Origin of the sequence: Mycobacterium sp. (assembly GCF_039583785.1) — a bacterium.
Classification (GTDB): Bacteria; Actinomycetota; Actinomycetes; order Mycobacteriales; family Mycobacteriaceae; genus Mycobacterium.
The window spans coordinates 1-49,961 of record NZ_JAVKSG010000022.1; the positions used below are offsets into that span (position 1 = coordinate 1).

Consider the following 49,961-nt stretch of genomic DNA (forward strand, 5'->3'; position numbering starts at 1 on the left):
GAGTGGAGAGCGGTGTACCACTGTTCCAACTTGCCGCGGCCAGGCTCGGTGTAGCTAATGGCTTGACGATTTCTTAACGCACACAAGTCGCTGTTCGGCGCGATCGGATGGTCCGGCAGCAGCGCTCGCATCGGTCCGCGCCGCGCGGTGATACGCCGCAAGTTCGTCCGGAAGTAGGTGTCCTTCCGCGAGCGCCGCTTCGCCCGACACCCAGTGGTGCCGCCCGGTGTCGCAGCGTGACGCACCTAAGACTCGACGACCTGGAGCGAAATCCGTTGCCGTGAGCGTGATTGCGTCCGCCGCGGACACCCAAAGCCGACTGGCCTCTGGTGCGATGGCATGCCGGAATGTGGCGGCGTCCTGGCCAGCTGGGCACCCGCTCGCATCCACACGTCCTTGGGCTGGGCAGCGACAACACCGTGACCGTGGTGCCCTTCCGCGTGCGCTGCACCGCGTGCCTGGAGACTCGGGTGCTGTTGCCCGCAGAGTTGCACCTCCGACACCACCGACACCATCGGAAGCGCTTTGACTCACAACCCGAATGGGCTGGGATTCTGGCGCATCGTCACCCGGATCGACCGACCTGATTCACCCGCACGACGGTGGTTGCGCCGCATCCTGCCCGATCATCTGCCGCTGCCCGCCAGTCAGCCGTTGACGCCATCGACGCGCCGGATTCCGCATGACCGTGGCGTGCCGGCGCCGTGCAGAACACACCGCCAACGTGACGACCACGCGGTCATCGCGCCGATCACCAGCTGAAAGTCGAGCCGAAATCCCATCGCATTCACCGCGACGCCGTCGTCGGCATCTTCAGGGCCAGCAAGGGCCCCGGCCCATGATGGTCATTGTCGGTGAGCGCGGGTATCAGGCAGCGGTTCAGCTTCGCGTACCGTGAGCGGGACCGCATAGCCGGTTGATCGCTTCTCGACTTAAGGGCAGAACCCATAACACCGGCTTGGGCCGACCGGGTGGTTCGGGTGCCCGGCCAAGGTCTAAGCGGCTACGCGCTACATTCGGCGCTGGCCCCCATAGCCCAATCGGCAGAGGCAGCGGACTTAAAATCCGCACAGTGTCGGTTCGAGTCCGACTGGGGGCACCGGCATTGGCACTAGCGGCACCCACGACGCGGTGTCAGGTTTTTCTCAGGATGCTTCGCGGCGGTGACCTGCGACGACAAGCCGTTCAGGTCCGCGGCCTCGCGCAATAAGCCCTCCCCGGCGTGCGGCTTTTGCTAACTGGGCGCCGTGTCACCCAAGTTTCGGGAATCCAGGCCAAGTCGAGGCGGCAGCGTCGAGATCAGCGGTCGGTCTCAGGCAGGCGCCGCCGCCCCTCCCCGTCATGTCAATCAGGCGAACACCTGCTTCGGCATGACCCGCGGCTTGACGCCGTAGCGCGGTGCCCCGAAACCGTAGCCGCCCCGGCCCGGAGCCGCCGCGGGCATACCGGCCGGAACGGCGTTCACGCCACCGCCACCCATTTCGGGCTCGCCGGCCCAGCCGTTGCCGGTGAGCGTGGCGGTTTCGTTGACATCCGGGGCGGCGCCCGCCCAGCCGGCCGGCACCGCCATGCCGCCGACTGCCGAGGATCCGCCCACACTGGCGAGCACCCCGGTGGTGCCGCCGAGGGAGCCGCCCACACTGGCCGGGCTGACGCCGCCGACCAGCAGGCCGGCGCCCAGCGCCTCGGGTGCGGCAACATCGGAGGCCACAGCCGCGAGAGGGGCGCTGGCCAGGGTGTGGGCCAGCGACGGTATGACCGCACCCATCATCGGGAAATACCATCCCATGCTGTAGACGGTTTGGTTGATCACTTGTTCCAGGAACGGGTTAGCACCCAAGAAACTGTCGAATTGACTAAACGTGCTCAACGCCGAATTGGCACCCGAGGTACTCGCCGCAGAGGAAGCCAGCTGACCGATGGAGCCCAGCCCGTTGAGGCCGGACTGCGCGCTGCTGCTGGCTGCGTTGCCGGGCGCGGCGGCGGCTTGCGCGAGGGACCCGGCCGGGTTGGTGGTCTGCGGCGCGGGGCTCATCGGCATCAGCTGTGCGGCGGCACTAGATGCGGCCGAGTAGGCATGCATTACCGCGGAGTTAGTAGCCCACATCGCGGCATAGGCGGCCTCTGTCGCGAGGATTGCCGGGGTGTTGACGCCCAGGAAATTCGTCGCTACCAATGCCTGCAGTTGTGCCCGGTTGGCCTCGATCACCGGCAGCGGGACGATGGTGTTGCTTGCGGTCTCGTAGGCGGCCGCCGAGCTCAAGGCCTGGCTGCCCGCCTGCTGGGCTTCCATGGCGGTCTGCTGCAGCCACTCGATGTACTGGCTGGCGGCGCTGGCCATCGAGGTCGATGACGGGCCATGCCAGGTGCTGCCGAGCTCGGAGATCACCGACTGATATGAGGTGGCCGCCTGCTCGAGTTCGGCGGCCAGGCCATGCCACGATGTCGCGGCGCTCATCATCGGCGCGGACCCGGCCCCGGCCTTGATGAGTGCGGCGATCAGCTCCGGAGGCCACGATGCGAAATCAAAACCCATGTTCGTTCATCCTTTCCTTTGAACCCGATCCTTGAAGTGCTAGACGATCGCCGGTTTCGGCGACTTGGGCATCACGGTCGGCTTGACGCCGTAGCGGGGCGCCCCCAGCCCGGCGCTGCGCCCAGGCGAGGCGCCAGCCGGTATGCCGGCCGGCACGGTGGACATCGGTGCGGTTTGGGGGACTGGCCCGGCCCAGTTGGCGCTGACCAGCTTGACCGGTTCGGCGCTTACCGTCGCTCCCGCCCACGTCGGCGGCACCGACAGGCCGCCGACGCTGGATGCCTGCGATGCGCCGGCCAGCACCGGCGCCCCGCCGGACCCGCCCACACCCATCGGGGCGGTGTCGCCGGCCAGCGCAGCGCCGAGTCCGCCCAAGTCGCCGGTGTCCGAGGTAGTCGCGACCGCGGCGGGAAGCAGCTGGCCGGACGCCAGCCCGAGCAGGTCCGAGGAACCCGCCGCGAAGTTTCCGAACCCGGTGTAGCCGATACCGGTGGTGTTGCTGTTGAGGAGCGTCATGACCGTCGTGAACGGATTGGTGGCCGTGGCCGCGTTGCTGCTCTCGGCCGTCGAATAGGACATGCCGCTCTGGCTGAGGGTTTGCACGAACTGCTGGTGAATCGCCTGAGCCTCGGCACTGATCTTTTGGTACAGGCTGCCGTAGGCGGAGAACACTGCCGACTGGAGCGCCGAGACTGGATCGCTGCCGGCCGGGGCCACGCTGGTGGTTGGTGCGGCAGCGGCTGCACTCTGGGTGGAAATCCCGGCGCCGATGGCCTCGAGCTGCTTCGCCGCCGACTCTATATCTTCAGTAATTGCGTTCAGAAACGACATGGCTGTCCTTTGTCCTGTTCTTTCGCTAAGCGGATTGCGCTTGGTGTGAATCGGCCGCCATTGGCCGCTTGACAGGTTAAGCGATCATCGGGCTGGGCAGCCGCGCCCTGACCTGGGTTTGACGCCGGAGCGTGGGGCTGCGAAGTCCATGGCTCCGCGACCGGCCGAGGCGGCCGACGGCATGGTGGTTACCGCGGCCGCGAAAACGAGGTCGGTGGTCGAGCTCGCTGCGGCGGCTGTCGCTGCCGGCGGTGCGTAAACGAACAACATCCGTGTCTCCCGGGTTGAAAAAGACCGCCCCGGTTAGGGGCCGGCCACGATGGTCACCGCGTGCTTGCCCATCGGGGTTGTGTGGCATCAGCGATCCCACCTTCTACCAACCGGGACCGGGAGTTCTCGCTGGTTTACGGCTTATTAACCCAAACAGTGATCTATTAACGTCGACTTGACTGACGTTGCAGGGATTTAACATGCTGCTTTTAGCTCACTCCGTTGCGCGCTCCCGGCCTGGGGCGACGTCGGCAAGCTAAATTCGTCGCTGGCCTCCCTAGCCCCATTGGGGGAGGAGGCGAACTTGAAAACCGCCTAGCGTGGGTTCGAGTCGCACTGAAAGCACAGCTGGACGCCAGTGCGTGCACCGGAAATTCGTTTACTGAAGGTGTCTTGCGGCTCCGGCGTGGATATCGCGCGAATAGTGTTGCTATGCAGCATGATTCGGTGTTTCACGAAGGCGGAACGGCCGCAGTCGGAGCTAGTGCCGACCGAGGAGGAGTGTGACCAGCTGGTTCGGCGGTCGCCGCGGTCGAAGTCGCCGCAGGGGTTGGCGTCGCGGATCATCGTGGCCTGCGGCGAGGGTTTGTTGCGCAGGCATGCGATGACCGCAATGTAGCGGCGACGATGCGTCTTTGAACCCACTGTGATTCAGGACTCTTTCGGTCCGGAAAAGCTGAGAGTTCCTTAGCAATAACTAATCTTGCCTCGGATCGCAGCCAGTTAGCGAACATTGGGAAGTTCCTGGCGAAACGGGTTGCCGTGTTTGCTACTTGAGACCACGGCGCTAGCGGGATCGTTATGCTTTGCGGCGACGGCGTGACGTGGACAACAATCGGTCATGCTGCCCCTAATTCGATGCGACATCGGCCGCTACAATTGTTGGGAAGTGGCGTTTAGCGCTCCTGAATCAAGGATCTGAGCCGGCGGTCGGCGGAAGCAACGGGCCGCACGAGGCGTTGACCGCTCAGATTCCCGATGTCCGCCCACCACGGACCAACACGTATAGGCGGGTACCACCGTGAGCGATGTAGTTCCTGGGTTGAACGAAGTAGAAGGTTTCAGTGCTGTCCGCGAGATCGCGGTCGGTCGAGGCGCGGTCAGCGGGATCGCGGTCAGTGCCGATGGGGGTCTGCTGACCGCGACCCACCACGGCAACGACAGCGTCTCGCTGATCAACACCATCGCCGGCGCGGTGAAGCTGACAGTGACGGACGTCGACGAACCGTTCGCGGTCGCCATGTCTGGTCGGTGCGCGTACGTCAGCAGCGTGTCCGAGGCGCACGACGAGGTCCTGGCCTTCGACACCGGCTCCGAGCGCCTCGTCGCGACGTACCCGGTGGAGTTCGGCATCACCGATCTGGCGGTCAGCCCGAACGGGCGGTACGTCTACGCCGGCCGGACCGGCGCCGAGGGCGCTGGCGTCGCGATCCTGGACACCGTGACCCGCAAGCAGGAGTTCGTCCGCATCGACGCCAGCACCGTCGGCTGTGTGCGGCTCAGCCCCGACGGCCGTCGGCTGTACGTCGCGGCCAACAGCGCGTCGACCGCGAAGCTCGTGACGATCGACACCCGGCGCAACTGCGTGATCAGCACCGTCGGCATTGGTTCGCCAATCCGCGATATCGCGCTCAGCCCGAATGGCGCCATCGCCTACGTGGGGAACTGCGGTCCCGACTTCGGCACCGTGCTGGACATCTTGGACGTCTCAGACACTCGGAACTCGACCGTCAACGCCACCTACAAGATCGGCGACGCCGCGGGATCACTCGCGCAGCTGACTGTGAGCCGCAGCGGTGAGCGGGCCTACCTGGTCGGCGATCAGGACGTCACGGTGTGGTCCACCGTGACCCAGAATGTGCTCGGCAGCATCACGGTGGGCGATCAGCCGTCGTGCGTGGTCGAGAGCCCCGATGGTGAGCGGCTCTACATCGCCGACTACGCCGGTACCGTCACGGTGCTCGAGATCGCCGCCGAGGGGCCGGGCGAGGTGTTCACGCCGGACGACGACTGGACCGCGCTGCCCGGATGGGAGTTCTCCGACCTGCGGGCGCTCGAGCCGACGCCGGCCTAGCGGCGACATCACCGCCATGGCGATGGATCGGTCGTGCAATGATCGCCACCAGGGCGGGCCGTTGGCGGGCCGGCCCGGGTAGCACGGCGCAACCTTAGGCGGTCCAGCGATGTACAGCACGATGCACAGCTCTCCCTTGACGGTCACCGCCATCTTGCGGCACGCCAGTCGCGTGCACGGAGCCCGCAAAGTCTTCACCGCGACCGGCGACGGTTACCGCGAGTGCACCTACGCAGAACTCGGTCAGCGCTCGGCGCAGTTGGCGAACGCGTTGCGCCGCATCGGTATCGACGGCGACCAGCGGGTCGCCACGTTTATGTGGAACAACGCCGAACACCTGACCGCGTACACGGCGGTGCCGGCGATGGGCGCGGTGCTGCACACCCTGAACATCCGGCTGTTTCCCGAGCAGATCGTCTACGTCGCCACCGAAGCCGAAGACCAGGTGGTGCTGGTCGATCTGTCCCTGGCCGCACTGTTGGCGCCGGTCCTCGATGAGCTGAAGACCGTGCACACCGTGATCGCGGTCGGCGACGGCGACCTCGCGGCTCTCGGCGACTCGGGCAAGACGGTGCTGCGCTACGCCGATTTCGCCGACGGCGAATCAGCCGAATTCGACTGGCCGGATGTCGACGAAAACTCCGCGGCCGCAATGTGTTACACCAGTGGGACGACTGGCAACCCGAAGGGCGTGGTCTACAGCCACCGGTCCACTTACCTACACACGATGGCGACCTGCACCAGCAACGGTATCGGCATCGGGTCCAGCGACTCGGTGTTGCCGATCGTGCCGATGTTCCACGCCAACGCGTGGGGCCTGCCGTTCGGGGCGCTGATGGCCGGTGCCGACCTGGTGCTGCCTGACCGGCACCTGGACGCCAAGTCGCTGGTCGACATGATCGAGACGCTGCGGCCCACCATCGCGGGCGCCGTGCCGACCATTTGGAACGACGTCATGCACTACCTGGAGAAGAACCCCGGCCACGACGTGTCCTCGCTGCGCCTGGTGGCCTGTGGCGGGTCGGCGGTGCCGGTGTCGCTGATGCGCACGTTCGAGGACCGGCACGGCGTCCAGATTCGCCAGTTGTGGGGCATGACGGAAACGTCGCCGACCGCCAGCATGGCGTGGCCGCCACCGAACACCCCTGAAGACCAGCACTGGGCTTTTCGTGCCACCCAGGGCCAGCCGCTATGCGGTGTCGAGGTCCGGATCGTCGACGATGACGGGCAGGTGCTACCCAACGACAACGAGGCCGTCGGCGAGCTCGAGGTCCGCGGTCCGTGGATCACCAGCTCCTACTACAACGGCCACGACGAGTCCAAGTTCGACGACGGCTGGCTGCGCACCGGTGACGTCGGCCGCCTCGACGAACACAGCTTCATCACCCTGACCGACCGCGCCAAAGACGTGATCAAATCTGGTGGCGAATGGATTTCGTCGGTGGACTTGGAGAACGCCCTGGTCGGACATCCGGATGTGGTCGAGGCCGCGGTGGTCGCCGTCCCCGACGAGCGCTGGCAGGAACGCCCGCTGGCCGTCATCGTCGCCAAGGAAGGATCCAGCGTCAACGCCGAGGACTTGCGAACGTATTTGGCCGACAAGGTTGTTCGCTGGTGGTTGCCGGAGCGGTGGACGTTCGTCGACGAGATTCCGCGCACCAGTGTCGGCAAATACGACAAGAAGACCATCCGATCCCGGTACGCCGATGATGTCTACGAGGTCAGCGAAGCGCGCGGCTGACGGGAACGCGAGCTATCATCTGCTCGCATGACACGAACCCTGGCTGTGAGGCAATCGCGGGTCATTCCGATCGGCGTCGACCAGGCTTTCACCGGAACCCTGCCGACCACCGGCACGTGGCACTGGAACAGCTACCCAGGCCAGTCGCTGGCGACACTGTCGACCGAGTTGACACGCTGATGTGCCGGCTTTTCGGGCTGCACGCCGGCGCAAACGTTGTCACCGCCACGTTTTGGTTGCTCGACGCCCCGGACAACCTCGCCGAGCAGAGCAGAGCAAATCCCGACGGCAGCGGGCTCGGGGTCTTCGACGGCCAAGGTCGTCCGCAGGTGGACAAGCAGCCGATCGCCGCGTGGCAGGACGCCGAGTTCACCGCCGATGCGCACGAACTGACCGGCACCACTTTCGTCGCACACGTGCGGTACGCGACCACCGGAGCGCACGCGGCCGTCAACACCCATCCGTTCTTACAGGACGACCGCATCTTCGCGCACAACGGTGTTCTGGAAGGCCTTGACATTCTCGACGAGCGGCTTCGTCAATTAGGCGTTGCCGACTTGGTTTTGGGACAGACCGATTCCGAGCGGATGTTCGCGTTGATCACCGCGTCGATCAGGACGCACGACGGCGACGTCACCGCGGGCCTCGTCGAAGCGATGACATGGCTGGCCGACAACGTACCGGTCTACGCGGTCAACATTCTTCTCAGTACGGCCACCGACCTCTGGGCGCTGCGTTACCCGGAAACGCACGACCTGTACGTCTCGGACCGCCGTGAGATTCCCGCACAGAACCAATTCCATATGCGCACCAACCGGATTCGGGCGGAATCGCACCATCTGCGCGACCGCCCGTCGGTTGTCTTCGCGACCGAGACGATGGACGACGCCGCGCGCTGGCAACTTCTCGAGCCTGGTGAACTCGTCCACGTCGATGCGGGCCTCGCTATCAGCCGCGATCTGGTGCTGCCGGACCCACCGCGACACCTGCTGCGGGCTGCGGACCTCAGCCCCGAGGCCCAGGCCTCGATGCACCCGACCGTTGGATGACCGCCCGCGTGTTGGCGGGGCGACGTCGCCGGAATCGTCAGGTAACTCGGCGATTCATATCCACGGTGTCCAGCGCCGCCGCTGCCAGCTCGCGTCCGACTTCGATCACCTCGGCGGCCCGGTGGAATTCGAGGCTGCGGCAGGCCGATCGGGGCACCTCGATCAGCAGGTCCGGGGGATAGGCGGCCAGCGCGTGGCGGGCCAGCGCCGCCTGGGCGATGTCGATGGTCCGGTTCATCACCTCGAAGCTGCCCAGCTTGGGCACCTCGGGTTCGTCGACCGAGTAGTCCGCGGCCGGATCGTCGCCGGGGTCGGCGTCCTCGGGGCTCGACGCGCCGAACCGGTTCAGCACGTTGCGCGCCGTCGATGAGTCGAACAGCGCGGAGGTGCTGCTCAGGACCCAGTTGAGCCACTCTCCCGACGATTTCGGCACGGGTTCGGGTTTATCGCCGGTCTCGCTGCCCGACAAGCTGACCGCGATGGTCAGATCGGCGTTGACGGCCGCGATCGGCGCCATCGGCAGCGGATCGAGGATTCCGCCGTCGGCCAGCAGGCGCCCGTCGAGAGCATGCGGCGCGATGACGCCCGGAATCGCGATGGATGCCCGGATGGCCTCGTCGACCGGCCCGCGCTGCAGCCAGACCGACTTACCGGCCAGTAGATCGGTGGCCACCGCGGTGTAGGGGATTGGCAGTTCCTCGATGGTGACGGCGCCCAGGATGTCGCGCACCGCGTCCAGGATCTTCTCCGCGCGCAGCACACCGGCGGCCGTCAGCGTCGGATCCAGCAGTCGCAGGATCGCGCGCTGCGTCAAAGACCTTGCCCACTCGGCGAATTCGTCCAATCGGTCGGCCGCCTGCAACCCGCCGACCAGCGCGCCCATCGACGAACCGGCGACCCCTACGATCTGATAGCCGCGAGCGTGCAATTCGTGGATCACCCCGATGTGGGCATATCCGCGGGCGCCGCCACTGCCGAGCGCCAACGCGACCCGCGGCCGCGGACCGTCGAGGAGCCCGGGTCCCGGCTCGGAAACGATGTCTGAGTCGGTCATGGCCTACATCTTTGCCTGCGCGGAGCGGGTTTTATCAATCGTGATCCGAATTGCGGCGCACACCCTCAAGGCTCATCCGCATTCCCCGCCGGCGGCCGCTTGGGCCGCGACAATGACCCCGGCCTGCCGGGCCATCGGCAGGGCCGCCCAGGCGATGTTCCAGGTACCCGGCCCGACAACGCCGGGTGTCTGCACCGCCGCCAGATACCTTTCGGTCAGCGTCCGCCGGTCGCCCGGATGGGCCTGCATCCACACCGTTGCCGCATGACAGGCCTGGAAATACTCCTCTTCGGTCGAGTGTGCGGGCACGTCGATCTTGGTCGTGACGCCAGCCGGAGACCTGAAGACCACACCAGGCGTGGTGGTCGCCGCCGCCCTGGTTGTGCCGGAGGGCGTGATCGGTGGGGCTTTCGAGCCGTGGGCTGAGCACGCGGCCGCGGCCGCTGCGAGTGTCAGGGCAGTAACCGTGCCTGCCGGCAGGGGTGCAACTGGGCGACGCCACATCCGGTCAATCTATGCAACACTGGCGGCCATGACGCAGCGAACCCGGATTTGTGAGTGTTGTCGGCCCTAACCTGCCGCCGCCCTTTCATACCCCCGTTCGCCCTGGAGTTCCTGCATGTTTCCCGCAAATCTGGTTGCTGCCCCCGTCCGATCCCGACCCTTGCCGCCGCGCGCCGTTCCCGGCCCGACTCGGCTGCGGCTGGCCGACCTGCTGCACATCACCGACCGGACCGCTGCCGAGGTGCTCAGTGGCCAGTACGAGCACATCGTCCCGCCGGGTGGCGTGCCGACCGACGAACGTTGGTTCGCCCGACTGCACGGCGACGACGAGGTCGACGTCTGGCTGATCAGCTGGGTGCCCGGGCGTCGCACCGAATTGCACGACCACGGCGGATCACTCGGTGCGGTGACGGTGCTGTCTGGGTCGCTCGACGAATTCCGTTGGGATGGAGCGCAACTACGCTGCCGACGGCTGGCGGCCGGCGATCAGGCCGCCTTCCCGCTGGGCTGGGTGCACGACGTGGTGTGGGCGCCGACCGGTCCGCGCACCTCGGCGACGTCGCTGTCCGGGCCACCGGAGCCGTCGCTGAGTGTGCACGCGTACTCGCCGCCGTTGACGGTGATGTCCTACTACCAGGTGACCGATCGACATCGCCTGCGGCGCAATCGAACTGAACTGACCGACCAGCCGGAGAAAACATGAGTCGGATCGACCGCGTGCTGGCGTCGGCGCGAACGCGGTTGTGCCGATTGGCCGCCGAAGAGGTGCCGGCGGCGCTGGACCGGGGCGCATTGCTCGTCGACATTCGGCCGCAGGCCCAACGGGCGCGCGAAGGCGAGGTGCCGGAGACGTTGAATGCGCTTGTCATCGAGCGAAATGTGCTGGAGTGGCGATGCGATCCCACCAGCGATGCCCGTCTGCCGCAAGCGGTCAGCGACGACGTGGAATGGGTGGTGCTGTGCTCGCAGGGCTATACCTCGAGCCTCGCCGCGGTCGCGCTGCAGGACCTCGGACTGCACCGCGCGACGGACGTCATCGGCGGTTACCAGGCGCTGCTCGCGGCCGGGATGCTCAGAGTGTCCGACGGGCCAGCTACTTCGACCTGAAAACCAGTGGGATAATCGCAGCGTCGGTTGACCCGGCGTTAGCCGTCGCTGGCGCGCAGCAGGGGGCGCAGCCTGGCCGTCTTCTCCGGTGTCCACCCCGGTGGTTGCAGCACCGCAGCCCAGCCGTCGGCCACGTCAGCGACATACACGTGACCGTGGCCCTGCGGCACATCGGTGGCGACCGCCATATCCGCCGACACCTGCAAGAACGTCACGACCGGGATCCACGTCGTCTCGGGAAGCAGGTCTTAGCACCGCTTTTCGCGCAACCAGTCCGGTTCGCTGAACAGTAGTCCGGGATGCCACCACGCGATCGGATCGGACGCGTGCTGCAGATAGACCACCCGCGGCGTATTCCATTGCAGCTCGGGCCGATTCAGATCCCCTGGACGCGCCACGAAGCGCGCGAACCGGCCGTGATCGTAGAGCGGCAGCCACTCCGGTGAGCCGCGGTCTCTCGTCGCGGTCAGATCGGTCCAGATGGTGTTCTGGAATGTCGGCCCGGAAAACAGTGCGCCGTCGGTGCGGGCCAACACGTTGTTCAGGCTTTCCGGCGCTGCAGCTTCGGCTCGCTCACCCGATGTGCCTAGCGATGGGTGAAGTTGGGTGGCCGCTTCTCGATGAACGCGGCCATGCCCTCGGCCTGGTCGTCGGTCGCGAAAGCCGAATGGAACAGTCGGCGTTCGGAGAGCAATCCTTCGGTCAGTGTGGTTTCGTAGGCGCGATTGACGGCTTCCTTGGCCATCCGTGATGCCGACCGCGACATCTGCGAGATGGTGGTGGCGACGGCCTTGGCCTCGGTGAGCAGGTCGGCGGCGGGCACCACGCGCGCGACCAGGCCGCTGCGTTCGGCTTCGTCGGCGTTCATGGTGCGCCCGGTTAGGATCAGGTCCATGGCCTTGGCCTTGCCGATGGCCCGGGTCAGCCGCTGCGAACCGCCCATGCCGGGCAGCACGCCCAGCTTGATCTCGGGCTGGCCGAATTTCGCGGTGTCGGCGGCGATCAGCACGTCACACATCATCGCGAGTTCGCAGCCACCGCCGAGCGCGTAGCCGGCCACCGCGGCGATCGTCGGGGTGCGCACCGCGGCCAGTTTGGCCCACGGGGCGAAGAAGTCGGCGTCGAACATCTCCGAGAACGACAGGGCTGACATCTCCTTGATGTCGGCGCCTGCGGCGAACACCTTCTCCGAGCCGGTGATGACGATCGCCCCGATGCCCGGGTCGTTGTCGAATTCGGCTGCCGCGGTGGTGACTTCGTCCATCACCTGGCTGTTGAGTGCGTTCAGCGCCTTGGGTCGGTTCAGCGTGATGATGCCGACTCGCTCGTCGCGCTCGACCAGAATCGTTTGGTAAACCATGGGTGCCTCTTCCTAGAAGGTCAGCTCGTCGTCGACGGGCGCGAAATATGCCTCGATGTCGGCCGCGGTCACCTGCTTCAGTGACGCCGGCGACCACGTGGGGTTGCGGTCCTTGTCGACCAGTTGGGCGCGGATGCCCTCGACCAGGTCGTGTGAGCGCAGCGACGCCGAGGACACCCGATAGTCCTGGGCCAGAACGTCTTCCAACGTGTCCAGGTCGGCGGCGCGGCGTACCGCCTCCAGCGTCACCGACAGCGCGATGGGAGAGCGGGTGGCGATCAGGTTCGCGGCGCCGTTTGCGGGTCCGGTGTGGTGGTCGCGCAGACTGGCGACGATGTCGGCGACGGTGCCACCGGCATAGCATTCGTCGATCCAGTCACGTTGGGCGGCAAGCTCACTGGGTGGCGGTTCGACGGCGTGGTTGGCGATCGCCTGTTCGACGCCGTCTTCGGCGATGGCCCGGGTCAACGCGTCCAGCTGGTCGTGCGGGACGAAGTGGTCGGCGAAGCCCAGCGCGATCGCATCGGCCCCGGAGAACGGCGCACCGGTCAGCGCGGCGTGCAGACCCAGCGACCCGGGCGCGCGGGAAAGCAGGTATGCCCCACCGACATCGGGGATGAATCCGATGCCGACCTCGGGCATCGCCATCTTCGTCGTATCGGTCACCACGCGGGTGTTGGCGTGCGCGGCCACCCCGACGCCGCCGCCCATCACGATGCCGTCCATCAACGAGACATACGGCTTCGGGAACCGGCCGATCTGGCCGTTCATCAGGTATTCGTCGTACCAGAACCGCCGCGCCTGCGCGCCGTCCGCGCGGGCGCTGTGATAGATCGCCACCACATCGCCGCCGGCGCACAGGCCGCGCTCGCCGGCCCCTTCGAGCACCACCGCGCCGATCGAAGAGTCCTGCTCCCAGTCCGTCAGCACCGCGCGCAGCCGAGCGACCATGCTCTGGTTCAGCGAATTGATGGCTTCGGGCCGATTTAGCGTCACAAAGCCGATGCCGTTGTCGACGCGGCTGAGAATGTCGTCGGATTCGTCCGTCACGCGCGCAATCTTCCTGGTCGAATGCTGCTCGGGGCCTGACGAGCAATCTAGATCGTTACCGCCGCCGAGGTCTCCGCGGGTAAGGTCTATCTGAAGTAGCTTCCGCCGGGAACACGGCTGGACTACCGTTCGTTGATCAGTTGTCCGACAGCTTTGAAAAGTTATAGCTCACGAGAGGAACCGACGGTGCGGGAGACCAGTAACCCCGTATTTCGTTCGCTGCCCAAGCAGCGCGGCGGATACGCGCAGTTCGGGAGTGGCGCCGCGGGCGCCGCTACCCAGTCAGTTCATCAGGCCGACCCCTATGCTCCGTACGTTGACCAGCGGGCCGGCGTTTCCCGTCCGCTCACCATCGACGACGTTGTCACCAAAACCGGTATCACCCTGGCGGTGCTGTCTGCCGTCGCGGTCGTCTCGTACTTCATGGTCGAGGCCAACCAGGCGCTGGCCACCATGTTCACCTTCGGCGGCGCGTTCGGCGGTCTGGCTGTCGTGATGATCGCGACGTTCGCCCGCAAGCAGGACAACCCGGCGGTCGTGCTGACCTACGCCGCGCTGGAGGGCCTGTTCCTCGGGGCGATCTCGTTCCTGTTGGCCAACTTCACGGCCGGCGGCGCGAACGCCGGCGCGATGATCGGGCAGGCGATTCTGGGCACGCTCGGGGTGTTCGTCGGGATGCTCGTGGTCTACAAGACCGGTGCCATCCGGGTGACGCCCAAGTTCACCCGGATGATCGTCGCCGGCATGTTCGGTGTCCTGGTACTGATGCTGGGCAACATGGTGCTGGGCATGTTCGGCGTCGGCCACGGCGAGGGCATGGGCCTTCGCAGCGGCGGCCCGCTGGCCATCATCTTCTCGCTGGTGTGCATCGGCATCGCCGCGTTCAGTTTCCTGATCGACTTCGACGCCGCCGACCAGATGATCCGCGCGGGTGCGCCGGAGAAGGCCGCTTGGGGTATCGCACTGGGCCTGACCGTGACCCTGGTCTGGCTGTACATCGAGATCCTGCGGCTGCTCAGCTACCTGCAAAACGATTAGCGCTGCACACCAAAAAAGCCGGCACGCACCTCGCGTGCCGGCTTTTTTGGTCCCTGACGCGCGTTGACTCTGCGCTGGCGGTGCACACCACTCGCACCTTTACGCCACAGGCGCAGAGTCAACGCCACACAGTCAGTTCAGCCGCTCGATGATCAGCGCCATGCCCTGACCGCCGCCGACGCACATCGTCTCCAGGCCGAACGTCTTGTCGTGGGTTGTGAGGTTGTTCAGCAGCGTGGTGGCGATGCGGGCGCCGGTCATGCCGAACGGGTGGCCCAAGGCGATCGCGCCGCCCGAGACGTTGAGCTTGTCCTCGTCGATACCCAGCTCGCGGGCGGAGCCGAGCACCTGCACCGCGAAGGCCTCGTTGATCTCGAACAGGTCGATGTCCTTGACCGACAGGCCGGCCCGCTGCAGGGCCATCTTGCTCGCCTCGATCGGGCCCAGGCCCATGATCTCCGGGGACAGGCCGCTCACACCGGTCGACACGATGCGGGCCAGCGGCGTCAGCCCGAGTTCCTTGGCCTTGGTGTCGCTGGTGATCACCACCGCGGCGGCGCCGTCATTGAGCGGGCAGGCGTTGCCCGCTGTCACGGTGCCGTTGGGTCGGAACACCGGCTTGAGCTGGCTGATTTTCTCGTAGGTCGTTCCCGGTCGCGGCCCGTCGTCGGTGCTGACCGTGGTGCCGTCGGGCAGCGTGACCGGGGCGATCTCACGCTCGAAGAAGCCGGCCTTGATCGCTTCCTCGGCGCGGTTCTGGCTGCGCACGCCCCAGTGGTCCTGGTCTTCGCGGCTGATCCCGGTCATGATCGCGACGTTCTCCGCGGTCTGACCCATCGCGATGTAGACGTCGGGGAGCGCGTCGTCCGTGCGGGGGTCGTGCCAGTCGGTGGCGCCCTCGGCGGCGGTGTCCGTCCGCTGGGCGGCCTCGTCGAACAGCGGATTCTTGGTGTCTGGCAACGAGTCCGAGCTGCCCTTGACGAACCGGGACACCGTCTCGACGCCCGCGGAAATGAACGCATCGCCTTCGCCGGCCTTGATCGCGTGGAAGGCCATCCGGATGGTCTGCAACGACGACGAACAGTAGCGGTTGACGGTGGTGCCCGGTAGGAAGTCGTAGCCGAGTTCGACGGCGACCACGCGGGCCATGTTGAAGCCCTGCTCGCCACCGGGCAGGCCGCAGCCCAGGATCAGGTCGTCGATCTGGTGGGGGTTGAGCGCCGCCACCTTGTCGAGCGCGGCGCGCACCATCTGCGCGGCCAGGTCGTCGGGTCGCATGCTGACCAGCGACCCTTTCATCGCGCGCCCGATCGGCGAGCGGGCAGTTGAAACGATGACGGCTTCTGCCATGTCGGCTCCATCCATGGGGGTTTGGGTCTCGCCCCGAATCTAGCCGGGATACCGCGCAGGATGTTAACGGCCTAGCCGGAAGCGGGTACGACGATGGGCGCCGGCACGCCCGTGGTGGGTCGCCGCCATAGCCGCGACAGCAATCGCAGCATGGAATGGCCGGGGCCGGCTTCGGTGCCCGACGACGACGGCAGGCCGGGCAGCGGCTCGTCGGCCCAGTCGCCGAGCGTGTGACACAGCGCCGGCAGCAGCTGGCTGGCGGCCAGGGCATAACCGGCGGCTGACGGGTGGAACTGGTCGTCGGACAGCATCAGCTCCGGCGCATGCTTGAACTCGTCATTGACCAACGAGGCCAGCGGCACCGGTACCCCACCGGCCGACCGCACGGCACCCGATTGGGCGCGTGCCAGCCGCAGACCCAGGGTGCGCACCGTCCACCGCAGCGGCTGCGGTATCGCCCTGACCACACCGAAATCGGGGCAGGTGGCGACGACCACCTCGGCACCGCTGGCACGCAACCGCCGCACCGCCGCGCCGAGGCGACGCGCGGAGGCGCCGATGCCGTTCAACCGGGTGACGTCGTTGGCGCCGACCAGGATGACCGCCGCGTCCGGCGGCGGCCCGGCCACAAACATGGCGTCGACCTGTCCGGACAAGCCTTTGGAGGTGGCTCCGACAATTGCCTTGGTGCTCAACCGGATCCGTTTGCCGCTCTGCTCGGCCAGCCCGCGGGCGATCAGCACGCCGGGCACCTCGTCGGCGGTGCGGCAGCCGTAACCGGTCGCCGTCGAGTCGCCGAAGATCATCAGGTGCAGGTCGACGTCCATCCCGCGTTGCCAGCGCTGCACCGGACCGCCGCCGGGGGAGTAGACGCCGTCGGCCCGGGGCGGGACTTCCCACGATTTGGGGATGACGGTGCGCGCCTTCGCGGCCTGCCCGATCAGCAGGTTTCGCGCCCCCACGTAGGCGGTGCCGGTCGATGCCAGCGCGCCCGCTGCGGCCAGCGCGACCATCGAACGTGCACGTCTTACCACACGATCAGTTTATGTTGCGGATTCCTCGTCGGCAGGGAGCCCCGGGCCTGCGGGATTACGGGTCGGAGCAATCTTGATATCGAATCAGGCTCTTTGATTGTTGAAATTTTTTAAGGTGTCAAGCTGAATTCACGAAGTCGTCCAGGGAACTCTGGAACTGCTTCGTCGACATGCACTACAACGGCGTAGGAGTGTTGAGCATGACCACACCGAGCAAGGTTTCGGGTTCGCCCCGCACCCCCGTTCGCGCCCGTGACGTCCTGCGGGCTCGCAGGTTTGCGGACAACGGCGGTAAGCCCGTCGAGGTGGTCGAGAGCGGGCCCAGCCTTGCCGGCATGATGGCCGCGCTGGCCTGCAAGCTGACGATTCGCCCGGCCCTCGGCGTAATCAGCTCTATCCCGTTCGTCCCGTTCCCGTTCGGCATCGTCGACGCCGTCTGCCGCGCGTTGCTTCCCGGCCCCGGCACGGTCCGCAAGACGGTCAAGTTGCCCCACTGCGACGCGCAACTGGTCCGTGCCCCCGGCGTGCTGCCGGCCGACGGCAAGCGGCGGGTGGTGCTGTATCTGCACGGCGGCGCCTTCCTGACGTGTGGGGTCAACTCGCACAGCCGAATCGTCAACGCGCTGTCGAAGTTTGCCGACTCCCCGGTGCTGGTGGCCAACTACCGGCTCATCCCGAAGCACTCGGTCGGCCAGGCGCTGGACGACTGTTATGACGCATACCGCTGGCTGCGGCTGCGCGGGTACCAGCCGGACCAGATTGTGGTGGCCGGCGACTCGGCCGGCGGATACCTGGCTTTTGCGCTGGCGCAACGGCTTCAGCAGGCGGACGAGGAACCGGCGGCACTGGTCGCGATCTCGCCGCTGCTGCAGCTGGCCAAGGAGCCCAAGCAGTCACACCCGAACATCAAGACCGATGCGATGTTTCCGGCCAAGGCTTTTGACGCGTTGTACACCTTGGTGGACAAGGCAGCCCGCAAGAACGTCGTCGACGGCGAGCCCGAGCAGCTCTACGAGCCGCTGGACCACGTCGAGCCGGGGTTGCCCCGGACGTTGATCCACGTGTCGGGTTCGGAGGTCTTGCTCAACGACGCCCGGCTGGCGGCCCGTGCTCTCGCGGCGGCCGGCGTGCCGACCGAGGTGCGGGTCTGGCCCGGCCAGATCCACGACTTCCAGCTCGCAGCGCCGATCGTTCCCGAAGCCGCGCGGTCGTTGCGGCAGATCGGCGAGTACATCCGCGAGGTCACCGGCGGAGGCTGATTGCCGCCTCCTCCTCGGGCCGTGGGCGGCCCGCATCGTCGCCGGGTAGCTGTACGTGGCGCCGTCGCACCTGAGACGATCTAGCCCATGCGTATCGCGCGGCACATCAGTGAACTGATCGGAAACACCCCACTGGTTCACCTCAGCTCGGTCGTGCCGCCGGGTTCGGGCCGGGTGGTGGCCAAGGTCGAGTACCTGAGTCCGGGCATGAGCAGCAAAGACCGGATCGCGGTCAAGATGATCGACGCCGCCGAGGCCGGCGGAGAACTCAAGCCGGGCGGCACCATCGTCGAGCCGACCTCCGGGAACACCGGCGTCGGCCTGGCCCTGGTCGCTCAGCACCGTGGCTACCACTGCGTGTTCGTCTGCCCCGACAAGGTCAGCGAAGACAAACAGAACGTGCTGCGGGCCTACGGCGCCGAGGTGGTGGTGTGCCCGACCGCCGTCCCACCCGAGCATCCGAACAGCTACTACAGCGTTTCCGACCGGCTGGTCCGCGAGATCGACGGCGCCTGGAAGCCCGACCAGTACTCCAACCCGCAGGGCCCGGCCAGCCACTACGAGACCACCGGGCCCGAGATCTGGGCCGACACCGACGGACGGGTCACCCATTTCGTCGCCGGGATCGGCACCGGCGGGACGATCACCGGCGCGGGCCGCTACCTCAAGGACGCGTCCGGCGGAAAGGTCCGCGTGATCGGCGCCGACCCGGAAGGCTCGGTGTACTCCGGCGGCGCCGGTCGGCCCTATCTGGTCGAGGGTGTCGGCGAGGACTTCTGGCCGCCGGCCTATGACCCCGAGGTTGCCGACGAGATCATCGCGGTCTCCGACTCGGACTCGTTCAACATGACCCGAAGGCTGGCCCGTGAGGAGGCCATGCTGGTCGGCGGCTCCTGCGGCATGGCGGTGGTGGCTGCGCTCAAAGTCGCCGAGCAGGCCGGTCCCGACGCGCTGATCGTCGTGCTGCTGCCCGACGGCGGCCGCGGCTACCTGTCGAAGATCTTCAACGACGCCTGGATGTCGTCGTATGGATTCCTGCGGACCAGGCTGGACGGGTCCGTCGAGCAGCCGACCGTCGGCGACGTGCTGCGGGGCAAGTCCGGTCATCTGCCCGACTTGGTGCACACCCATCCGTCGGAGACCGTGCGCGACGCGATCAGCATCCTGCGCGAGTACGGGGTGTCGCAGATGCCTGTCGTCGGCGCCGAGCCGCCGGTGATGGCCGGCGAGGTCGCCGGCAGTGTCTCGGAGCGCGAGCTGCTCTCGGCCGTCTTCGAGGGCCGCGCCGGCCTGGCCGACGCGGTCAGTCAGCACATGAGCCCGCCGCTGCCGATCGTCGGCGCCGGCGAACAGGTCAGCGCGTTGGCCAAGACGCTGCGGGATCTGGACGCCGTGATGGTCGTCGAGGAAGGCAAGCCGGTCGGGGTGATCACCCGGTACGACCTGTTGGGCTTCCTGTCCGACGGCGCATCACGCAAGTAGCCGTGTCAGGAGAAAGTCACTGATGACCGAACAACCGCCGTCGTCGTTCCCGCCGCCCCCGCCGCCGGGCGGCGGCAACTACCCGCCGCCGCCCCCGCCGTCGGGCGGATTCGTCCCGCCGCCACCCGGACCGGTGCTACGCGGGCTGACCCGCGAGCAGTTCACGCCGTGGATCATCCGGGTCGCGGCGTACCTCATCGACCATCTGCCGCTGGCGTTGATCCTGGGTGTCGGCTGGCTGGTGCTGGAGAACTCCGTCGAGAGCGCATGTCTGACCAACATCACCATGAATACCGTCGAGCAGATCTGCTCCGTCGGCTATTCGACGACCGGGCTGACCGTGATGTGGATTGCGGCGCTGGCGGCGCTGGGCTACTTCGTCTGGAACTTCGGCCACCGCCAGGGCACCATCGGATCCAGCATCGGCAAGTCGCTGTTGAGGTTTCAGGTTGTCAGTGAAAACAACGGTCAGCCAATCGGATTCGGCATGTCGATGCTGCGGGCGATCACCCACGTGGTCGATGCGGTCATCTTCTGCGTCGGCTACCTGTTTCCGCTCTGGGATGCCAAGCGTCAGACCCTGGCCGACAAGATGATGGCCACGGTGTGCCTGCCGCTGGACCGGCCGGCCCGAGACGGTGACGGATCACCGGTGCGTCGATGAACGCAGTCGAACCGATCAGCCCCAACGCGGCTGGCGCGACGCGGGATTCGGCTTGTGCCGGGTGGATACGTGCACCGCGTGCACGCCCGGCTTCATGGACAATTGCTCGAGCAGACCGTCGAGGTGCGCCTTGTCGGTATGCCAGTGCTGAACGGACTCCGGGTTCTGGGACAGGTCGGCCAGCACGCGCTGGAGTTTCTCCGACGTCTTGCTGTCGTTGTCCCTCGGCTCGTCCGGCTTGCACTCCGCTGCGGAATCCTTCGTATCGGGGTCAGCTGCGCGGCCCTGGCGAAAGGCCGTCCCCCCGATGATGCTGCCGGCCGCACTGGCCAGGGCCATCTCACCGAACAGGCCGCCTTCGCCGAGGACTGCGACGGTCGGTGCGCCCGCACTGCCCACTCCCTGCAGCGCGGCGGCGGCCAGTCGCACCGACGGGGTGGCGACAGTCCATGTCGGGGGCACCGACAAGGCTCCCACCAGACCCGCACGGCTCACCCCTGCCGACACAGCCGAGGCGGTGTCGGCTACCGGCGGAAAGGGCACCCCCGGCACAATCGGGACCGGAAGTTCCCCGGTGTTGAAACCTCGGGTCGCCAACGCGAAGCCCAGCGTGCTACTAGTCAGGGCATTTCTTGCGGGCAGTGCGGCGGTCGCGGGTAATTCGAAGAACTCAGCTCCTTTTTCGATTGGTGACAGCGAACCGAACGGGTTCAACACATTCCGGATGAACAGCGATATGGCCGAGTTCACGTCGGTCGAGGAGTTGGGGGCGGCGGGCCCTGCCAGACTTTGCAACGACGACGTCAGGTGGGTCAGTGCCGACTGGGAACCATGACCGGCGGAGGTGGCGGCGGACTGGGCGACGGCGGCGGACTGAACCGCCGACCCGTCGGGATCGGTGGACCTGGGTGGCGGGCTGAACGTCGGCACCCGCGACGCTGCGGCGGATTGGCCTGCGTAGCCGTACATCGCGGCCGCGTCCTGGGCCCACATGCCGGCGTACTGGGCCTCGTTGGCCGCGATCGCGGCGGTGTTCTGCCCGACAATGTTCGTCGCCGTCAGCGCGGCCAGCGCGGTGCGGTTGGCTTCGATCACCGGCGGCGGCACCGTCGCCGCGAACGCGGTGTCGTAGGCCGCGACCGCCGCCCGGGCGCCGACGGCAGTCTCCTCGGCCTGCGCGGCGGTGGTGTTCAGCCACGCGACGAAAGGTCCGGCCGCCGCCGCCATCGCCGCCGACGACGGACCCTGCCAGTTCGCCGTCAGCCCTGCGAGTGTCGAGACGTAGGACGTTGCGGCCGAACGCAACTGCGTCGCAAGCCCGTCCCACCCTGACGCGGCCGCCAGCATCGACTCGGCACCGGGACCGGCGTACATCCGGCCGGAGTTGACCTCCGGCGGTAAAGCTCCGAAATCCATCTGTCCCAACTCCTCAACCAGTCGGCGGGTCGCCGGCCACGGCAGCTGCCGCCGGCAACTCCCCGCGAGCTGTGCGTCCGTCGAATGGCATGTCTCAGTCCTCCGGGATCACGATGATGGTGGCGGTCGCCGTCTCGGCAGCGACTACGCCGGCGCCACCGCCGATGGTCCGAGCCATCGAACCGTCGGTGGCGGTGATCGCTCGTCCCGCCAGGCCCGACAGCGCCATATTGCCGAAAATGCTGCCCTGGCCTTCCGCGGCGAGCGCTTGCGGCACGGCCCCGAGGCCGTTGGGCGATATCGCTGAGGCAAGCGAGGTCAGGGCCGGCGCGGGGCCGGCCCAGGTCGCGGGCACGGACAGGCTCCCGACCACGCCGGCCTGGCCCAGCTCCGCGGAGACCGCCGGGACCGACGACGTCATCGCGCTGAGCCCGCTGCCGGCGCCGATCGCGGCCGGCAGCTTGCTGAGCGCGGCTCCGTAGGCCACCTGCATGTTGAAGTTGTTGAAGGGTGCCAGGAAGCTCTGGACCCCCAGGTCGTAGAACGAACCGAGCGGGCCGTACAGCTTGACCGGGCTCAGCGGCCCGATTGTGCCGTTGAGGAAGCTGGCCACCGCGGTGTAGTAGATCTCTGCCGGGGTGAAAGACAGTCCGGACGTCGGAGCGGCGGCTGTCGTGGTGGCCAGGCTTTGCAGCACCTGCGGAAGCGCCGACGTCGACTGCGACCCCGACGCGGTGTTCACGGCGATAGCCTGCGCTGCGGTCGCGCCCTGGTCGGCGGTCTGCGGCGGTGGCCTGAACGGGGTCAGTGCTGAGGCCGTGATCGACGAGGTGGCGTACCCGTACATCGCCGCGGCATCCTGTGCCCACATCTCGGCGTACTGGAGTTCGGTGGCGGCGATCGCCGCCGTATTCTGCCCGACCAGGTTGGTCGCGATCAGCATTATCAGCTGGCTTCGGTTGGCCGCGACCGCGGTGGGGGGCACGGTCGCGACGAAAGCGTTCTCGTAAGCGGTCGCTGCCGACTTGGCCTGCGCCGCGGTTTGCTCTGCCTGCGCCGCGGTCGAATTCATCCACTGCACGTAGGGGCCGGCCGCTGCCGCCATCGCCGCCGACGACGGACCCTGCCACCCGGCTGTCAGGTTCGTCACCGCTGCCTCATAGGAGGCGGCCGTGGCATGCAGTTCGGTTGCCAGGTTGTCCCACGATGCCGCGGCGGCGACGATCGAAGCACAACCCGGGCCCGCATACATGCGACCGGAATTGACTTCAGGGGGCAGCAGCCCGAAATCCATCCGCACACCTGTCCATCGATCCGAAGACCACAGCGTTACATATGCCGACATCATCGCGCCCGTCTGGTGGTGCGGATCCGCACGACACGCGTTCGACCGGTGACGGTGACCCGCCCAGAATCCGGCGTCGATCTCGAGGCCGGCCCCGACCTACGCCGGTGTGGCCGGTGCCGCGGCTATCGTGGCACGGGTGGCCGACAACGAGGTGATGGGCTTCGAAGGCGACGTCGAGCGCGGTTCGCGGTTCCCGCGCGGGGTCTATGATCTGGGCCGCGAGCCTGACCCGCTCTACACTCTGGCAAACGAACGTACCTACCTGTCGTGGTTGCGCTTCGCGGTGACGCTGCTCGCAGGCGCCGTCGCCGTCGATCGGCTTCTCGTCGAACAACCCCGGACCAGTAGCGAGTTCGCCGCCCTGGGGCTGGTGGCGGTCGCCTTCTGCACCTGCGGCGTCGGTGTCCGGCGCTGGTTGGTGACCGAGCGCGCATTGCGGCTGCGCCGGCCCTTGCCCGGGTTCGGCGCCCCGATCTTCGTCGTCCTGGCGATTCTTCTCGCCGGAGTCGGTGTCATCGTCATGGTCGTCGGGCGGGGGGGCTGAGCCGCGATGAATGCCGAGCCCGCCAAATTGTGGGGCAAGCAGTACCCGTTCGAGCGCAACCACCTCCAGCGGACGATCACGCTGATCGGGCTCGGTGGCGTGCTGGGCGTCACCGTCATCCTGCTCGTGAACGACGGTGTTGTGGCGCTGCTGGGGATTTCGCTCATCGGCGCGGGGCTCATATTCGCGCTCGCTGCGGTGTCCCGGTACCGATACGACCGCGAGACCCGCGTCGGCTTCGTCATCCTCGATACCCGGGGAGGCTCGTTTGTGTTCGGCTCGGCGGTGGCCGTCGTGGCTGTCGGCCTGCTCGTTGCCCTACTCGTCGTTGTCGGGTGAGCCGACGAAACCGATCGGCACGACGGTGGGTGTGCTCTGCCCGCTGGCTAGGCTGATCGTCGATGAGCGACCACCAACATTTCGCAAAGGCCCGCCTGGCCACCAAGGCCATTCATGCCGGCTACCGGCCTGATCCGGCGACCGGTGCGGTCAATACCCCGATCTACGCCAGCAGCACCTTCGCGCAAGACGGTGTCGGCGGTCTGCGCGGTGGATTCGAGTACGCCCGCACCGGCAACCCGACCCGGGCCGCGTTGGAGGCCGCACTTGGCGCCGTCGAAGACGGCCGCTTTGGCCGCGCCTTCAGTTCTGGCATGGCGGCCGGTGACTGCGCGCTGCGCGCGCTGCTGCGTCCCGGCGATCACGTGGTGATTCCCGACGACGCCTACGGCGGCACGTTCCGGCTCATCGACAAGGTCTTCAGCCACTGGGGCGTGCTGCACACCCCGGTCGCCTTGTCCGATCTCGACGCGGTGCGCGCGGCGATCACGCCGCAGACCCGGCTGATCTGGGTTGAGACGCCGACCAACCCGCTGCTGTCGATCGCCGACATCGCCGGGATTGCTCAGGTCGGTGTCGAAAACGGTGCAAAAGTGTTGGTGGACAACACCTTTGCCTCGCCGGCGCTGCAGCAGCCGCTGACGCTGGGTGCCGACATTGTGTTGCACTCGACGACGAAGTACATCGGCGGGCACTCCGACGTGGTGGGTGGGGCGCTGGTCACCAGCGACGAGGAGTTGGACACCGCCTTCGGCTTCCTGCAGAACAGCGCCGGCGCGGTGCCGGGGCCGTTCGACGCCTACCTGACCATGCGGGGCCTCAAGACGCTGGTGCTGCGCATGCAGCGGCACAGCGAAAACGCCGGTGCGGTGGCGCAATTCCTCGCCGAACACGCTGCGGTGGACGCTGTGCTGTATCCGGGTCTACCGACCCATCCCGGTCACCAGGTCGCCGCGCGCCAGATGCGCGGGTTCGGCGGCATGGTGTCGGTGCGGATGAAAGGCGGCCGTGCCGCGGCGCAGGCGTTGTGCGCCGGCACGCAGGTGTTCATTCTCGCCGAGTCGCTCGGCGGGGTGGAGTCGCTGATCGAGCACCCCGGCGCGATGACGCATGCGTCGACGGTCGGTTCCCAGTTGGAGGTTCCCGACGACCTGGTTCGGCTGTCGGTCGGCATCGAGGACATCGCCGACCTGATCGCCGATCTCGAACAGGCGCTGGGCTGAGCGCCCGATCAGGAGTGGTAGGGCTCCGCGCTGACCAGGGTCACCTTGACGGTGCTGCCGTTGGGCACGGTGTAGCTGCGCGTCTCGCCCTCTTTGGCGTCGATCAGCGCGCCGCCCAGTGGCGAGTTCGGTGAGTACACCTCGAGCTTGCCGTCGTTGACCGCCTGCTCGCGGGTGCCGATCAGGAACGTCTCGGTGTCGGACTTGTCGCCGTCGTAGTAGACCTTCACCACCGAGCCGGGCAGTGCGACGCCGGACTGCTTGGGCACCTCACCGACCTTCGCGTTGTTCAGCAGGTCCTGCAGCTGGCGAATGCGGGCCTCTTGCTGGCCCTGCTCCTCGCGAGCGGCGTGATAGCCGCCGTTCTCGCGCAGATCGCCTTCCTCGCGCCGGTCGTTGATCTCGGCGGCGATGACCGGACGATTCGCGATCAATTGATCGAGCTCGGACTTGAGTCGATCGTGTGACTCCTGGGTCAACCAGGTCACCTGGGTGTCCGTCATCTCGTCGTGCTCCTTGTATGTCGGTGTGGGACGGCATCCGCCCCGGCAGGCTTTCGGTCGTGCTGCCGGGCGGTTCCTCCACGAGAACTGCCGACCTCAGTAGCCGGGTGAACCCACTGCGCGGCACATGGCCGCTAATGCAGCAATACACGGTCCCAGCCGGAACCGTGCACCAAAGTAGCCTACCACCGCCGGTGCGGACCCCGAGGACATTTGCGCAGTTCGGGGTTTGCTCGCCGGTACGCGCGGTCAGGGCGCGCGCAGATAGCCGGGCACATCGGTGCCGCAGCCGTAGATGTCGCCCACCACCGCCGGCTCACTGGACTTCAGCACCGTCGTTACCTGCACGGTTGCCTGCTTCGCCGGCGGAACCAGCACCTCGCGTCGGCCGGTCTCGCTGCCGTCTTTGGCGCGCACCCGCACGATGCAATCGACCGGGCGCGACGGATCCTTTCGGGTCACGCTGATCGTTACTGACACGGTCTGGCTGTCGATCAGCCGGTAGCCGGCCAGCGTCCCTTCGACGTCACTGCGGCCCAGACGTTGGTAGGCCATCAGCGCCAGCGCGACGCCGGCCGCGACCACCACGGCGGACAGCGCGATGAACCAGCGCCGCGACGGGCGGGGCGTGCGGCGACGCCCATACCGGGATCGCGTCGGCGCGGGAGAACGTTCGGTCATGGTGTGGTGTGGTGTGGTCGCGGCCCGGGGTTTCAAGACCCGGCGTCGGAGATGGAACTATTAGACCTGCAACTATAGGCGCTACAAGACAGCACATAGTCAGGGAGCACGTGAGCGAACTGCGGTTGATGGCGGTGCACGCCCACCCGGACGACGAGTCCAGCAAGGGCGCCGCCACCCTTGCCCGTTACGCGGACGAGGGGTACCGCGTGCTGGTGGTGACCATGACCGGCGGCGAGCGCGGCGACATCCTCAACCCGGCGATGGACCTGCCGGAGATACACGGGCGCATCGCCGACGTCCGGCGCGACGAGATGGCGAAGGCCGCCGAAATCCTCGGCGTCGACCACACCTGGCTCGGCTTCGTCGATTCCGGCCTGCCGCAGGGGGATCCGCCACCACCGCTGCCGGCTGACTGCTTTGCGCTGGTGCCACTCGAGGTGTCCACCGAGGCGTTGGTGCGGGTGGTGCGCGAATTCCGACCACACGTGATGACCACCTACGACGAGAACGGCGGCTACCCCCACCCCGATCATATTCGCTGCCACCAGGTTTCGGTGGCCGCCTTCGAGGCCGCCGGGGACTATCGGCGCTTCCCGGACGCCGGCCCGGTGTGGTCGGTGACCAAGCTGTACTACAACCACGGATTTCTGCGCCAGCGGATGCAGCGGTTGCAGGACGAGTTCGCCAAGCGCGGCCAAACCGGCCCGTTCGAAAAGTGGCTCAAACATTGGGATCCCGCGCACGACGTGCATGCCGACCGGGTGACGACCCGTGTCGAGTGCTCGGCCTACTTCGGTCAGCGCGACGATGCGCTGCGCGCGCACGCCACCCAGATCGACCCCAAGGGCGATTTCTTCGCGGCGCCGATCTCCTGGCAGCAGGAGCTGTGGCCGACCGAGGAATTCGAGTTGGCCCGCTCCCGTGTTCCGGTGCGGCTGCCCGAGACCGACCTGTTCACCGGAATCGAGGAGAAGCTGTGACCCACCTGCACCTGGCCGCGCTGGAGTTGCTGGCCGCGGGCGGACCGCGCAACAGCGGGCCCGACTTCGGCAAGGCCAGCCCGTTCGGCCTACTGGTCGTGGTGCTGTTGCTGATCGCCGTGGCGTTTTTGGTGCGCTCGATGAATCGGCACCTGAAGAAGCTGCCGCAGTCCTTCGACCCACAGCATCCCGAGCCGGATCAGGCCGTCGACGACGGCACGATCGATCGACCGCCGCATGAGCCGCGCTGACGACGATGCAGAGCGTAGCGATGCTCAGCCAGCGCCCGTGAGCCCGGCGGGTAATCAGCTCGCGCTGGCCGCCAGCCCCTACCTCCGCCAGCACGCCGACAACCCGGTGCACTGGCGGCAGTGGTCGCCGGACGCCCTGGCGGAGGCTGCGGAACGTGATGTGCCGGTGCTGCTTTCGATCGGCTACGCGGCCTGCCACTGGTGCCACGTGATGGCCCATGAGTCGTTCTCCGACGACGAGGTGGCCGCGGCGATGAACGCCGGCTTCGTCTGCGTCAAGGTGGACCGCGAGGAGCGGCCCGACATCGACGCGGTCTACATGAAGGCCACCATTGCGCTCACCGGTCAGGGCGGCTGGCCCATGACGTGCTTCCTGACGCCCGATGGACGGCCGTTCTTCTGCGGCACCTTTTACCCCAAAGCTGGTTTTCTGCAGCTGCTCTCGGCGGTGTCGGACACCTGGCGCGACCGGCGCGACGCGGTCGAGCAGACGTCCGATCAGATCGCGGGCGAATTGCGTTCGATGGCTTCCGGTTTGCCCGACAGCGGTCTGCACGTGGAGCCGGCACTGTGCGACCATGCCGTCGTGGGGGTGTTGCGCGACGAGGACGCCGAACACGGCGGCTTCGGCGGTGCGCCGAAATTCCCGCCGTCGACGTTGCTCGAAGCGCTGCTGCGGCACTGGGAGCGAACCGGCTCGCCGGCGGCATTGGCCTCGGTCGAGCGGGCCGGCGCCGCAATGGCCCGCGGCGGCCTCTACGACCAACTGGCCGGCGGGTTCGCCCGCTACAGTGTCGACAATGCTTGGGTGGTACCGCATTTCGAGAAAATGCTGTACGACAACGCATTGCTGTTGCGGGCCTACGCGCACTGGGCGCGCCGGACCGGCGTCCCGCTGGCGCGCCGCGTAACCGCCGAGACCGCGCGGTTTCTGCTCGAGGAACTGCGCGATGGCAACGGCATGTTCACGTCGTCGCTGGACGCCGATGCCGACGGCCGCGAGGGCTCGACCTACGTCTGGACGCCCGCCGAGCTTGTCGAAGTGCTTGGCCATGACGACGGGCATTGGGCGGCCTCGGTTTTCGCGGTGACCGAGACCGGCACGTTCGAAGACGGCGCATCGGTGCTGCAGCGGCCCGTCGACCCGGACGACCCGGAGCGCCTCGACCGCGTCCGGTCTGCGCTGCTGGCTGCCCGGCTGACTCGGCCGCAGCCGCCCCGCGACGACAAGATCGTCACCGCCTGGAACGGACTGGCGATCACCGCGCTGGCCGAAGCCAGCGTGGCGCTGGCCGCGCCCGAATTAGCAGCCGCGGCAGCCGATTGCGCGACAACCCTACTGCGACTGCACCTGGTCGACGGCCGCTTGCGCCGGGCCAGCCTCGGCGGTCGAGTCGGCGAAAGCGCGGCGATCCTCGAGGATTACGCGATGCTGGCCACCGGCCTGCTGGCGCTCTATCAGCTGACGCCGCAGGCAGACTGGCTGACCGGCGGCACCGCGCTGCTCGATATGGCTTTGGCGCACTTCGCCGATAGTAAGAGGCCGGGCCGCTGGTTCGACAGCGCCGACGACGCCGAACAGCTGGTGCTGCGGCCGGCCGACCCGTACGACGGCGCGACGCCGTCGGGCGCTTCGGCGATCGCCGAAGCGCTGCTCACCGCGGCGCACCTGGCGGGCCAACAGCGCTACCTGCAGGCCGCCGCCACCACGTTGCAGGCGCATTCGGTGTTGCTGGCCCGCGCGCCGCGATCGGCCGGCCACTGGTTGGCCGTCGCCGAGGCCGCAGTGCGGGGACCGCTGCAGATCGCGGTGGCCTGCTCGGGCCCGGGTTCGCCGTTGCTGGCCGAGGCTCGTCGGCGTGCGCCCGGCGGGACGATCGTGGTCGGCGGTGCGGTGGATTCCTCGCCGTTGCTGGCCGGCCGCGACCGGGTCGGCGGCGCCGACGCGGCCTACGTGTGCCGCGGTCGGGTCTGCGACCTGCCGGTCACCAGCGCCGCGGACTTGGCGGCAGCGCTCGCCCGGTGACGATGCGGGCCGTGCGCCGGAGCCCGGTAACCTCCGACGCATGCCAAGTGCCGAACAGATCACCGCCGTCGTCAACCGCTACATCAGCCTGGTCAACAGTGGCACCGCGGATGATCTCGTGGACTTGTACGCCGAAGACGCCACCGTTGAAGATCCGGTCGGCGGCGAGGTGCACATCGGCCGCCAGGCGATCCACAGCTTCTACTCCGCAATGGAAGCGGTGCAGCGGCAGTGCGAGCTGGTGACGTTGCGGGTGGCGGGCCACGAGGCGGCATTTCACTTCAAGCTGACTGTCACGGCCGGCGCCAGCAAGATGCTCATCGAGCCGATCGACGTGATGGCATTCGACGGCGAGGGCAAGATCAGCGCGATGAAGGCCTACTGGTCGCCCGACAGCGTCACCCAGTTGTAGCTCAGAAGACGGCGAACCAGATCGCGATGTAGTGGCAGATCGCCGCGATCGCGGTGCAGGTGTGGAAGAACTCGTGATAGCCGAATGTGCTCGGCCACGGATCCGGCCAGCGCAGCGCGTACATCACCCCGCCGATGCTGTACATGGCGCCGCCGGCGGCCAGCAGCACCACCGCCGCGACGCCGGCATTGTGCAAGATCGTCGCGATGTAGAACGCCGACACCCAACCGAGGATCAGGTACAGCGGGACACCGACCCAGCGCGGCGCGGTCGGCCAACACATATTGAGCAGCACCCCGGCCAGCGCGCCGCCCCAGACCATCCAGAGCACCAGCACGCCTGAGCGGTGCGGCATGGCCAGCATCGCGAACGGCGTGTAGGTGCCGGCGATCAGCACGAAGATCATCGAGTGGTCGAGCCGCTTCATCCAGGTGCGGGCCTGCACCGATTTCCAGGTGACCCGGTGATAGATCGCGCTGACGGTGAACATGCCCACCACCGAGCCGGTGTAGATGAACGCGGCCACGCCCGCTCTGAGTCCGGCCAACGGCCAGGACACCGAGATCAGCGCCGCGCCGGCGAAGACCGCCACGACGGCTGAGACCAGATGAATCCAGCCACGCGCCCGAGGCTTGACCAGTGCCCGGGTGGTGTCCGTGACGCCCTCGACGGCGACCTTGCCGATGGCCTGGGCCGCCTCGGTCGCACCGGTCTGGTTGGTCACCTCGGTCTCGCGACTCAACAGCACTCCATAACGCCGGCCTGCCGGTGGGGCAGGATCATCGATGAGCAGTTGCGCCCACAGTAATCTGGATCCCTGTGGAGATCATTCCGCCGCGCGTCAAGGAACCGCTGTATCGGCTCTACGAGTTGCGGCTGCGGCAAGGACTGGCCGCATCGAAATCCGCGCTGCCGCGCCATATCGCGGTGCTGTGTGACGGCAACCGTCGCTGGGCCCGCGACGCAGGCCATGAAGACGTCAGCTACGGCTACCGGATGGGCGCGGCCAAGATCGCCGAGATGCTGCGCTGGTGCCACGAGGCCGGCATCGAAATGGCAACTGTTTACTTGCTTTCCACCGAAAACCTGCGCCGCGATCCGGCCGAGCTGGCCGCGCTGATCGAGATCATCACCGACGTCGTCGAGGAGATCTGCGCGCCGGCCAACGGCTGGAGCGTGCGCACGGTGGGGGATTTGGAGCTGATCGGGGAGGAGCCGGCACGCCGATTGAGGGAGGCCGTGAACGGTACGGAGGGCACCGCCGCCACCGGCAAGGACAGCTTCCACGTCAACGTGGCGGTCGGATACGGCGGGCGCCAGGAGATCGTCGACGCCACGCGCGGTCTGCTGGGCAAGGCGATTGCCGACGGAGTCAGCGGCGAGGAACTCGTCGAGGCCGTCACCGTCGACGCCATCTCGGAAAACCTCTATACCTCCGGTCAGCCCGACCCCGATCTGGTGATCCGGACGTCGGGGGAGCAGCGGCTGTCCGGGTTCCTGCTCTGGCAGAGCGCCTACTCGGAGATGTGGTTCACCGAGGCGCACTGGCCGGCGTTCCGCCGGGTCGACTTCCTGCGCGCGCTGCGCGATTACAGCCAGCGTCATCGTCGCTACGGCGCCTGACTACGATGCGATCGGCACGGCCACTTCGTTGCGCCTGCAGAACGGCAACGTCCACGGGGGATCGTAGAACCAGGTAACCGGGTCGCCTACGGTGCGCTTCCCGTTGTTCCGCAGGAACTCAGTGAGTTCAGCCGTGTGTTGCGCGACGACGTCGGGTGTGGCGAAACCGCTGAATCGCAGCACCGCCATCGTCTCGGCGGGCACTTCCACCAGCTGGACACGGTCGTCGTCAGGCTCGGGCAACGTTTCCCTCGTCCACTTCGACGGCATGAAGAACCGGACGACCCAGCCATGCCCGTCGTCTGTCGCCTGCGTGACCGGTGCCGTCATCGCGATCTTCTGTCCGCTGGCCGACGCCCGACTGACCGGTGCGGTCATCGCGATGCCAATCGAGGCGTGGTTGCCGCCGAAGATATAGCCGGCGAGTCGGCGGAACCCCTGCTCGAGCGCCTGTCTCTGCTCCGCGTCGACAACGGTTTCGGCCGCGATCCGGCGTTGATAGTGACGGATCTCGATCCGGTCGGTGAGCCGTTCGCGGGTGTGCGGTGGCTCTTCGGTACCCACCCGAATTCCGGCTATCGCCAAGACGGATCCCACGCTTTGCGTCAGCGCTGTCATCAATCGGTTGCCCATGGTTCCTCCACTCGTAGGGTTCTTCCGCTCGTCGGCCGAACCGTTACAGTTTTCGCAGCCGTAACCGGTTGATGGAGTGGTCGGCGTCCTTGCGTAACACCAGGGTGGCGCGCGGCCGGGTGGGCAGGATGTTCTCGATCAGGTTAAGCCGGTTGATCGAACGCCAGATGTCGCGGGCCGCGACGTCGGCCTGCTGATCGGTCAGCCCGGCGTAGTGATGAAAGTGCGACGCGGGGTTGGCGAACGCCGTCGAGCGCATCGCCAGGAACCGCGAGATGTACCACTGCTCGATATCCTCGACGCGCGCGTCCACATACAGCGAGAAGTCGAACAGATCCGAGACCATCAGCGTCGGTCCGGTCTGCAGCACGTTGAGGCCTTCGAGAATCAGGATGTCGGGGTGGCGGACCACCTGCTTGGCGTCGGGCACCCGGTCGTAGTGCAGATGTGAATACACCGGCGCGCACACGTAGTCCGATCCCGATTTCACCGACGTGACGAACCGCATCAGTGCCCGGCGATCGTAGCTTTCTGGAAAGCCTTTGCGGTGCATCAGGTTTCGGCGGCTCAGCTCGGCATTCGGGTAGAGGAATCCGTCGGTGGTGACCAGGTCGACGCGCGGGTGGTGGTCCCAGCGGGCCAGCAGCGCCTGCAGTACCCGGGCCGTCGTCGACTTACCAACCGCCACGCTGCCCGCCACACCGATGATGAACGGCACCGGCCGGTCGGGATTCTGCTCCTGCTCACCGAGGAACTCGGCGGTCGCGGAGAACAATCGCTGGCGCGCCGCGACCTGCAGGTGCAGGAGTCGCGCCAGCGGCAGGTAGACCTCTTCGACCTCGCGCAGGTTGACCTGCTCGCCGATGCCGCGCAGACCGACGATTTCCTCTTCGGTCAGGGGCTGCGGTGTCGACATGCGGAGCGCGCGCCACTGACGTCGATCGAACTCCACATAGGGGCTCGGCTCGCTGGGCCGCGGCATGACAGTCAGTCTTGCAGCATCAGCCGCGCTGCGGTCGGTCGGGGGACGACCCCAGCCACGGCGTCGGGTAATCCATCAGCCCGCAGCGGGCGGTGACTCGCGGCGACCGGAGTCGCGCTCGTTGATCATGCAGTTTGGAGAAGGCGGCGGCGTTCGCCTGCGACATGTCGGCGTGTCGCTTCCGCGTCGCCGCGCGCAAGCGCGATCGTCGCCGCAGTCATCACGAAAACCGCTGCTAACAGAACGAAGGCCCCGGAGCGCCCGGTGTTGAGCGTTTCCCCGAGAACGACGACGCCCAGGACCGCTGCAACGAGGGGCTGCGATACCTCCAGGGTCGGCATCGACGCGACCAGATCGCCGGCGCGGAACGCCGACTGCTCCCAGGCGAACCCGCCTATCGCAGCCAGCAGCCAGGCGTAGCACTCCCATGAGCGGGCCGCAGTTCCCACACCTTCGCCGAGCGCCGAGACGACGCCCTTGGTCAGGACGGCGAATACACCCCACAGTGAGCCCGATACGAAGGCGAACAACGCTGCGGCCAGAGTGCCGCCCCTGATGCGGGCGACTGCGACACATCCGACCAGGAGGGGCACCAGCACGGCCGCGACGCCAGCCCACCTGCTCGAGGTAGCGCGCGCGTGACCGACCTGCGGGTTGCCCACCGTGACGATCACCGTCACGGCTGCCGTGAGCAGGCCGGCCCACACCCATTGCCGGCCGGTCACGGCGCGATGCGCCAGCCCGGCGCTGATCGGCAGGGCAAACAGCAGGGACAATACGAGCAACGCCTGCACCAGCAGAACCGAACCTTGGCTGAGCGCGGCGCTTTGCAAGACAATGCTGACAAGGATGGCCAGGGCCCCCAGGCGCCAGCGCCGGTTGTGGAACAGCCTGGTGAACAGCGCGATGTTGCCGCTGGACGGGTCGGTGAGCCGATGCGTCGCTCGTTGCTGGAGGACGTCCCCGACGGCGACGCACAGGGCAGCACCTAGCGCCATTCCAGCGGCTATTTCCATCTTCGGCATGCGTTAGTTTCTCCGGTTGATGCCTGTTGAGGTCCATTGTTCGCTATGCCCGCTCCCCGACGATCTCACACCACGGCCCGGCGACCAGATAGCGTTTGGCGTCGTGGACCCTGACGCGCTGATCCGCGAGTACCTGCTTCTCGGTTTGCGTTTCGACCGGATCGAGTCGGGTTACGTCGACGCCTTCACCGGCGATCCGGCTCTGCGCTATACGGTGGCGGCCGAGCCCGCACCCGACCCGGCCGATCTGGCCCGCCAAGCCGGGCGGCTGCTCGTTGCGTTGCCGGATGTACCCCGCCGCGATGGATTCGACTCCCAGCGCGCCGACTTTGTGGGCGCGCACCTGCGGGCGCTGGAATGCGCGGCCCGCAAATTCGCCGGCGCAGACATCGGGTTCGTCGATGAAGTCCACGCCTACTTCGACGTGCACATCAGCAAGGGTGACCCGGAGACCTATCGTCAGGCGCATGCCCGCCTCGACCAGGCGCTCGGCGGCACCGGGCCGCTGGCCGACCGGATGGAAGCACATCGCGTCGGCGAAGAAATCCCGCCCGAGAGGTTGCCGGCGTGCATCGACGCGTTCTCCAGCGCGCTGCGCGACCGGGTTCGCGCGCAATACCCGCTGCCGGACACCGAAACCGTCGACTACCAGGTGGTGACCGACAAGCCGTGGTCGGGATTCAACTACTACCTGGGCGACTACCGGTCGATGGTGGCCGTCAACGCCGATCTCAAACAACTGATGTCCAACCTGCCGCGACTGGTGGCCCACGAGTCCTACCCCGGCCATCACACCGAGCACTGTCGCAAAGAGGTCGGCCTGGTCAACCGCAAGGGCCAGGCCGAGCAGACCATCTTCCTGGTGAACACGCCGCAGTGCCTGATGGCCGAGGGCCTGGCCGACCTGGCGCTGTACGCGGCGATCGGTTCGGGCTGGGGGAATTGGGCGAGCGAGATCTACGCCGACCTGGGACTGCGTTTCGACGGCGAGCGTGCCGAGGCGGTGTCCGAGGCGTCGGCGGCGCTGGCCGGGGTCCGGCAGGACGCGGCGCTGATGCTGCACGACGAGCACCGCGACGCCGACGAGGTGGCGGAGTTCCTGCGGCGCTGGCTGCTGGTCAACGACACCCGGGCCCGGCAGATGCTGCGGTTCCTGTCGTCGCCGTTGTGGCGCGCGTACACCAGCACCTACGTCGAGGGATATCGGCTGCTGCGCGGCTGGCTCGACGACCGTCCCGCAGATGTCAGCCTGGTCGAGAGGTTCGGCCGGTTACTCGACGAGCCGTTCACCCCGTCGACGATGCAGAGCGCGTAGCGCGATGCGGAGGAGGCGGGGCATCAAGCCGAGCCCGTCGACGATGCAGAGCTAATCCCGCCCAGCGTGCACTGCGTGCGAAATTCCTCGCCCTGATTCACACTGGTTGCACGTTCGGCGCAGTGCCAATAGCCGCCTCGATAGACTGGCGGGCGTGACCGCCGCACCTGATGCCCGCATAAAATCCGCCATGACCGCGCCGCTGGCCGAGGTCGACCCCGACATCGCCGAACTGCTCGGCAAGGAGCTCGGCCGCCAGCGCGACACGCTGGAGATGATCGCCTCGGAGAACTTTGTGCCGCGCGCGGTGCTACAGGCCCAGGGCAGCGTGCTGACCAACAAATACGCCGAGGGTCTACCCGGCCGACGCTATTACGGCGGCTGCGAATACGTCGACGTGGTGGAGAACATCGCCCGCGACCGGGCCAAGGCGCTGTTCGGCGCCGACTTCGCCAACGTCCAACCGCACTCGGGTGCACAGGCCAACGCGGCCGTCCTGCACGCGCTGATGTCGCCGGGGGAGAAGCTGCTGGGCCTCGACCTCGCCAACGGCGGTCACCTCACGCACGGCATGAAACTCAACTTCTCCGGCAAGCTCTACGAGAACGCCTTCTACGGTGTTGACGCCACCACGCATCTGATCGACATGGATGTGGTGCGCGCCCACGCGCTGGAGTTCCGCCCGAAGGTGATCGTCGCCGGCTGGTCGGCCTATCCGCGGACGCTGGACTTCGCCGCGTTCTCCTCGATCGCCGACGAGGTCGACGCAACGCTGTGGGTGGACATGGCGCACTTCGCCGGCCTGGTCGCCGCCGGCCTGCATCCGTCGCCGGTGCCGCACGCCGACGTCGTCTCGACCACCGTGCACAAGACGCTGGGCGGCCCGCGGTCAGGGCTGATCGTGGGCAAGCAGGAATACGCCAAGAAGATCAACTCGGCGGTGTTCCCCGGCCAGCAGGGCGGACCGCTGATGCATGTCATCGCCGCCAAGGCCGTCGCGCTGAAGATCGCCGGCACCCCGGAATTCGTCGACCGGCAGCAGCGCACGCTGTCCGGTGCCCGGATCATCGCCGAGCGGCTGTTGGCGGCGGACGTTGCCAAGGCCGGCGTCTCGGTGGTCAGCGGCGGCACGGACGTTCATCTGGTGCTGGTCGACCTGCGTGACTCGCCGCTTGATGGTCAGGCCGCCGAGGACCTGCTGCACGAGGTCGGCATCACCGTCAACCGCAACGCGGTGCCCAACGACCCGCGGCCGCCGATGGTGACCTCGGGCCTGCGGGTCGGAACCCCGGCGCTGGCCACCCGCGGCTTCTCCGATGCCGAGTTCAGCGAGGTCGCCGACATCATCGCCACCGCGCTCGCCGCGGGAACCGCGGCCGACCTGTCGGGTCTGCGTGACCGCGTAACCCGTCTGGCCAGGGAGTTTCCGCTGTACGACGGCCTGGAGGACTGGTCGCTGGTGTAATGTCGTGTCAATTTCATGATAACTGTGTACGCGGGTTATAGTTACTTTCATGGCTGTCAAACCCGTCGCTAACGCGCTGATGCTCCAACTCGAGCCGGTCGTCGGCGAGAACATCGATCGTCACCTCGAAACCGATCAGATCTGGTTCGCGCACGACTTCGTGCCGTTCGAGCAGGGCGAGAACTTCGCGTTTCTCGGCGGTCGGGACTGGGATCCGTCGCAGGTGACCATGCCGAAGACCATCACCGACGCGTGCGAAATCCTGCTGATCACCAAGGACAACCTGGCCGGCTACCACCGCGAATTCGTCGAGCATTTCATCCTCGAGGACAACTGGGGCCAGTGGATCGGTCGCTGGACCGCCGAGGAGCACCTGCACGCCATCGCGTTGCGCGAGTACTTCGTGGTGACCCGCGAGATCGATCCGACCGCCAACGAGCACGTCCGCTTCGAGCACGTGTCGTCGAAGGGCTACCGCGCCGATCAGTATTCGCAGATCGAGACGCTGGTGTTCATGGCGCTGTTCGAGCGTGCGCACGCGGTGTACTGCAACAACCTGGCGGCACGGATCGAGGAGCCGGTGCTGGCTGGACTCATCACCCACATCGCCCGCGACGAAGCGCGGCATGAGGAGTTCTTCGCGAACCTGGTCGCGCACTTGCTCACCTACTCCCGCGAGGAGACGATCGCGGCCATCGCGGCCCGCGCGGCGGAGATCGAGGTCATCGGCGCCGACATCGACGCCTACGCCGACAAGGTGCGAATCGTCGCTGAGGCAGGCATTTTCGGCCCCGACCAACTCAAGCAGGTCATCTCCGACCGCATCACCGCCTGGGGCGTCATCGACGAGCCCGCCCTGCGGCAGTTCGTCATCAGTTAATCGTCGGCGGGGCTTAGCTGCGCCGCTCCTTCTCATCGCTGGCGCCCTGCCTGGCTGGCGCTCGTGGCGTGGTCGGCGCGCCTGCACGGCGGAGATGCGCCAACGCGGGTACCGTCGCAGTCGATGGCTAGCGACATGCTCTGCTATCCGGGCGGCGCCTCTCGACTCGACCTCGAAGGGACCGTCGGCTCCGGTCCTTGTGCCGCGGCCCCCGCCGATTCGTCCGTGCGGGCCGCGCGGGCATCCAGCCCGGTGAGAACGCCGCGCGCGCATGGGTGGCGAGGGGCCACCACCCGCATGCGGCGGCGATCCGGACGATGAGCTTCCAGGAGCGCTCGTGACTGATTCCTCGGCGGTTTCCCAGGACACCATCAGGACTTACGTGCTCGACACGTCGGTGCTGCTGTCCGATCCGTGGGCCTGCTCCCGCTTCGCCGAACATGAAGTCGTGGTTCCGCTAGTGGTGATCAGCGAGTTGGAGGCCAAGCGCCATCACCACGAGCTGGGCTGGTTCGCCCGTCAGGCACTGCGCTTGTTCGACGATCTCCGCATCGAGCACGGCCGCCTCGATCAGCCCATTCCGGTTGGGACACAGGGTGGCACGCTGCACGTCGAGCTCAACCACAGCGACCCGGCCGTGCTGCCGGCGGGCTTCCGCACCGACACCAACGACTCGCGGATCCTGTGCTGCGCTGCCAATCTCGCTGCCGAAGGCAAGCGAGTCACGTTGGTCAGCAAGGACATTCCGCTGCGCGTCAAGGCGGGCGCGGTGGGCGTGGCCGCCGACGAGTACCACGCTCAGGACGTCGTGGTGTCCGGTTGGACTGGCATGACGGAAGTCGAAACCGGCGCCGACGACATCGACGCCCTGTTCGCCGACGGCGAGGTCGACCTGGAAGGTGCGCGAGACCTGCCCTGCCACACCGGCATTCGGCTACTGGCCGGAAGCTCGCATGCGCTCGGCCGGGTGAACGCCCACAAGAAGGTACAACTGGTCCGCGGTGACCGCGAGGTGTTCGGGCTGCGCGGCCGCTCCGCCGAACAGCGGGTGGCCCTGGATCTGTTGCTCGACGAGTCGGTGGGCATCGTGTCGCTCGGCGGAAAGGCCGGTACCGGCAAGTCGGCGCTGGCGCTGTGCGCCGGCCTCGAGGCCGTGCTGGAACGTCGCACCCAGCGCAAGGTGGTGGTGTTCCGCCCGCTGTACGCGGTCGGCGGCCAGGAGTTGGGCTATCTGCCCGGTAGCGAGAGCGACAAGATGGGCCCGTGGGCGCAGGCGGTCTTTGACACCCTCGAAGGTCTGGCCAGCCCGGCGGTGCTCGACGAGGTGCTCTCCCGCGGGATGCTCGAGGTGCTGCCGCTCACCCACATCCGCGGCCGCTCGCTGCACGACTCGTTCGTGATCGTCGACGAAGCTCAGTCGCTGGAACGCAACGTGCTGCTGACCGTGCTGTCGCGATTGGGCGTGGGGTCGCGGGTGGTGCTCACCCACGATGTCGCGCAGCGCGACAACCTTCGGGTGGGTCGTCACGACGGCGTGGCGGCCGTGGTCGAAAAGCTCAAGGGCCATCCGCTGTTCGCGCACATCACGCTGCTGCGCAGTGAGCGGTCGCCGATTGCGGCGCTGGTCACCGAGATGCTCGAAGAGATCAGCGGCGTGCCACTGTAAACCCCGGCGCCGACAGGCGCGGGTAGGGTTAGCCAGTGCCCAAACGACCGGACAACCAGACGTGGCGTTACTGGCGCACCGTCGCTGGCGTCGCGGCTGCCGCGGTCGTCGTCACCATCGGCGCCGTCACCGGACACATCAGATTTGCCCACGCCAACGATGTCGTCGACTGCGCTCAGGTCAAGTGCGTGGCGCTCACTTTCGACGACGGGCCGACTCCCTACACCGACCGGCTGCTGGGCATCCTGAAGGCCAACAACGCCAAGGCGACGTTCTTCGAGATCGGTAACAAGGTCGCCGCCAACCCGGCCGGCGCCAAACGGGTCGTCGACGCGGGTATGGAAATCGGCAACCACACCTGGGAACACCCGAATATGACCACGCTCCCGCCGGCTGACGTGCCGAGTCAGTTCTCCCGGGCGAACGACGCGATCGTGGCCGCGACCGGAACGATGCCGAAGTTGTGGCGCCCACCGGGCGGGCTGACCGATGGGAGAGTCAATGAGCAGGCAGCCAAGGCCGGTCTGGCCGGAATCCTCTGGGACGTAATCCCTTTCGACTGGATCAACGACTCCAACACCGCGGCCAGCCGACAGGTGTTGATGACCCAGATAAAGCCCGGATCGGTGGTGCTGCTGCACGACACCTACTCCAGTACCGTCGACCTCGTCGAACAGTTCATCCCGGTACTCAAGACCAACAGCTACCACCTGGTGACGGTCAGCCAGCTGCTCGGGCCGCGGGCTCCGGGAAGTGTCTACGGGTCTCGTGAGAACGGTCCGGCTGCCAACGCCCTGCACGACATTCCGGCTTCGGAGATCCCGTCGCTGCCGAACACGCCGTCGCCGCCACCGATGCCTAACTTCCCGATTACCGATGTGGCGGGCCAGAACTCCGGCGGTGCGAGCAACGGTAGCTGAGGAGCTTACCGCGAATTTCTCAGCGGACGTTGATGTTTCGGCGTCCCAGCCCGCTGCGACAGCCAGCGCTGATGCTGCGCGTTACACATTGTCGCGGGTCGCCGTCGTATCGTGTCGAGCCACAAAGCGAGCTTGTGCTTGGATGAGCCATGGCACTGAGTTCTCACATGCCGGATCTGTCGGCGCTCGAAGTGCTCTTGGCGGTGGCTAAAACAGCGAGCCTCGGGGCCGCCGGGCGGGAACTCGGACTGACGCAGCAGGCGGTATCTGCCCGGCTCACCTCGATCGAGGCTCAGACCGGCGTCCAGCTAGCGGTCCGCACCCCACGGGGCACGCAGCTGACCCCGGCCGGCGTCGTCGTAGCGCAGTGGGCAGACCACTTGCTAGACACCGCCCAGCAGGTCGATGCCGGCCTCTCGTCGCTTCGCGCCGAGAGCCGCAGCAAGTTGAAAGTCGCCGCAAGCCTTACCATTGCCGAACAACTGATGCCCCTTTGGCTGGTGTCACTGCAAGCGGCGGCGGCCCGAAGTGGCCTTAAGGCTCCCAAGGTTATTCTCACCACCACCAACAGCGAGCATGCGATATCGGCGGTACGCGACGGCACCGCACATCTCGGATTCATCGAAAGCCTGGGTGCGCTCACAGCATTGCGCAGCCGGGTGGTTGCTTACGACGAACTCGTGGTGGTGGTGCCCGCCGGCCACAAATGGGTTCGCCGGTCCAAGGGTGTGAGCGCCATGGAGCTCAGTCAGACCCCGCTGGTCGCACGCGAACCAGGATCCGGAACACGCGACTCGCTGACAAATGCGCTGCGCGGCGTCCTGGGCGACGACTTCGAGCAAGAGAGTCCCGCGTTGGAACTGTCCTCGACGGCCGCGGTGCGCGCGGCAGTCCTGGCGGGCGCCGGTCCTGCGGTACTGAGCAGATTGGCCGTGGCCGACGACCTCGCGGTCGGACGCTTGCGTGCGGTGCAAGCGCCGGATGTGGATCTGCGTCGTGCCCTTCGGGCAATCTGGTCGGGCGCACGAACGCCGCCGGCCGGCGCGATCCGAGATCTGTTGAGTCACATCGCCACTATTAGTTCGGCATAGCCCGTCGTGCCAGGATTGGGCAACCGACAGTGCTACCTGCTGTAGCGCAGCCATAGCGGCAATGCGGTGTCTAGTCGCTGCATGAACTTCTGCAGACCCACGCGGTGCTGACCGGCTCCCATCGGGTCAATCCAGTACGCAGGGAATGCAATACCGACCCCGAACAGCCCGGGGGCGGGTCGATCCATGCGATCTGCTCGCCCGCAATTCCGTGGTCGAGCAGCCGACCTACTGCAGCGATACCTGCCGGCCCTGCTCCGATCACGGCCCAGCCGTACTGAATCATTTTCCTGCCCTTCGGGTGTGGGTTCTCGGTGGTAGCGCTGACCCGGACGGACCGCAAAGTTGCCGAGCGCCGACCTCGATACTTCGCCGGCGGGAACTGCCGCAGTAGGGCTGCTGACCTTGTCGGCTCCCAAGCTCAGCTTGTGGGTGTCGCGAAACCTGCGGTGATCGGGGCAGGAGACGCCAGCGACAGCCCACGTCCCATGCCTGGCGGGCGTCGCCGTTGCGCGGAGATTTTTCCTGATTCCTGCCGCGCCGCCGATCGCGAACAGTTCACTCTGACATACTGGAGGCAATGTCATCCCAGCGGAACGAGACAGCCGCGACCACCAGCATCGCGCGTCCCTGGTTGACGTTGGCGGTCAGCGTGGCGGCGACGTCGTGTTCGTTCTTGTTCATCAACTGCGGTGTGTTTCTGATTCCGGCGCTGGAAACTGCCCGCCACACCTCGCTGACGGCAGCGGGCCTGCTGTCGGCGATGCCGAGCTTCGGCATGGTGCTGACATTGTTCGGCTGGGGTTACCTGGTGGACCGGCTCGGCGAGCGGAAGACGCTCGCGGTAGGAACCGGTTTGGCCGGCGTCGCTGCGTTCGCCGCGGCGCCCATGCACTCACTGGTGGCGATCGGTGCGTTGTTGTTCGTCGGCGGAATGGCCGCGGCCAGTAGCAATGTCGCGGGTGGGCGGCTGGTGTCCGGGTCGTTTCCGCCGCAGAAGCGGGGTCTGGCGATGGGTATCCGGCAGACCGCGCAACCGCTGGGTGTCGCGGTGGGCGCCATCGCTATGCCGGAGCTGACCGAGGTCGAGAACGGCTTCTTCGCGGCGCTGCTGTATCCGGCGATCGCGTGCGCGGTGGCGGCGCTGGCCAGCTATGCCTTGCTGACCGATCCGCCCCGTCCGGCCAGGGCGGCCGCCACTGCGGAGCAGCTGGCCAATCCCTACCAGGGTTCAAACGTGTTGCGCCGCATCCACTTCGCGTCGGCGTTTCTGATGGTGCCGCAGTCGATGACGGTGACCTTCATGCTGGTGTGGCTGATCGTCGACCACCACTGGTCGATCGCGACGGCCGGTGTGCTGGTAACCGTCGCGCAGTTGACCGGTGCGGTCGGCCGGATCGCCGTGGGCCGGTGGTCGGATCGCGTCGGTTCCCGGCTGCGGCCGAACCGCATCGTCGCCGTCGCAGCCTGCCTGGCGCTGCTGGTACTGGCGCTCAACGAATATCTGACGTCACCGCTCACCGAGGCCGCGATGGTCGTCGCGACCGTGATCGCGGTGGGCTACAACGGATTGGCGGCCACCGCGATCACCGAGTACGCCGGGCCATTCTGGAGCGGACGCGCACTGGGCGTGCAGAACACGGCGCAACGAGTGATGGCAGCGGCGACTCCGCCGGCCTTCGGGGCGCTGATCACTGCGGTCGGCTATCCCGTCGCCTTCGCGGTGTGCGCGGTGTTCCCGCTGCTGGCCGTACCGATGGTACCGGTCAAATCCGAGTCACGGCCCGGGTAGCTCCCCCGCGGCGGCGGCTGCCAGCAATTCACCGCGGCCGATCTGGGTGACCAGGCTGGCCGAGTCAAAGTAGATGCGCTCGACTGCGATTCGATCGCCGTCGAAGAAGAACACCGCGATGACCGGCACCCGGAATGCCTTGCCGGTGGGCGGCATGCCGTAGAACTCGCCGAGATTCGTTCCCAGCAGGTCGAATTCGGTGATTACCGCGTCCTCGGTGACGTGGTAGCGCACGTTGTCGTGCCGCTGGTCGGGGAACGCGGCACGCGTGGTCCGGTAGTAATTCATGACCTCGTCGTCGCCGTCGAAAACCTGGCCGGTGGCCATGATCTCGTAGCGTGGATGCCCGTTGAAGGTGGCCAGCGTGCGATCGAACTCCTTGGTCACCTCGGTGCTGATGTGCTCTTCGATGAGCGCGACGCGGCGCCGGCGGAGTCCGTCGTCGAGCATGGCTATTCCTTGGTGACCTTGGCCATCGCGAGCACGTCGAGGCGGCGGTCGAGTTCTTCTTCGGTGAGCTTGTCGCCGATCAGGCCGCGGTCGATCACCGTCTGCCGAATTGTCTTGTGTTCTTTGACCGCTTGCTTGGCGACCGCGGCGGCCTCTTCGTAGCCGATCGCCGAGTTGAGCGGCGTGACGATGGACGGGGACGACTCGGCCAGCACGCGCAGGTGCTCCTCGTTGGCCTTAAGGCCAACGATGCAGCGCTCGGCGAACAGCGTCGAGACGTTGGTCAGCAGCGTGAATGACTCGAGGATGTTGCGGGCCATCATTGGGATGTAGACGTTGAGCTCGAAGGCGCCCGACAAGCCGCCGACCGCGACGGCCGCATCGTTGCCGATCACCTGCGCGGCGACCTGGGTAACCGCCTCGGGCAGAACGGGGTTGACCTTGCCCGGCATGATCGAACTGCCCGGCTGCAAGTCCGGCAGCTGGATCTCGGCCAGACCGGTCAGCGGGCCGGAGCCCATCCAGCGCACGTCGTTGGCGATCTTGGTCAGCGACACCGCGATGGTGCGCAGCGCGCCGGAGGCTTCGACCAGCCCGTCGCGGGCGGCTTGGGCCTCGAAAGAGTTTGTCGCGGTGCGCAATTCGGTCAGTCCGGTGACGGCGAGCAACACCTGAACCACCTTGGCGCCGAAGTCGTCGGGGGCGTTGAGGCCGGTGCCGACGGCGGTGCCGCCGATCGCCAGCTCACCGAGTCGGGGAAGGGAGCCGCGCACTCGTTCTATGCCGGCCTCGATCTGGCGGGCGTACCCGGAGAACTCCTGGCCCAGCGTCACCGGGACGGCGTCCATCAGGTGCGTACGGCCCGACTTCACCACGGTCCGCCATTCGCGGGCCTTGTCGGCCAGCGCGTCGTGCAGCACCTGCAGCGCCGGAATGAGATGGCGCACAGCGGCTTCGGTGGCCGCGATGTGGGTAGCCGTCGGGAAGGTGTCGTTGGACGACTGCGACATGTTGACGTCGTCGTTGGGATGCACGGTCACGCCGTTGGCACCGGCGATGCTGGCGATCACCTCGTTGGTGTTCATGTTGGAGCTGGTGCCCGAACCGGTCTGGAACACGTCGATCGGGAACTGGTCGTCGTGGCGGCCGTCGGCGATCTCGGCCGCGGCGGCGATGATCGCGTCGGCCTTGTCCGCCGCCAGCAAACCGAGGTCCTTGTTGACCTGGGCGCAGGCGCCCTTGAGCAGGCCCAGCGCCCGGATCTGGGTGCGCTCCAGGCCCCGTCCGGAGATTGGGAAGTTCTCCACGGCGCGCTGAGTCTGGGCCCGCCACAACGCGTTTGCGGGTACCCGGACCTCGCCCATGGTGTCGTGTTCGATGCGATATTCGGTGTCGTCTGCCATCAGGCAAATCCCTTGCTAGGTAGGTCGGTAATGGTTATGGCAGGGGGTATGCGGCGCTGCTGTCGCCGGTGAAGTCGATCGCGGAGTACTCGTTGAGCTTGGTCAATCGGTGGAAGCCCTCGACCATCCGCAACGTGCCGGACTTCGACCGCATGACGATCGACTGGGTGGTGCAGCCGCCGGGTTCGTAGCGCACACCCTTGAGCAGATCGCCGTCGGTGACACCGGTCGCGCAGAAGAAGACGTTATCCCCGGACACCAGATCCTCGGTGGTCAGTACCTGGTCGAGGTCGTATCCCGCATCGAGCGCTTTCTGTCGTTCTTCGTCGTCCTTGGGCGCCAGCTGTGCCTGGATCTCGCCGCCCATGCAGCGCAGCGCCGCGGCGGTGATGATGCCCTCGGGGGTGCCGCCGATACCGGCCAGCATGTCGGTGCCGGAGCCCGGCCGGCAAGCCGCGATCGCGCCGGCCACGTCGCCGTCGGTGATCAACCGGATTCGCGCACCTGTGTCTCGCACATCCTGGATCAGCTTGGTGTGCCGCGGCCGGTCCAGGATGACGACCGTCATATCCGGCACCGAGAGCCCTTTGACCTTGGCGACCGCGCGGACGTTCTCGCCGATCGGCGCGGTGATGTCCAGAACGTGGGCGGCGTCGGGGCCCACGGCGATCTTGTTCATGTAGAAGACCGCCGACGGGTCGAACATCGAGCCGCGGTCGGCCACCGCGAGCACCGAGATGGCGTTGGGCATGCCCTTGCTCATCAGCGTGGTGCCGTCGATCGGGTCGACGGCGAAGTCGCACTCCGGGCCGTCGCCGTTGCCGACGTGCTCGCCGTTGTAGAGCATCGGCGCTTCGTCTTTCTCGCCCTCGCCGATCACCACGATGCCGCGCATCGACACCGAGTTCACCAGCTGGCGAATGGCATCGACCGCAGCGGCGTCCCCGCCCTCTTTGTCGCCGCGGCCCACCCAGCGGCCGGCGGCCATGGCGCCTGCCTCGGTGACCCGGACCAGCTCGAGGGCGAGGTTGCGGTCGGGCGCTTCACGGCGAGAACCTGCGGGCCCCGTCCGCGACGACGAGCCGGGGTCCGGTGAGGAGGCAGCGGCGCGATCAGTCATGGCTGTTGATTGTCCCAGAGGCAGGTTGCCGGCCGGTAGCTGGGATACTCGTGTTGTGACGTCTGAGCCCGAGCCCTCGGCCAAACCGGCTAAGCCCCGGTTGCTGCAGGACGGCCGCGACATGTTCTGGTCGATCGCGCCGCTGGTGGTGGCCTGCATCGTGTTGGCCGGCGCGGTCGGGATGTGCTCGTTTTCACCGGGCCGAATCGGCCGCGGGCCGGTGCCGGTCTACGACGCGGCCGGCGCGATGAAGGCCGACGCGGTGACCCTCGGGTTCCCGGTCCGGCTGCCGCAGCTCCCCAACGGGTGGCAGGCCAACTCCGGTGGCCGCGGAAGCATCGCCGACGCTCGCACCGACCAGGCGACCGGCCAAAAGCTGCGTGCCGTCACCTCGACCGTCGGCTTCATCAGTCCGTCCGGTGAGTATCTGAGCCTGACGCAGAGCAACGCCGACGAGGTGAAGTTGGTCGGCTCCATCCATGCCTCGATGTATCCGACCGGAGCCGTCGACGTGAACGGCGTCCGGTGGATCACTTACCAGGGCGACCCCGGCGTCGAGCCGATCTGGACGACGCGACTGGACAGTCCGGCCGGACCCGCGCAGGTGGCGATCACCGGGGCCGGCAGCGTCGACGAGTTTCGTGCGCTGGCGGCGGCCACCCAAACGCAGCCACCTCTGCCCGCACACAGGTAACCGAAGGGACACCTCGATGACAGCACCGGTAGGCGATCTCACCGGATGGACAGTCGCGCCGTTCACCGGAGGCGGATACACCCACGACGTGTACCGTCGCGGCGACGGCCCCGGCGTCGTGCTGATCCCCGAGATCCCGGGCATCCATCCGGGCGTGCTGGGGCTGGGAAACCATTTGGTGGACAATGGTTTCACCGTGGCAATCCCGTCGCTGTTCGGTGAGCCCGGGCGCGCAAAAGACGCCGGCTATGTGATCTCGAGCATCACGCGGGCATGTGTGTCAAGGGAATTCGCGGCGTTCGCGACCAACAGGCAGCGTCCGGTGTCTGTGTACCTGCGGGCACTGGCCCGTGATTTGAACAAATCGACGCCCGGTAAGGGTGTCGGAGTGATCGGCCACTGCTTCACCGGCGGCTTCGCGCTGGCCGCTGCGGTCGACGACAGCGTGCTCGCCCCGGTGCTCAGCCAGCCGTCGGTGCCCTTTCCGCTGACCCCGCGACAGCGGCGCGACGCCGGCGTGAGCGACCTGGAGTTGAACGCGTTCAAAGACCGTGCCGACAACGAAGGGCTGTGCGCCATCGGCCTGCGCTTCACGCAGGACAAGGCGGTTCCCGGCGAACGGTTCAAGACGCTCAAAGATCGTCTTGGTGATGCGTTCGAGGTGATCGAAATCGATTCGAGTCCGGGCAACGAGCACGGCTTCTCCCGGATGGCCCACTCGGTGCTGACCGACGAGGTGCGCGAGGTCGACGGCCACCCGGCCTACGAGGCGCGCAAACGCGTCGTCGAGTTCCTCAACGAGCGGCTGCGTTAGCTCCCCTGCCGAGTTTCGGCTCCTCGGCCGATCACCCATACGTTGTTGGCGGCGATGGTATCGAGCACGTTGTTGTGTAAATCCGCTGCACCACTTTGTGTTTGGTCTCGATAGCCGCACCAGCCGGCGCGGACGATCGCCATCTGTCGAGCATCGTGGTCAACTCAGCGGAACCAACGAGACGGTCGCGGGTCGAGCCTGTTCCAGAGTCTCGTCCAGGGTGGCAAGCAGCCCGCCGCGCGAGCTGGCCAGGCTGGCGAGGTAGGCATCGGTCACTTGTTGGTGGCCGTGGACATGGCTGAGCTCGGCATCGGCATAGGAAAGCGAATCGGCCCAGAAGTCGCAGCGCCGGATTGCATCGACCGCCCGCAGCACTTCTATCGCCGCGTGTGCGCTCTCGCCGATTCGCACGAGGAATCGCACCAGCGCGCCCTGCACGATCGGGCAAACGGCGAAGCGTTCGATGTCAGCGGCCCACCGCGTCGCTCGTTCGTGGTGCTCATGTTCGGCCACCGTCAGTGCGATCAGTACGCTGGCATCGAGCAGGTATGTGGTCACTCGTCGTCGAGTGCGGCGTAAACGTCAGCAGCGGTGACCCGGCGACCCACGCTCACCACCGGAAATCCGGAGCGTTCGTTAACCACGATGCGCAGCGGCTGGTCGAGTTGACTGAGACCCCGCGCCGTGAGTTCTGCGACCGTCGACGACAACGACTGCCCGCTAGCCCTCGCGAGTTCGACCGCGCGGCGGTGCACCGCAGGGGGAAGATCGACTGTCGTGCGCACGTCTGCATCATATGAGCATCAAGCTTGATGCAGCCGCTCCTTTACTGGGCGGCTGCGTTGGCGGCCTGCCGCTTGCGCTGGTCGGCGATGAACCGGATCGACATGCGCTGCAACAGATTCGGTGCCATTCGGGCGAACACCCAGGACGCGTAAGCCTGCCGCGGCTTGACCAGCAGTGCCTTGTTGCGGCTGATGGCCTTCAGCGTGTCGGCGGCCAATCGGTCGGCGCTGTAGGCGTTCTTCATACCTTGCCCGCGCAGGTAGTAGTCGCGGCCGACGAAGCCGCCGACCGCGCCCTTGTCCAGGATCGGTGTCTCGACGGCGCCCGGGCAAACCGCCAGCACACCGACGCCGCGTGGGATGGCTTCGGAACGCAGCGCCAGCGACAGTCCGACGATCGCGTGCTTGGTCATCACGTAACTGGTGATCTGGCCGGCCGCGGTCAGCCCGGCCATCGACGCGGTGTTGACGATATGGCCGTGGCCCTGCTGCAGCATCACCGGGTACGCGGCGGTCACGCCGTGCACGACGCCGCGGATGTTTACGTCGATGATGGCGTTCCATTGGTCCAGCGTCAGAAGTTCGGTGTCGCCGCCCCAAGCGATCCCGGCGTTGTTGAACATCAGGTCGAGCCGTCCGGCGCGGGCGACGACGCCGTCGACGGCGGCCTGCACCGCGGCCGGATCGGTGACGTCGAGGGTGGCCGATGTCGCCGACCCGCGACCGTGCAGGCTTTCGGCGGTGCGGGCCGCCGCGGCGCCGTCGACGTCGGTGCAGACCACGTCGGCGCCCGCGGTGGCCAGCGCGCGGCACAGCGCTGCACCGATGCCCGACCCGGCCCCGGTGACGATCGCTTGCCGGCCAACGAAATTCCCCGCAGTCCCGGAACTCATTGCGCAGCAAACGTTATCGCATGGCTCATCAGGTCGAGGTGGCGCTTCATCTTGGCGCCGCCGTTGAGGTCGAGCACCTCGCCGATACCCGATGCGCCGCCGACGACGACTGCGGTGCGGTTGGTCATGCGTGGTCCTTGCTGGAGTCGGGCCATTTCGCGGTGATCACGCCCCACGGGTCGGCGTAGCGTCCGGGGTAGCGGCGATACGGCGAGCGATGCCTGAGCAGAGCGTGCGCCACCGGAGCGCCCAGCCGCGCCGGGTATCGCCGCCACCCCATC

51 protein-coding genes, 1 tRNA gene and 2 pseudogenes are annotated in these 49,961 nt (G+C 67.1%); 28 read left to right on the forward strand and 26 right to left on the reverse strand.

Annotation, left to right across the window (positions count from 1 at the left end):
• Positions 1 to 647 precede the first annotated feature (647 nt).
• Positions 648 to 782, reverse strand: coding sequence for a hypothetical protein (locus ABDV69_RS09445; RefSeq protein ID WP_343573509.1), 135 nt, complete (start codon positions 780 to 782; stop codon positions 648 to 650).
• 243 nt (positions 783 to 1,025) lie between these two features.
• On the opposite strand from ABDV69_RS09445, the gene ABDV69_RS09450 reads away from it, so the two are divergent.
• Positions 1,026 to 1,099, forward strand: a tRNA-Leu gene (locus ABDV69_RS09450).
• Between the two features lie 249 nt (positions 1,100 to 1,348).
• Here ABDV69_RS09450 and ABDV69_RS09455 read toward each other — a convergent pair.
• Both ABDV69_RS09455 and ABDV69_RS09460 read right to left on the reverse strand, forming a co-directional pair.
• The gene (locus ABDV69_RS09455) at positions 1,349 to 2,536 is read right to left on the reverse strand and encodes a PPE family protein (RefSeq protein WP_343573511.1); all 1,188 of its coding nucleotides are present in this window, start codon (positions 2,534 to 2,536) and stop codon (positions 1,349 to 1,351) included.
• A gap of 39 nt (positions 2,537 to 2,575) precedes the next feature.
• On the reverse strand, positions 2,576 to 3,367 hold the full coding sequence (locus tag ABDV69_RS09460) for a PE domain-containing protein (protein WP_343573513.1): 792 nt from the start codon (positions 3,365 to 3,367) through the stop codon (positions 2,576 to 2,578).
• A gap of 1,312 nt (positions 3,368 to 4,679) precedes the next feature.
• Here ABDV69_RS09460 and ABDV69_RS09465 point away from each other — a divergent pair.
• The 4 genes from ABDV69_RS09465 to ABDV69_RS09480 all read left to right on the forward strand — a co-directional run bounded on the left by ABDV69_RS09465 (position 4,680) and on the right by ABDV69_RS09480 (position 8,501).
• Positions 4,680 to 5,711, forward strand: a complete 1,032-nt coding sequence (locus ABDV69_RS09465; RefSeq protein ID WP_343573514.1) for a YncE family protein — start codon at positions 4,680 to 4,682, stop codon at positions 5,709 to 5,711.
• A 109-nt stretch (positions 5,712 to 5,820) separates the two neighbouring features.
• Complete coding sequence (locus tag ABDV69_RS09470; protein WP_343573516.1) at positions 5,821 to 7,452, forward strand: long-chain fatty acid--CoA ligase; 1,632 nt, start codon at positions 5,821 to 5,823, stop codon at positions 7,450 to 7,452.
• A gap of 27 nt (positions 7,453 to 7,479) precedes the next feature.
• The gene (locus ABDV69_RS09475; RefSeq protein ID WP_343573517.1) at positions 7,480 to 7,632 is read left to right on the forward strand and encodes a hypothetical protein; all 153 of its coding nucleotides are present in this window, start codon (positions 7,480 to 7,482) and stop codon (positions 7,630 to 7,632) included.
• Positions 7,632 to 8,501 (forward strand): class II glutamine amidotransferase, encoded by an 870-nt coding sequence (locus ABDV69_RS09480; RefSeq protein WP_343573519.1) that lies wholly within the window; start codon positions 7,632 to 7,634, stop codon positions 8,499 to 8,501. The genes ABDV69_RS09475 and ABDV69_RS09480 overlap by 1 nt, the downstream gene beginning before the upstream one ends.
• A gap of 37 nt (positions 8,502 to 8,538) precedes the next feature.
• Here ABDV69_RS09480 and ABDV69_RS09485 read toward each other — a convergent pair whose 3' ends face one another.
• Both ABDV69_RS09485 and lpqV read right to left on the reverse strand, forming a co-directional pair.
• Positions 8,539 to 9,555, reverse strand: a complete 1,017-nt coding sequence (locus ABDV69_RS09485; RefSeq protein ID WP_343573521.1) for a patatin-like phospholipase family protein — start codon at positions 9,553 to 9,555, stop codon at positions 8,539 to 8,541.
• A gap of 72 nt (positions 9,556 to 9,627) precedes the next feature.
• Positions 9,628 to 10,059, reverse strand: coding sequence for a lipoprotein LpqV (lpqV, locus tag ABDV69_RS09490; RefSeq protein ID WP_343573523.1), 432 nt, complete (start codon positions 10,057 to 10,059; stop codon positions 9,628 to 9,630).
• 115 nt (positions 10,060 to 10,174) lie between these two features.
• On the opposite strand from lpqV, the gene ABDV69_RS09495 reads away from it, so the two are divergent.
• Both ABDV69_RS09495 and ABDV69_RS09500 read left to right on the forward strand, forming a co-directional pair.
• Positions 10,175 to 10,762, forward strand: a complete 588-nt coding sequence (locus ABDV69_RS09495) for a cysteine dioxygenase family protein (RefSeq protein ID WP_343573525.1) — start codon at positions 10,175 to 10,177, stop codon at positions 10,760 to 10,762.
• Positions 10,759 to 11,166, forward strand: a complete 408-nt coding sequence (locus ABDV69_RS09500) for a rhodanese-like domain-containing protein (protein WP_343573527.1) — start codon at positions 10,759 to 10,761, stop codon at positions 11,164 to 11,166. The genes ABDV69_RS09495 and ABDV69_RS09500 overlap by 4 nt, the downstream gene beginning before the upstream one ends.
• A 38-nt stretch (positions 11,167 to 11,204) precedes the next feature.
• Here ABDV69_RS09500 and ABDV69_RS09505 read toward each other — a convergent pair.
• The 3 genes and pseudogenes from ABDV69_RS09505 to ABDV69_RS09515 all read right to left on the reverse strand — a co-directional run.
• Positions 11,205 to 11,714, reverse strand: a pseudogene (locus ABDV69_RS09505) (alpha/beta-hydrolase family protein); the annotation flags it as partial.
• A gap of 38 nt (positions 11,715 to 11,752) precedes the next feature.
• Positions 11,753 to 12,526, reverse strand: a complete 774-nt coding sequence (locus ABDV69_RS09510; protein WP_343573529.1) for an enoyl-CoA hydratase — start codon at positions 12,524 to 12,526, stop codon at positions 11,753 to 11,755.
• 12 nt (positions 12,527 to 12,538) lie between these two features.
• Positions 12,539 to 13,576, reverse strand: coding sequence for an enoyl-CoA hydratase/isomerase family protein (locus ABDV69_RS09515; protein WP_343573531.1), 1,038 nt, complete (start codon positions 13,574 to 13,576; stop codon positions 12,539 to 12,541).
• 186 nt (positions 13,577 to 13,762) lie between these two features.
• Between ABDV69_RS09515 and ABDV69_RS09520 the strand changes: the two genes are divergently transcribed.
• A complete protein-coding gene (locus tag ABDV69_RS09520; protein WP_343573532.1) occupies positions 13,763 to 14,614 on the forward strand; it encodes a Bax inhibitor-1/YccA family protein in 852 nt (283 codons plus the stop codon).
• Between the two features lie 132 nt (positions 14,615 to 14,746).
• Here the strand turns inward: ABDV69_RS09520 and ABDV69_RS09525 are convergent, their stop codons facing one another.
• Both ABDV69_RS09525 and ABDV69_RS09530 read right to left on the reverse strand, forming a co-directional pair.
• Entirely contained in the window at positions 14,747 to 15,964 is a 1,218-nt protein-coding gene (locus ABDV69_RS09525; RefSeq protein ID WP_343573534.1) for an acetyl-CoA C-acetyltransferase, read from the reverse strand.
• 71 nt (positions 15,965 to 16,035) lie between these two features.
• Positions 16,036 to 16,998: an SGNH/GDSL hydrolase family protein gene (locus tag ABDV69_RS09530; RefSeq protein ID WP_343573536.1), complete on the reverse strand. Its 963-nt coding sequence runs from the start codon at positions 16,996 to 16,998 to the stop codon at positions 16,036 to 16,038.
• A gap of 200 nt (positions 16,999 to 17,198) precedes the next feature.
• Between ABDV69_RS09530 and ABDV69_RS09535 the strand changes: the two genes are divergently transcribed.
• The 3 genes from ABDV69_RS09535 to ABDV69_RS09545 all read left to right on the forward strand — a co-directional run bounded on the left by ABDV69_RS09535 (position 17,199) and on the right by ABDV69_RS09545 (position 20,403).
• Entirely contained in the window at positions 17,199 to 18,257 is a 1,059-nt protein-coding gene (locus ABDV69_RS09535) for an alpha/beta hydrolase (RefSeq protein WP_343573538.1), read from the forward strand.
• 87 nt (positions 18,258 to 18,344) lie between these two features.
• Entirely contained in the window at positions 18,345 to 19,739 is a 1,395-nt protein-coding gene (locus tag ABDV69_RS09540; RefSeq protein WP_343573540.1) for a cystathionine beta-synthase, read from the forward strand.
• Between the two features lie 22 nt (positions 19,740 to 19,761).
• Entirely contained in the window at positions 19,762 to 20,403 is a 642-nt protein-coding gene (locus tag ABDV69_RS09545; protein WP_343573542.1) for an RDD family protein, read from the forward strand.
• Positions 20,404 to 20,418: 15 nt separating this feature from the next.
• Here ABDV69_RS09545 and ABDV69_RS09550 read toward each other — a convergent pair whose 3' ends face one another.
• Together ABDV69_RS09550 and ABDV69_RS09555 are read right to left on the reverse strand one after the other, a co-directional pair.
• A complete protein-coding gene (locus ABDV69_RS09550) occupies positions 20,419 to 21,819 on the reverse strand; it encodes a PPE family protein (protein WP_343573544.1) in 1,401 nt (466 codons plus the stop codon).
• Positions 21,820 to 21,913: 94 nt separating this feature from the next.
• Entirely contained in the window at positions 21,914 to 23,113 is a 1,200-nt protein-coding gene (locus ABDV69_RS09555) for a PPE family protein (RefSeq protein ID WP_343573546.1), read from the reverse strand.
• Between the two features lie 190 nt (positions 23,114 to 23,303).
• On the opposite strand from ABDV69_RS09555, the gene ABDV69_RS09560 reads away from it, so the two are divergent.
• The 3 genes from ABDV69_RS09560 (at position 23,304) to ABDV69_RS09570 (ending at position 25,273) form a co-directional block, all read left to right on the forward strand.
• Positions 23,304 to 23,711, forward strand: a complete 408-nt coding sequence (locus ABDV69_RS09560; RefSeq protein ID WP_343573549.1) for a DUF202 domain-containing protein — start codon at positions 23,304 to 23,306, stop codon at positions 23,709 to 23,711.
• Between the two features lie 6 nt (positions 23,712 to 23,717).
• Positions 23,718 to 24,050 (forward strand): hypothetical protein, encoded by a 333-nt coding sequence (locus tag ABDV69_RS09565; RefSeq protein WP_343573552.1) that lies wholly within the window; start codon positions 23,718 to 23,720, stop codon positions 24,048 to 24,050.
• Between the two features lie 62 nt (positions 24,051 to 24,112).
• On the forward strand, positions 24,113 to 25,273 hold the full coding sequence (locus ABDV69_RS09570) for a cystathionine gamma-synthase (RefSeq protein WP_343573553.1): 1,161 nt from the start codon (positions 24,113 to 24,115) through the stop codon (positions 25,271 to 25,273).
• Between the two features lie 8 nt (positions 25,274 to 25,281).
• Here the strand turns inward: ABDV69_RS09570 and greA are convergent, their stop codons facing one another.
• Entirely contained in the window at positions 25,282 to 25,776 is a 495-nt protein-coding gene (gene greA / locus ABDV69_RS09575; protein ID WP_343573554.1) for a transcription elongation factor GreA, read from the reverse strand.
• Positions 25,777 to 26,025: 249 nt separating this feature from the next.
• Positions 26,026 to 26,457 (reverse strand): DUF4307 domain-containing protein, encoded by a 432-nt coding sequence (locus ABDV69_RS09580; protein ID WP_343573556.1) that lies wholly within the window; start codon positions 26,455 to 26,457, stop codon positions 26,026 to 26,028.
• Positions 26,458 to 26,567: 110 nt separating this feature from the next.
• Between ABDV69_RS09580 and mca the strand changes: the two genes are divergently transcribed.
• Genes mca through ABDV69_RS09600 form a run of 4 tightly spaced genes read left to right on the forward strand, consistent with a single transcriptional unit; the run spans position 26,568 to position 30,129 of the window.
• Positions 26,568 to 27,440 carry a mycothiol conjugate amidase Mca gene (gene mca, locus ABDV69_RS09585; protein WP_343573559.1) on the forward strand — a complete coding sequence of 291 codons (873 nt, stop codon included), beginning with the start codon at positions 26,568 to 26,570 and terminating at the stop codon, positions 27,438 to 27,440.
• Between the two features lie 5 nt (positions 27,441 to 27,445).
• Positions 27,446 to 27,691: a hypothetical protein gene (locus ABDV69_RS09590; RefSeq protein ID WP_343573608.1), complete on the forward strand. Its 246-nt coding sequence runs from the start codon at positions 27,446 to 27,448 to the stop codon at positions 27,689 to 27,691.
• Positions 27,678 to 29,717 carry a thioredoxin domain-containing protein gene (locus ABDV69_RS09595; RefSeq protein WP_343573561.1) on the forward strand — a complete coding sequence of 680 codons (2,040 nt, stop codon included), beginning with the start codon at positions 27,678 to 27,680 and terminating at the stop codon, positions 29,715 to 29,717. The genes ABDV69_RS09590 and ABDV69_RS09595 overlap by 14 nt, the downstream gene beginning before the upstream one ends.
• Positions 29,718 to 29,757: 40 nt before the next feature.
• Positions 29,758 to 30,129 (forward strand): nuclear transport factor 2 family protein, encoded by a 372-nt coding sequence (locus ABDV69_RS09600; RefSeq protein ID WP_343573563.1) that lies wholly within the window; start codon positions 29,758 to 29,760, stop codon positions 30,127 to 30,129.
• Between the two features lies 1 nt (position 30,130).
• Here ABDV69_RS09600 and ABDV69_RS09605 read toward each other — a convergent pair whose 3' ends face one another.
• Positions 30,131 to 30,814, reverse strand: a complete 684-nt coding sequence (locus ABDV69_RS09605; protein WP_343573611.1) for a hemolysin III family protein — start codon at positions 30,812 to 30,814, stop codon at positions 30,131 to 30,133.
• Between the two features lie 134 nt (positions 30,815 to 30,948).
• On the opposite strand from ABDV69_RS09605, the gene ABDV69_RS09610 reads away from it, so the two are divergent.
• Positions 30,949 to 31,752: a (2Z,6E)-farnesyl diphosphate synthase gene (locus ABDV69_RS09610; protein WP_343573564.1), complete on the forward strand. Its 804-nt coding sequence runs from the start codon at positions 30,949 to 30,951 to the stop codon at positions 31,750 to 31,752.
• On the opposite strand, the gene ABDV69_RS09615 is transcribed toward ABDV69_RS09610, so the two are convergent.
• The 3 genes from ABDV69_RS09615 to ABDV69_RS09625 form a co-directional block, all read right to left on the reverse strand.
• Positions 31,753 to 32,385 (reverse strand): heme-binding protein, encoded by a 633-nt coding sequence (locus ABDV69_RS09615; RefSeq protein WP_343573567.1) that lies wholly within the window; start codon positions 32,383 to 32,385, stop codon positions 31,753 to 31,755.
• A gap of 43 nt (positions 32,386 to 32,428) precedes the next feature.
• Positions 32,429 to 33,367: a type I pantothenate kinase gene (coaA, locus tag ABDV69_RS09620; protein ID WP_343573570.1), complete on the reverse strand. Its 939-nt coding sequence runs from the start codon at positions 33,365 to 33,367 to the stop codon at positions 32,429 to 32,431.
• A 125-nt stretch (positions 33,368 to 33,492) separates the two neighbouring features.
• Complete coding sequence (locus ABDV69_RS09625) at positions 33,493 to 34,392, reverse strand: DMT family transporter (RefSeq protein WP_343573573.1); 900 nt, start codon at positions 34,390 to 34,392, stop codon at positions 33,493 to 33,495.
• A gap of 103 nt (positions 34,393 to 34,495) precedes the next feature.
• Between ABDV69_RS09625 and ABDV69_RS09630 the strand changes: the two genes are divergently transcribed.
• The 6 genes from ABDV69_RS09630 to ABDV69_RS09655 all read left to right on the forward strand — a co-directional run bounded on the left by ABDV69_RS09630 (position 34,496) and on the right by ABDV69_RS09655 (position 41,729).
• Entirely contained in the window at positions 34,496 to 35,707 is a 1,212-nt protein-coding gene (locus ABDV69_RS09630; RefSeq protein WP_343573574.1) for a DUF885 domain-containing protein, read from the forward strand.
• A gap of 190 nt (positions 35,708 to 35,897) precedes the next feature.
• Entirely contained in the window at positions 35,898 to 37,172 is a 1,275-nt protein-coding gene (glyA, locus tag ABDV69_RS09635; protein WP_343573614.1) for a serine hydroxymethyltransferase, read from the forward strand.
• A 49-nt stretch (positions 37,173 to 37,221) separates the two neighbouring features.
• A complete protein-coding gene (locus ABDV69_RS09640; RefSeq protein ID WP_343573577.1) occupies positions 37,222 to 38,052 on the forward strand; it encodes an acyl-ACP desaturase in 831 nt (276 codons plus the stop codon).
• A gap of 337 nt (positions 38,053 to 38,389) precedes the next feature.
• A complete protein-coding gene (locus ABDV69_RS09645) occupies positions 38,390 to 39,718 on the forward strand; it encodes a PhoH family protein (protein ID WP_343573579.1) in 1,329 nt (442 codons plus the stop codon).
• Positions 39,719 to 39,753: 35 nt separating this feature from the next.
• On the forward strand, positions 39,754 to 40,638 hold the full coding sequence (locus ABDV69_RS09650) for a polysaccharide deacetylase family protein (protein WP_343573582.1): 885 nt from the start codon (positions 39,754 to 39,756) through the stop codon (positions 40,636 to 40,638).
• A gap of 149 nt (positions 40,639 to 40,787) precedes the next feature.
• Positions 40,788 to 41,729 carry a LysR family transcriptional regulator gene (locus tag ABDV69_RS09655; protein WP_343573584.1) on the forward strand — a complete coding sequence of 314 codons (942 nt, stop codon included), beginning with the start codon at positions 40,788 to 40,790 and terminating at the stop codon, positions 41,727 to 41,729.
• A gap of 32 nt (positions 41,730 to 41,761) precedes the next feature.
• On the opposite strand, the pseudogene ABDV69_RS09660 reads toward ABDV69_RS09655, so the two are convergent.
• Positions 41,762 to 41,905, reverse strand: a pseudogene (locus ABDV69_RS09660) (pyridine nucleotide-disulfide oxidoreductase); the annotation flags it as partial.
• 404 nt (positions 41,906 to 42,309) lie between these two features.
• Here ABDV69_RS09660 and ABDV69_RS09665 point away from each other — a divergent pair.
• Positions 42,310 to 43,521, forward strand: coding sequence for an MFS transporter (locus ABDV69_RS09665; protein ID WP_343573587.1), 1,212 nt, complete (start codon positions 42,310 to 42,312; stop codon positions 43,519 to 43,521).
• On the opposite strand, the gene ABDV69_RS09670 is transcribed toward ABDV69_RS09665, so the two are convergent.
• Genes ABDV69_RS09670 through glpX form a run of 3 tightly spaced genes read right to left on the reverse strand, consistent with a single transcriptional unit; the run spans position 43,507 to position 46,494 of the window.
• The gene (locus ABDV69_RS09670; RefSeq protein ID WP_343573590.1) at positions 43,507 to 43,971 is read right to left on the reverse strand and encodes an ester cyclase; all 465 of its coding nucleotides are present in this window, start codon (positions 43,969 to 43,971) and stop codon (positions 43,507 to 43,509) included. The genes ABDV69_RS09665 and ABDV69_RS09670 overlap by 15 nt on opposite strands.
• Positions 43,972 to 43,973: 2 nt before the next feature.
• Positions 43,974 to 45,374 (reverse strand): class II fumarate hydratase, encoded by a 1,401-nt coding sequence (locus tag ABDV69_RS09675; protein WP_343573592.1) that lies wholly within the window; start codon positions 45,372 to 45,374, stop codon positions 43,974 to 43,976.
• Positions 45,375 to 45,408: 34 nt separating this feature from the next.
• A complete protein-coding gene (gene glpX, locus ABDV69_RS09680; RefSeq protein WP_343573593.1) occupies positions 45,409 to 46,494 on the reverse strand; it encodes a class II fructose-bisphosphatase in 1,086 nt (361 codons plus the stop codon).
• 55 nt (positions 46,495 to 46,549) lie between these two features.
• Between glpX and ABDV69_RS09685 the strand changes: the two genes are divergently transcribed.
• Together ABDV69_RS09685 and ABDV69_RS09690 are read left to right on the forward strand one after the other, a co-directional pair.
• Complete coding sequence (locus ABDV69_RS09685) at positions 46,550 to 47,188, forward strand: DUF4245 domain-containing protein (RefSeq protein WP_343573594.1); 639 nt, start codon at positions 46,550 to 46,552, stop codon at positions 47,186 to 47,188.
• Between the two features lie 16 nt (positions 47,189 to 47,204).
• Positions 47,205 to 48,002: a dienelactone hydrolase family protein gene (locus ABDV69_RS09690; protein ID WP_343573596.1), complete on the forward strand. Its 798-nt coding sequence runs from the start codon at positions 47,205 to 47,207 to the stop codon at positions 48,000 to 48,002.
• Positions 48,003 to 48,161: 159 nt separating this feature from the next.
• Here the strand turns inward: ABDV69_RS09690 and ABDV69_RS09695 are convergent, their stop codons facing one another.
• The 4 genes from ABDV69_RS09695 to ABDV69_RS09710 are packed head-to-tail and all read right to left on the reverse strand — an operon-like array spanning position 48,162 to position 49,808.
• Positions 48,162 to 48,560 (reverse strand): TA system VapC family ribonuclease toxin, encoded by a 399-nt coding sequence (locus ABDV69_RS09695; protein ID WP_343573598.1) that lies wholly within the window; start codon positions 48,558 to 48,560, stop codon positions 48,162 to 48,164.
• Positions 48,557 to 48,787: a hypothetical protein gene (locus ABDV69_RS09700; protein WP_343573600.1), complete on the reverse strand. Its 231-nt coding sequence runs from the start codon at positions 48,785 to 48,787 to the stop codon at positions 48,557 to 48,559. The genes ABDV69_RS09695 and ABDV69_RS09700 overlap by 4 nt, the downstream gene beginning before the upstream one ends.
• Positions 48,788 to 48,828: 41 nt before the next feature.
• Positions 48,829 to 49,680: an SDR family oxidoreductase gene (locus ABDV69_RS09705; RefSeq protein WP_343573602.1), complete on the reverse strand. Its 852-nt coding sequence runs from the start codon at positions 49,678 to 49,680 to the stop codon at positions 48,829 to 48,831.
• Positions 49,677 to 49,808, reverse strand: coding sequence for a hypothetical protein (locus tag ABDV69_RS09710; RefSeq protein WP_343573605.1), 132 nt, complete (start codon positions 49,806 to 49,808; stop codon positions 49,677 to 49,679). The genes ABDV69_RS09705 and ABDV69_RS09710 overlap by 4 nt, the downstream gene beginning before the upstream one ends.
• Positions 49,809 to 49,961 lie beyond the last annotated feature (153 nt).

Excerpts from the sequence above, each read along its gene's own strand:
- ABDV69_RS09445 (WP_343573509.1), bottom strand. The coding sequence starts at position 782 with ATGGGATTTCGGCTCGACTTTCAGCTGGTGATCGGCGCGATGACCGCG.
- ABDV69_RS09455 (WP_343573511.1), bottom strand. The coding sequence starts at position 2,536 with ATGGGTTTTGATTTCGCATCGTGGCCTCCGGAGCTGATCGCCGCACTC.
- ABDV69_RS09460 (WP_343573513.1), bottom strand. The coding sequence starts at position 3,367 with ATGTCGTTTCTGAACGCAATTACTGAAGATATAGAGTCGGCGGCGAAG.
- ABDV69_RS09470 (WP_343573516.1), top strand. The coding sequence starts at position 5,821 with ATGTACAGCACGATGCACAGCTCTCCCTTGACGGTCACCGCCATCTTG.
- ABDV69_RS09475 (WP_343573517.1), top strand. The coding sequence starts at position 7,480 with ATGACACGAACCCTGGCTGTGAGGCAATCGCGGGTCATTCCGATCGGC.
- ABDV69_RS09480 (WP_343573519.1), top strand. The coding sequence starts at position 7,632 with ATGTGCCGGCTTTTCGGGCTGCACGCCGGCGCAAACGTTGTCACCGCC.
- ABDV69_RS09485 (WP_343573521.1), bottom strand. The coding sequence starts at position 9,555 with ATGACCGACTCAGACATCGTTTCCGAGCCGGGACCCGGGCTCCTCGAC.
- lpqV (WP_343573523.1), bottom strand. The coding sequence starts at position 10,059 with ATGTGGCGTCGCCCAGTTGCACCCCTGCCGGCAGGCACGGTTACTGCC.
- ABDV69_RS09495 (WP_343573525.1), top strand. The coding sequence starts at position 10,175 with ATGTTTCCCGCAAATCTGGTTGCTGCCCCCGTCCGATCCCGACCCTTG.
- ABDV69_RS09500 (WP_343573527.1), top strand. The coding sequence starts at position 10,759 with ATGAGTCGGATCGACCGCGTGCTGGCGTCGGCGCGAACGCGGTTGTGC.
- ABDV69_RS09510 (WP_343573529.1), bottom strand. The coding sequence starts at position 12,526 with ATGGTTTACCAAACGATTCTGGTCGAGCGCGACGAGCGAGTCGGCATC.
- ABDV69_RS09525 (WP_343573534.1), bottom strand. The coding sequence starts at position 15,964 with ATGGCAGAAGCCGTCATCGTTTCAACTGCCCGCTCGCCGATCGGGCGC.
- ABDV69_RS09535 (WP_343573538.1), top strand. The coding sequence starts at position 17,199 with ATGACCACACCGAGCAAGGTTTCGGGTTCGCCCCGCACCCCCGTTCGC.
- ABDV69_RS09540 (WP_343573540.1), top strand. The coding sequence starts at position 18,345 with ATGCGTATCGCGCGGCACATCAGTGAACTGATCGGAAACACCCCACTG.
- ABDV69_RS09545 (WP_343573542.1), top strand. The coding sequence starts at position 19,762 with ATGACCGAACAACCGCCGTCGTCGTTCCCGCCGCCCCCGCCGCCGGGC.
- ABDV69_RS09550 (WP_343573544.1), bottom strand. The coding sequence starts at position 21,819 with ATGGATTTCGGAGCTTTACCGCCGGAGGTCAACTCCGGCCGGATGTAC.
- ABDV69_RS09555 (WP_343573546.1), bottom strand. The coding sequence starts at position 23,113 with ATGGATTTCGGGCTGCTGCCCCCTGAAGTCAATTCCGGTCGCATGTAT.
- ABDV69_RS09565 (WP_343573552.1), top strand. The coding sequence starts at position 23,718 with ATGAATGCCGAGCCCGCCAAATTGTGGGGCAAGCAGTACCCGTTCGAG.
- ABDV69_RS09570 (WP_343573553.1), top strand. The coding sequence starts at position 24,113 with ATGAGCGACCACCAACATTTCGCAAAGGCCCGCCTGGCCACCAAGGCC.
- greA (WP_343573554.1), bottom strand. The coding sequence starts at position 25,776 with ATGACGGACACCCAGGTGACCTGGTTGACCCAGGAGTCACACGATCGA.
- ABDV69_RS09580 (WP_343573556.1), bottom strand. The coding sequence starts at position 26,457 with ATGACCGAACGTTCTCCCGCGCCGACGCGATCCCGGTATGGGCGTCGC.
- ABDV69_RS09595 (WP_343573561.1), top strand. The coding sequence starts at position 27,678 with ATGAGCCGCGCTGACGACGATGCAGAGCGTAGCGATGCTCAGCCAGCG.
- ABDV69_RS09600 (WP_343573563.1), top strand. The coding sequence starts at position 29,758 with ATGCCAAGTGCCGAACAGATCACCGCCGTCGTCAACCGCTACATCAGC.
- ABDV69_RS09615 (WP_343573567.1), bottom strand. The coding sequence starts at position 32,385 with ATGGGCAACCGATTGATGACAGCGCTGACGCAAAGCGTGGGATCCGTC.
- coaA (WP_343573570.1), bottom strand. The coding sequence starts at position 33,367 with ATGCCGCGGCCCAGCGAGCCGAGCCCCTATGTGGAGTTCGATCGACGT.
- ABDV69_RS09625 (WP_343573573.1), bottom strand. The coding sequence starts at position 34,392 with ATGCCGAAGATGGAAATAGCCGCTGGAATGGCGCTAGGTGCTGCCCTG.
- glyA (WP_343573614.1), top strand. The coding sequence starts at position 35,898 with ATGACCGCGCCGCTGGCCGAGGTCGACCCCGACATCGCCGAACTGCTC.
- ABDV69_RS09640 (WP_343573577.1), top strand. The coding sequence starts at position 37,222 with ATGGCTGTCAAACCCGTCGCTAACGCGCTGATGCTCCAACTCGAGCCG.
- ABDV69_RS09655 (WP_343573584.1), top strand. The coding sequence starts at position 40,788 with ATGGCACTGAGTTCTCACATGCCGGATCTGTCGGCGCTCGAAGTGCTC.
- ABDV69_RS09665 (WP_343573587.1), top strand. The coding sequence starts at position 42,310 with ATGTCATCCCAGCGGAACGAGACAGCCGCGACCACCAGCATCGCGCGT.
- ABDV69_RS09670 (WP_343573590.1), bottom strand. The coding sequence starts at position 43,971 with ATGCTCGACGACGGACTCCGCCGGCGCCGCGTCGCGCTCATCGAAGAG.
- ABDV69_RS09675 (WP_343573592.1), bottom strand. The coding sequence starts at position 45,374 with ATGGCAGACGACACCGAATATCGCATCGAACACGACACCATGGGCGAG.
- glpX (WP_343573593.1), bottom strand. The coding sequence starts at position 46,494 with ATGACTGATCGCGCCGCTGCCTCCTCACCGGACCCCGGCTCGTCGTCG.
- ABDV69_RS09690 (WP_343573596.1), top strand. The coding sequence starts at position 47,205 with ATGACAGCACCGGTAGGCGATCTCACCGGATGGACAGTCGCGCCGTTC.
- ABDV69_RS09705 (WP_343573602.1), bottom strand. The coding sequence starts at position 49,680 with ATGAGTTCCGGGACTGCGGGGAATTTCGTTGGCCGGCAAGCGATCGTC.
- ABDV69_RS09710 (WP_343573605.1), bottom strand. The coding sequence starts at position 49,808 with ATGACCAACCGCACCGCAGTCGTCGTCGGCGGCGCATCGGGTATCGGC.